This window comes from Providencia sp. PROV156 (assembly GCF_028480905.1).
GTDB lineage: Bacteria > Pseudomonadota > Gammaproteobacteria > Enterobacterales > Enterobacteriaceae > Providencia > Providencia hangzhouensis.
Genome location: NZ_JAMPPE010000017.1, coordinates 57,672 through 115,342, shown reverse-complemented (window position 1 = coordinate 115,342; position 57,671 = coordinate 57,672). Strand labels below are relative to the sequence as shown.

Below are 57,671 nucleotides of genomic sequence, written 5' to 3'. Positions count from 1 at the left end.
CTAAAGTATTAACACTAAAAGAACTCGCACCTAAAGGATTTTATCATACGGACTATTATCTCAATTTTTATCGTAAAACAGGGTGGTGCGATGAGGCAGGGTTGCTGTTAGATATTTCAACTAATAGGCAGTTAGGTATTTTTTTTGGTAATGAAGATAGGCCTTTTTTCTCGGAAAAATATACGCAAGCGCCACTTAAAGATGCCTTCGATATCATTCGTAGCATGGTCAAACTTCATAAAGATGTTTCTCCTTCTTCGGTGTCGAATCACTACCAAAATACAGACATGCAAACACGATTTGGGTTAACACCGAGAGAGTGTGAAGTTGTCGAATTAATCTTAGCGGGCAAAGGTTCACCACAAATTGCACAGGCACTTTTCATTAGTTTAGGGACAGTGAAAAATCACCGTAAGAATATCTATCAAAAATTAAGTATTAATTCACAGGTTGAATTATTTAACTTATTAATGAATAGGTTAAGCTAAGTATAATGTGTTTTTATATTTATTTTAACCTAATGATTTAAAAGTGTTTTATGGCTGTTATCTTTTTTATTGCTGCGTTATTTTTTTGTTTTTGTCTAGATGATCTTAATAAACTAAAATTCAATTAATAATCATCATTATTAATATGGTAATGGTTATATAACTAATTGTTTATAATCTTATATTTTTTGATTTTATAAATTTTATTATTATTTAAATATTCTACTTGCATCACAATTGTTAACTTTATGTTTCGAATATCCCTAAAGGGATATGTAATTGTTAATGTAAGGTTAAGATAATCAGGTTATCGAAAGATACTAAACAGGGTATCCATAATGAATAACCAAGTAGAATCATTGACTTACTATGCTGCGACTAAGAAATATGACTTACGTTTTCCTACATTAAAGGAAGATCTTGATGTTGACGTCGTGATTATTGGTGGCGGCTTTTCTGGGATCCATACCGCACTTGAGTTGTGTGAGAAAGGGATTACCAATATCGCTATTTTGGAAGGACGGCATCTTGGCTACGGTGGCTCAGGGCGTAATGGCGGCCAAGTGATGGCGGGTATTGGTCATGACATCGATGCAATTAAAAAATATGTCGGGCCAGAGGGTTTAGAAACAATTTTTAAACTCAGTAATATGGGCGCAGGGATCATGCGTGATCGCATCGCTAAATATGATATTGATGCAGACTTTTGCCGTGGTTATGCATACTTAGGAAGCAATAAGCGCCAAGAAAAGACCTTGCGTAGTTGGCTAAAAGATTTCAAGTCTGTCGATCCTGAGGAAGAAATTGAATTTTACAGTGGCTCAGAACTAAAACAGATTATTGGTTCTGATGCTTATACCTGTGGTATCAAACACATGGGCGGTGGGCATGTACATTCATTGAACTTATTGTTAGGTGAAGCGAAAGCGGTTAGTGAAATATATGGCGCTAAAATATTTGAGAATAGCCAAGTATTAAATGTTGAGTATGGTAATACCATCAAGGTTAGAACTGCGATGGGAACGGTCAAAGCACAAAAAATGCTGTGGGCTTGTGATTCATTTTTAAATGGCCTTGAGCCGACGATCTACCCTAAGACCATTAATACTTACGCATATCAATTAATGACGGAAGAGTTGCCTGATGAATTGATCGAGCAAATTAGCCCAATCCGTGGTGCTTATAGTGATATTCGTCCAGTTATTGATTACTACCGAGTGACGAATGAAAATCGCCTCTTATTCGGCAGTTCAACGCATTTTCTTGAATACATTCCATCTGATCTTAAAGCATGGAATCGTAATTTAATGCTAAAAGTCTTTCCCTATCTCAAAGATGTCAAAATTGAATTAGCTTGGGGTGGACCAATGGCATGTAGTGCAAATTTATTTCCACAAATTGGCTCATTACCACAACATAAAAATGTGTTTTATGCGCAGGGCTATTCAGGTTTTGGTGTTACGCCTAGCCAGATTGTGTGCAAAGTCCTGGCTGAAGGGATGGTAGAAGGTTCTCATCGTTATGACTTAATGAGTTCTATCCCGCACGCCAATATTATTGGTAAAGATAGCATGCGTAATGTGATTGTTTCACTGGCAAAAATAATGCATCAAACATCCGGTTATTGGCAAGGTCGCCGTTAATTCGTTATCCGCCTAACTAGTTTATTTAAATCGATTAAAGGTAAAAAAATTATGATTAGTCCATTACTGTTAAACAAACCACTGCCAGAACTATTAAATATTGGTAGCGTGACAAATTTAGGTTCTGTGGTTGTTGAAGGCGACCCTCAAGCGAGTGTTGCGATGATCCACGGTGAACCAACGGATAATCTAACCTGTGGTATTTTTGCTTGCACTAAAGGTAAGTTCAAAATGGTGTATCCATTTGATGAAATGGCGACAGTCCACGAAGGTTCGGTGAAGTTAACGGATGTGAAAACCGGTGTGACGGTTGAATACCATAAAGGCGATACATGGTTTGCTGCTAAAGGTACCGAAGTTTTATGGGAAATTGATACACCACGCTTCGTAAAACATTACCTAGCTTGTGTAAATGCCTAATTAGTTTCTATTGAGTGGAGTGATAACAATGAGTGAGTTAACCCTATTACCAGAAGTCAGCGAGTTCTTGAAGCGTCAACACGGCCATTTTATCAACGGGTTACCGGTTTCTGGCAAGGGCGATACTTTTTTTGATGTTGTTAACCCTGCCACTGAACAGGTTATTGCTAAAGTAAAAGAAGGGACTTTAGCCGAAGTTGATGCCGCAATGGATGCGGCTCATACTGCATTTAAAGGGGTTTGGGCAAATACCACACCAATGGAAAGAGGGAATTGCTTAAACCGCCTTGCTGACCTACTTGAAAAACACCTTGAAGAATTAGCCCAGCTAGAGACGTTATGTTCAGGTAAAACCATTCAATTATCTCGTTTTCTTGAAGTGGGCTCATCTGCCCAGTTCTTGCGTTATTTTGCCGGTTGGGCGACAAAAATCAGTGGAGAGACATTGAATGTCTCATTGCCTTCTTTTGATGGTGAGAAATATTCTGCATTTACTCAGCGTGAACCCGTTGGCGTTGTCGCCGGTATCATTCCTTGGAATTTTTCGATCATGATTTCCATTTGGAAATTAGCTGCCGCTTTAACATGCGGTTGCACGATTGTGTTGAAACCAAGTGAATTTACCCCGCTAACTATGCTAAGGGTGGTGGAATTAGCAAAAGAGGCAGGGGTACCTGACGGTGTAATTAATATCGTGAATGGTGGTGGTCGTGAAGTTGGGCCTGCACTGATTCATCATCCACTTTGTTCTAAAGTGACATTTACGGGTTCAGTACCAACAGGTCTGGCGGTAGGGCGCTCAGCGATGGAAGGTAAATTAACCCGAGTCACACTTGAACTTGGTGGGAAAAACGGCGCTGCATTCTTAGCTGACCTACCGGTTGAAAAAATTGTTAATGGGATTATTGAAGCGGGATATCTAAACCAAGGGCAAATTTGTGCAGCTGCTGAGCGGTTCTATATTCCCTCTAAATTGATGGATGAAGTACTAGCAGAACTAAAAACGCGTTTGTCTGCGATGAAAGTGGGTTCTCCATTAGATGAAACAACCGAAATGGGGCCGCTGGCAAATAAAGCGCATTATGAAAAAATCTTAGGTCTGTTTGAAAAAGCTCGCCAAGATGGCAGTGAAATTATTTATGGTGGTCAGCCCATTGCAGGTGCTGGGTATTTTGTGCCTCCAACCATTATTCGTGCTAATAGCCCAAATGATGTATTGATGAAAGAGGAAACATTTGGGCCAATAGGGACTTTCTTAAGCTACGATGATGAAGAAGAACTTATTGAGATGATGAATAGCACTCCATTTGGTTTAGCTGCGAGTTTATGGACAAATGATCTCAGTAAAGCGATGCGTATGATTTCGCGCATTGAAGCGGGAACCGTATGGGTGAATATGCATACCTTCCTTGACCCAGCAGTCCCATTTGGTGGTGTTAAATCATCGGGTATTGGCCGTGAATTTGGTAGTGCCTTTATTGAGTATTACACAGAGTTAAAATCTGTCATGGTGCGTTATTAGTGTTCGATTTATATTTAATTAATCAACATTTCCCGGCCATCGTGCCGGTTTTTTTGTATTTAAATACAGGAAAAGTAAAAGCGTGAGTTATGAAGAAGGTGGATAATGATTTCTTGTCGAGAAAGCGATGAAAATAGATGCCGTAGGTGGTCGTTAAACAAATTAGAGCTTTTCTTGGCGAATGATAAACCCTGATGATACAAGCTCGGTTCGGTTTGTCACATTCGCTTTAGTGAAGATATTGCGTAAGTGAGTCTTCACTGTTGATAGTGAAACTCCCAATAATAATGCAATTCGCTTGTTACTTGCGCCTTCCCGTACTAAATGGATGATTTCTTGTTCTTTAGGAGTATAAGACACTAGCGAGTCGGGTAACACATCGAATGTCATTAGTTCAGCGACAGGCAAGATAGCATTTAATCGCATGATTTCTTGCTGGCTAAATGGGCTGTCTCGCAGCACCGAAATCCCCGCAATAATTTTATTTTTACGGCGAATAAATATTTCTGCCATGTCAGCCATGTTATTTGGCTGCATAAAATCATAGAAAAAAGCCTGATTTTGCTGGCGTATTTCAGAATCCATTCTCACTAAGCGTAAGTCATCACTGCGAAAATGGTCGGGGTGCAAAGGGTCTAATTGGTGAAAATAAGTGAGATATTCTTCGTGCATTTTTGCTGAGATCCCATGAAGAACGTAGTTATCTGGCTGGCAATGATCATTCACTAGGTAATACACCAATGCGGAAACCGGAATAATATGAGCAATGGTATTTAGGCAGCAATCAATTAATGTTTGTTGATGAGGCTCGAATAATGGTGAAGTCATCATATTCCCTTGCGTATTAATCGAATTATTATCATGCCTCTTAATGCGGTTAACATAAAATAAACATATTAATAACGTGAAGTTGATAACAGTATTTAAAACTGATGAAAACCCCATAAATATTGATTTGGTGCTTTTTGGTATCTTTAGGGAGTTGTTTATTAATATATTAATGAGTAATTTATTTGCTACATATTGATATTACTTTGATTATTTTTTTTGCCCTTCAAAATATGGGTACTTTTCGCGAGTTGTATTTTATTTCCCCTCTCTCTAGGTATCGTTCTTTAGGACGATAGCAGCTTGTTTAGGCTTATTTCTATAGTGGATATGTAGTTACTTTGTTTTTACAAAAAATTCACATTTATGGCTGAGTAGAGAGTGAGAGGGATGTAAAATGAATTTATCCTCAAAATTGTCGACACATTTAGAAAAAGGGAAAGTTGGCTTTCCGACTACATTGGCGAGTTCTGCCGGCTTGATTATGGCTAGCCCCGTTATTTTAACCGTTACGAGTGGATTCGGTATTGGTGGTGATACATTCGCCCTAGCGGTGTTATTCAGCTTCATTATGATGCAAGCTCAGCTAACCACATTTTCGGAGGCTGCGGCTATTCTACCAACTTCAGGGTCCGTATATGACTATATATCGTGTGGAATGGGGCGTTTTTGGGCGATAACTGGCGCACTTTCGGCTTATTTGATTGTGCATGTGTTTGCAGGAACTGCCGAAACGATCCTTTCAGGAATTATGGCGCTCGTTAACTTTGAGCATCTCAATACTGTCCTAGAGACCAGTAATTCATCTTGGATGGTCGGCGTGGGATTAGTTGTCACGTTTGGGATTTTAAATGCATTTGGTATTGAGGCCTTTGGTAAGGTCGAGGTTGTACTGACATTCGCCATGTGGTCTACGTTAGTGATTTTTAGTGTGAGCGGTTTGATGTTGCCGTTTCATGTCGATATGGACGGCTGGTTTGGTCAGCCACTCAATACGGATCCAACGCTCATCCTTAGTTTTGTGGGGATGGCAATGTTTATGTTTGTTGGTTGTGAACTTGTTACTCCAATGGCGCCTGAAATTAAAAATTCTGCCAAGGTGATCCCTCGCGCGATGACCACGGGTTTATTCTGCGTCGCACTCTGTATGGTGTTATTCGGTGCAGCTCTAGCGAACCAAGTGGAAAATGTGGTCGTTGACCCACAAACAGGCACACGCTTACTTGAAACACCGATGGCAATCCCTGCATTCGCCGAAATTGTCATGGGTGAGTTTGGGAAGTATTGGATAGGTGTCGCATTATTATTGGCTGGTGGAGCAACCATTAATACGTTAATGGCAGCGGTTCCTCGTATTCTTTATGGAATGGCGCTTGATGGGGCATTGCCACGTATTTTTGCTTATTTGCATCCGCGTTTCAAAACCCCGGTATTCGGTATTTTAGTCGCTGTGATGATCCCATGTTTGCACGCTTTTGCTATTCAAGGTGACCTTGACCGTATCATTCCATTGGTACTGGCGGCAGTGTGTTCTTGGGGGACGGCTTACTTGTTGGTAACGATTTCAGTGGTGTTATTGCGCATTCGTCGACCTGACTTACATCGTGCCTATCGTTCGCCTTTTTTCCCTATACCGCAAATTATTTCGAGTGTCGGAATTATTTTAGCTATTGTGTATATCACTCCTCCTGGCATGAATAAGTCGGATGTCTATATTCCCTTTGCCATTATGTTAGGTTTAACAGCAGGATATGCATTAATTTGGACTGTTTTCGTACAGAAAGTTAACCCATTTAAACCTGTAGATGTTGAATCCGTTTTATCGAATTCCTTTGCTGATGAAGAAATGGAAGGAGGCCAACTTGAGCCATTACGTAACCTCGCCTAAACCATCTTTGTGGGAAAGAATCGGTAAGCTCACTCAGCAACGTTTGCCTGCCGGATATCAAACAGGATTGACACTTAACCGTGTTGAAAAGGACATGGCGCCTTATCCATGTGAGTGGGGAGCACCCGGAGTGCTCCTTGTACAGCCTCAGCCTGAGCTAACCATTGAGGTAACTGAGCGACCAAGAAAATTGTTTCTCGCTTTTATCGTATATAGCCGCTTTGCGGTATCTGGCCAGTGTACTAATGATATCAATGCAACAATTGAAGTAAAAACCCGTGGGAGTATAAAGAAAAAACATATCCATTTTGTATCGAAACAAATGGATGGTCATAAAGTTATCGAGTGGTTGAATGAATACCCCGTTATTCGGCAAACATTAGAAGAGCTGGAATTTAATCATTGCAAGATAGAGTTTAGCAGTGGCCGTTGGCGTTGTGAAATAGAGCCTTATACGGCATCAGAAATGGTGAGCCGCATCCCAGCGACTCGTCGTTATTTGAGATTAATACAAAAACAACGTTATTATTTATTGAGTGCGCTGCAGTTAATTAACCAACTGATGGAAAAACGTGCTGTGAGCCATTGAGTTTAAAAGAGTTTTTTGATAGTAATAATTATTATCAATTGACTTGCTGGAATTTGATGTGAAATCTTTGCCTCTTTTAGGTTGTATGTTGTTGTCATCTGCTGCAATGGCAACGCATTCTGACTGCATACGTTTATCTGAGCTTTCCTTTGCTGAAGGGGTGCATGATAGCGACGAAGGTCATAGTTGCTTATCTTTTGAAGTATCACAGCAAGATTTTATAAAACAACGTGGTGAAGGTCTTTCCAAGGTCCTGTTATTGGATTCCAATAAGCAGCCAGTGCGTGCATTGCAAGAGTATGGTTCAGTACAAGAGCCCCATAGCGCAGATTATGTAGTATCAGAAAATGGGGTTTATTATCTAGCGTTGAATGGTGAGCCGGGTAAACCTTGGCAATTAAAGTTTGACATCAGCCAGTATCAGCCTTTAGCCATTAAAAAAGATAATGAACCTATTAGCCCGATGCTACAAAGTTTGCTTGATGAACATTATCAAAATGGTGATACAAGCGCATTTTGGCAAGCTGTCGCCGCGCAAGGAACCCCCCTGGTTGAGGCGTTTTCAAATCGACAAAAACGCGTGACATTTCTTTGGCGTGGCGCGAAAGCAAATGCCTATATTCTAGGGGCGCCGTCAGGTAATCACGAAAGAATGGCCCACTTGGCGGGAACGGATATTTGGTATCGTTCTTTTATCATTCCTAATGATACGTTATTACAATATAAAATTGCACCGGATATACCTTCTGTGCCTGAGGGCGGCTTTGCTCAACGTAAAGCGATTTTAGTCACAGCGCAGTCTGATCCTTATAATTCTCATGTTATTCCTTCGCAACGCGTAGATAAATATAACCGTTTTTCGTTGTTATCATTGGTACCGAACATACGCCAATGTCACTTCCCTGATGTAGAAAACAGGCAGATTAAAGGCCGTTTAGAGACATTTACGTTGACGAGCCAGGTATTAAAAAACGAAAGAAAAATAACGGTTTATCAGCCTAATATACCAATGGAAGCTCCGGCGCTATTGGTGTTATTAGATGGACAAATTTACCTGAAAGACTATCAGATGGAGAAATTTTTTGATAAGTGGATAAATCAGGGGAATTTTCCTGCTATGAATATTGTATTTGTGGATAGCATCAATTCAGCGCGTCGTGGTGATGAGCTTCCTCCTAATGATGCCTTTCCTAAGTTGCTGGCGGATGAACTTATGCCCCAACTCGCGGAAATGGGAATTCAAGCACCTGCAAGCCATACGATTATTGCGGGTTCCAGTTATGGAGGGCTTGGGGCGACATGGAATGCGTTACAGCATCCTGAAATTTTCGGTAATGTCATTAGCATGTCAGGATCTTATTGGTGGGCTCCGAAGGATAAAGACCCTGAATGGTTGATTCGTGAAATCGAAATGATGCCAACACAACCGATCCGTTTTTTCCTTGAGGCTGGCCTTTTTGAACAACGTGGTAGTTGGGGGGGAATTATTCAAAACCACTACCGGTTATTCGATGTTCTAAAACATAAAGGTTATCAAGTTGATGCCATTGAACTCCCTAGCGGGCACGACTATGTTTCTTGGTGTGAAACGCTTTATGAGGGAACAAACCAACTTGCGTCACAATGGTAAATAGCCCTAACGCTCATTCACAAAAAGCAGCTTACATTTAGCTGCTTTTTTACATTTATGACTAACGTCTTCATTTCGCCATAAAAGCGTCATTCAACTGTCATCTAGCTCCTTTAGCATGCCTTTCATTATTTGAAATATACATCTTCTCTTTTCATTATTGATTGGCAAGGAAACAGTTATGACTGGTAATTTTATGAAATCCCTTTTAGCTGTCACGGTAAGTACTTTAATTTTAGGGAGTACAGTCCCTGCCTACGCGGCTGATAAAAATGATGCGGTGTCAGAAAACCGTGCGGCTCAAGGTGATATCACCAAATTTGGTGGTGCGCGTCGTTTAGCGACAGAGCAAACTGATATCATGAAAGCCGCACTTCACAATGGCCAAGCCAAAAATGTGATTTTATTTATTGGTGATGGTATGGGTGACTCTGAGATTACTGTTGCTCGTAACTATGCAGAAGGCGCTTCAGGGTTCTTTAAAGGTATTGATGCCCTGCCAATCACTGGCCAATATACCCATTATGCGTTAGATAAAAAAACACAAAAACCCGACTATGTAACTGACTCTGCGGCGTCTGCCACTGCGTGGTCTTCCGGTGTGAAAACCTACAATGGTGCATTAGGGATTGATGTATTTGGTAATGATCATGAAACATTAATTGAGATAGCTAAACGTAATGGTAAAGCGACGGGTAACGTCACAACTTCCGAGATTCAAGATGCAACGCCTGCCGCGCAATTTTCGCATGTGAGTGCGCGTAAATGTTATGGCCCTGAGGAAACAACAGAAAAATGTGCGGCTAACGCGCTAGAAAATGGCGGTCGTGGTTCAATTTCAGAACAACTGTTGGTAACTCGTCCTGATGTCACGCTTGGTGGTGGCGCTAAGAGCTTCAAACAAGAAGCAAAGGCGGGTGACTACAAAGGCAAAACTCTGGAACAACAGGCTATTGAGCGTGGGTACAATATTGTGCGTGATGCTAAAACATTAGATAGCATCAAAGTCGCAAATCAAGATAAACCCGTTCTGGGCTTATTCCATGATGGTAACATGACCGTTGCATGGGAAGGCCCGAAAGCGGTTCACTACGGTAATATCAACAATGCGCCATTGGAATGTAAACCGAATGCGAAGTTAGACCCTAATGCACCAACATTGGCTCAAATGACGAAAAAAGCGATTGAGCTGTTAGAAGTCAACCCAAATGGTTTCTTCTTGCAGGTTGAAAGTGCCTCTATCGATAAGCAAGACCATAAAGCAAACCCATGTGGCCAAATTGGTGAAACTGTTGCTCTCGACCAAGCTGTACAAGTCGGCTTAGATTTCGCTAAAAAACATGGTGATACATTAGTTATCGTGACTGCTGACCATTCACATTCAAGCCAAATTATTCCAGAAGGAACAAAATCAACGGGCTTAACGCAAGCGTTGATTACTAAAGACGGCTCTGTGATGGTGGTAAATTACGGTAACTCTGAAGAAGATGATTCTCAAGAGCACACCGGTGCTCAGTTACGTGTGGCGGCTTATGGCCCACATGCGGCAAATGTAATGGGTCTAACTGACCAAACTGATTTGTTCTTTACCATGCGCGATGCAATGGGATTGAAGCAATAAACCAACCCTGTAGTGAAAATTCTCCGCAATAGGATGTTGCGGGGGATTTTTTTATTTTCTAGTATATTTTCTCCTTATTTTTCAACCGTTCCTCAATAAACTTACTAAATATTTGCACTTCTTTTTTTATCCGTTATCTTGAGAAATTGAATCATCTGATAACAATAAATGTGCTTCTTCATAGGCACAAATAATGAGAATGGCATAATGAGAGAAGTTCGCGAACTACAACGAGATGAAATCCCATCTGTTTGGTCTATCGACCGCACTGAATTAATTGAAAACCTTTATCTGTATCAAAATGGCGAATTGGTGCTATCTAAACAACGGTTTGATATGAAAGGTTGGCCAGAAGGCGAAACTGAAGCCTATACCCCTCATTTGTTGGAAAGTTATGACCAAGGGGCGATATTTCTTGGGGTTTTTGAGAAGGGCAAGCTAATTGCTGCCGCAAGTTTAGATAATGTGTGGCGCGGTGAGCAAAAAAATTTACTGCAATTATCTTTCCTGCATGTGAGCCACTCGTACCGTGGCCAAGGTTTAGCAGGGATGTTATTCCAACAATGCGCTGAAATGGCGATACAAAAAGGGGCAAAGGGCTTATATATTTCTGCAACGCCTTCAGAAAATACAGTGCATTTTTATCAACACCTAGGCTGCACCTTAATTGCACAACCTGATCCTGAATTATTTGCATTAGAGCCCGAAGATATTCATTTTATTTATCTATTTTCGTAAGTTTTTATTTTGTAAAATAAGTGTTAATTTATAGGGAGTGGAATAAAAAAAGCATTGAAATTTACTAAAAACTAGATATTATTGATAATCATTATCATTTAAGAGTGTTGAGGTCACTATGCCAACTAGCATATCAAAAACCACAGGTTTAAAGCGTATAGGCGCTGGCCTTTGGGGAGTCTTTGCTGTGATATTGTTGAGCATTGCTTATGTACTCAATAATATGGGCTTAGATAATCTAAAAATCATTATGATTATCATGATGGTAGCAACTGCAGGGATGTTATTTAATCGCGGTTCTCGTCGTTTATTGATTATCCCAGCTGTGATTTCACTTGCATGTTTTATGATGGCCTTTGTACTACAAAGGTAGCTCTATAATCTAATTAATAATTAAATAGAACAGAAGAAAGTGGTATCGAAAGATATTGATAATTGAATGCTATTCAATATAACGGTTTATTCAAATGATTTACTATTGTCTTATAGTAAATAGTCAGATAAGGCAGCGTTAGCATTACAGAGAAGGTCAAAAGGGCAAGACGTTATAAAAAAATGACTGACCAGTGGTGCGAAAGGGGGGACTTGAACCCCCACGTCCGAAGGACACTAACACCTGAAGCTAGCGCGTCTACCAATTCCGCCACCCTCGCAATACTGTCACATCAATACTACATTATTGTGATTTATCCAAAGTTAGTGGTGCGAAAGGGGGGACTTGAACCCCCACGTCCATAGGACACTAACACCTGAAGCTAGCGCGTCTACCAATTCCGCCACCCTCGCAATACCTAACTAAGCTTTGATTCATCAATGCTTTTAACCAGCAATAATGTGGTGCGGATTTTAGGCTAATTTCGACGAACGTCAATAATTTTTTTATGTAGTATTTTTGATTGATGAAAAAATGGCCGGTGAGGGTTCACCCGCCATTAAGTCGTATGAAAAATTGTGCTTTAGTCTAATTCATTCGCGAATAAATTAACGCTTAACAGCTTGGTAAACTTTGAATTTTCCCGTTTTGGCAAGTACTTCATGGCTACCAAATGCTTTATCGAGTAAATCAGGGTACGGTAAGAAAGCATTCGCGACGATCCGCAAATGGCCACCTTTTTTCAGGTATTTAGGGGCTTGGTAAATCATATTTTCAACCGCACGATAACTGGTGTTTAGGCCATCATGGAATGGAGGGTTAGAAATAATCCAATCGAATTTATCGTTAATATCTGAGTAAGCATCACTTGCGATGATTTTGCCAGCCAGTTTGTTTGCCTCAAGAGTGGATGCAGCGGAATCTAGCGCAGACGCACTCACATCACTTAAGGTGAGTTTTAGCTCTGGGTTTTGCGAGCCGAGAACTGCGGCGATCACCCCATTACCACAAGCGAGATCAAGCAGATCGCCGCTCATTGGATCAGTTAGCGTTGATAACAGTAGATCACTACCGATATCAAGCTCATTATGGCTAAATACCCCTGGTAGTGCGTTAATTCTAACATTATCAATCTGATAATGACGCCACCAGCGAGCAATATCAAAGGTTGTCGGTTGTTCTAATTCACCATAGTACAAGCTACAGCGGCGTGCTGAGTCAATTTTTTGTAAGCTAGCGATCCCTTCCATAATGGATTCGGCGCTTTTAACACCACTACGGTTTTCGCCAACGATAAAAATTTGGCTACCCGCAGCGAGGTGAGTACAGAGGTCATCGAGTTGGAAACAGGCTTCTTGCTTGTTTTTTTGCCAAAAATAAATGAGAGTATCGCAAGGCTGGATAAATTCCGCGGGTGTTGTGGCAGAGAATAACGCCATATCGCCCATTAACGGTTGTAAGCGTTGCCAGTGATGATACTGGTTGGTGATGACACGAACACTAGCTGCTTCTAAGGTTGCAGCGAGCTCATCCTGAATGTCACCAGCCAAAATGACATGACGATCTGTAAAATGTTCGAGATGGCGTTGAATAACTTCGCTGGCAGGTGTCAGTAATGACATATTCTGTCAATCTCCTAAAATAATAAAAAAACCGATGACCATCTTACCAAAGATAAGAGAAATAGCATTGCTCTGTTGGCGCTATTAATCCCCTTTGATAAGATGTGGTTGTAAAATTGCGACTGGAAAATCAAATGACACGACGTGACAGGCTTTTAGAACAAATGGGGATCACTCAATGGATGGTGAGAAATCCTGCCGTGTTACGTGGTGAACGTGGTGTAAGGATCCCAGCGTCGACTAAGCTTATTATTATTACTGATGAGAACCTTGATTTAAATAGCCAATTGCTAAAAGATATTTTTCTTTCCATGAATATTGCACAGGACGATGTGGTTTGTGTCAATTCAGAGCAATTAGGTTTAATCCCAACACCAATAATAACACCATGTTGGGTATTAGGTGATGAAATCCAGCCTGAAGGTTCAAAAGTCATGTTTACTTCACCTGTTTTGTCTGAGCTAAGTACAAGCTATAGCGCTAAACGGGCACTATGGAAACAAATTTATCAATATGATGAAAATTTCAACACTAAAGCAATCTGATCTCGCAACCGCCTACTTAATTGAGAAGTTAAGCCATGATTTTCCATGGACTGAGCGAGTTTTTTATGGGAACCAAGGGGAAAAGTACCATAACATAAAAATATCCGTTAATAATCAGATTATTGGTTATGCAATAACACAGTGTGTTCTTGATGAAGCGACCTTGTTTAATATTGCCATACACCCTGATTACCAAGGGAAAGGGTATGGCCGCTTGTTGATAGAACAGCTTATCGAAGAACTTGTAAAGAAAGGCATTCTCACGTTATGGCTAGAAGTGAGGGAATCAAATGCATCTGCTTTGCATCTATACGATAAGCTAGGTTTTCACCAAGTGACGGTACGTAAAGATTACTACCCTGCTAAAAAAGGCCGAGAAGATGCTTTAGTACTTGCTTTGACTCTATTTTCTGATGAATAAATTTAAGTAACGAATAATTTATTATTAATATAATTAAAACCCCAATATGTGTCATAACATATTGGGGTTTTGTGCTTTTATGGACGACTATTTTTCAATTTCAGGAAGAATAGGTTTATTAATTAGTTGGATATTATCTTTTAACTCTTTTTTTGCTGCAGCTTGTGCGTTAACTTCTTCATTGAGGCCTTTATATGTGGAATAACACATAATTAGCATCATGATGGATAACGGTACAGCCATGGCGACCAGTGCAGACTGCAAACCAGATAATCCGCCGGTCATAATTAGTACGATCGCGATTGCTGCAATAATGACACCCCAAATGGTTTTAGTGACATGAGACGGATTTGGGTTCCCATTTTCACTGACCATTCCCAGTACAAATACCGCCGAGTTAGCTGATGTGATAAAGAAAATCAGTACCAAGGCAATAGCTAAGACACTAATAAATGTCGATGCAGGGAAATAATCTAAGAACTTAAACAGTGCAGATGTGACATCGGTTTTTACAGCATCTGCTAGTGCGGTTTGCCCTAAGTTTTGAATTAAATGGATGGCAGAACCGCCCATAACTGCAAACCATGCAAAAGCACTTAATACAGGAATAAATACTGCGCCAATCATAAATTCTTTGATTGTTCTTCCTTTTGAAATACGAGCCACAAAGCTGCCAACTAACGGTGCCCATGCTATCCACCAACCAAAGTAAAACAGTGTCCAGTTAGCAATCCAAGTACCGTCATTATAGGGTTCAGTACGAAATGACATACTGACAAAATTTTGGACGTAATCACCAATACCTTGGAATAAAACTTTTAAGATAGTTTGGGTTGGGCCAGATAGAAAGATAAATGCCATTAATCCGAGAGCAAGTATGATATTTAAGTTTGATAGGTGTTTTATTGCCCCTTGTAACCCGGAAATCGTCGAAGCAATATAAACAACAGTAATAATAGCAATCAAACCAATTTGTACATAAATACTAATGGGCAATCCCCATAAGTAATTCATACCACTGTTAACTTGTAGTGTACCAAAGCCTAATGATGTAGCGATACCAATGACGACGGATAACATCACCAATATATTGATCCATTTCCCGACAGAGCCGTAGATCCGATCCCCAATCAATGGATAGAAAACAGAGCTGAGTGAAGATGGTAGTTTTTTTCTAAATTGGAAATAGCCTAAAGCTACACCGACAAGCGCATAACAGGCCCATGCAGAAACACCCCAATGCAGATAGACATATTGCATGGCTGCTTTAGCAGACTGTTCTGTTGAACCTTGGCCAATCGGCGGGCTGATATAATAGGAAACAGGCTCTGCTACCCCCCAGAACATCAAACTTATACCAATTGAGGCACTGAATAACATCGCAATCCAAGTGACTGTACGGTATTCCGGTTTGTCATTGTCATCGCCAAGGCGTATGTGACCAAATTTGGAAAAACCAAGAAACATACAGAAGCTGAAAAAGATAAAAACGGAACCTAGAATAAACCAACCTAGATTGTTATAGATAAAACTTAAGGCGGAATTTGAAAAAGCTTCCAGCTTATCAGGAATAAATGCACCAAAACTGATTAACGCTAGGCTAAAAGCTAGCGACACGTAAAATACGGATTTTTTGTGATTCATCATACCTCTTCTCCAGTTGCTCACTTATTTTTCTTTTATGAGAGTTGGCTTGCAGGGAATACTCGTTGTGTTTTAAGGGTACTTTTTGTTAGATGCTACTTTTGGTTTACAAAGAATAGCCATGCAAAGATTGTGCAGTCAACAAGAAATTAACCAATCATTAACAGATAAGTTGTGGGTGATTGTATTAACTATTTGTTATTGTTGATTTAAATATTTTTGGTTAAAAAATTATCAATATTTCATTTGATCATTAATGCGATCTGCATTAACATTCTCAAAAAAGATGTTAACTATAAGTTTACATAAGTGAGGGCAATTATGAGCAATGCAACTAAAGTCATTTCGATTAATGATCACCTTGATATTGATAACGCATGGACAATCCCTGCGCGTTATTACACGTCTAATGATATTTTTGAGTATGAAAAAGAAAAAATATTTGCTAATTCATGGGTTTGTGTCGCTCATGTTAGTGAAGTAAAAGAAAAAAATTCCTATATCACTCGTGAGCTCATTGGCGAAAGCCTTGTGATTGTTCGTGGTCGTGATGATGTATTACGTGGTTTTTATAATGTATGTCCACACCGTGGACACCAGTTGATCAGCGGTGAAAGTGGCAAAGTCAAAAATGTGATTACTTGCCCTTACCACGCGTGGGCATTCAAGCTAGATGGCCAATTAGCACATGCGACTAATTGTGAAAATGTGAATAATTTTGAAGCCGATGCAATGTCATTAAGTAGCTTCCATGTTATTGAACATGCAGGGTTTATCTATGTAAATATGACTGTAGGTGATCCTCAGCCTATTGAAGAGCAACTTCCTGGCTTAGCCGAAAAAATGCAAGAAGCTTGTGGAGTCATTAGCGATTTAAAATTGGCAGCGCGTTTTGTTAGCCATACTCCTGCTAATTGGAAAACTATCGTTGATAACTATATTGAATGTTATCACTGCCCAACCAATCATGTGAGTTTCGCCAGTTCCGTGGATGTCAACGTATACGAACACCAATTATTGGATAATTGGACTGTTCAAATTGGCAAGGCAAAACCCTCTGAATCCTCCTATCAGTTTGATGAATCTGTTTTAGACCCACGTTTCTTTGGTTTTTGGATTTGGCCAAGTACCATGTTCAATATGCCTCCAGGCGGGGATTTCATGACGGTAATTTATGAGTTTCCAGTGAACGCAGGGGAAACCTTGCAGCACTATGATATTTATTTCCTCAATGAAGAACTGACCGAATATCAGAAAAACTTAGTGGAATGGTATCGCACCGTATTCCGCCCAGAAGATCTGCGCTTGGTAGAAAGTGTACAAAAAGGATTACGCTCACGGGGTTATCGTGGCCAAGGCCGCATTATGGCAGATAGGCAACGTAGCGGGATCAGCGAGCACGGCGTTGCCCATTTCCATAAAATCGTCGCTGGTGCACACACTGAGTAATCACGTTATTTATTATAAAAATAAAAGGAGAAGTCACAAATGCATCATTTAACTCACCCTGTATTATTTCGTCAGTCATGTTACATCAATGGGCAATGGGTTGATTCAGATAAAAAAATCCCTGTGACTAATCCTTTTGACCAATCTGTGCTGGGAACGATCCCCAGCCTGTCTGCAACACAAGTGGATGAGGCGATTGAATATGCTTATTCTGCAATGGAAGGTTGGAGTAAGCTGACTGCTAAAGCGCGTTCTATCATTCTACGCCGCTGGTTTGAGCTGATTGAAGCCCATGTTGATGATCTTGGGCGTTTAATGACGCTCGAGCAAGGTAAGCCACTGAATGAGGCAAAAGGTGAAATTCGCTATGCCGCTTCCTTTATTGAATGGTTTGCGGAAGAGGGGAAACGTGTTTATGGGGAAACCATCCCGCAAACAGTGGGAAGTAACCGCATTTCAACGATTAAACAACCGATCGGTGTGTGTAGTGCGATTACTCCGTGGAATTTCCCCGCAGCGATGATCACCCGTAAAGCAGCTCCAGCACTGGCCGCAGGTTGTAGTATCATCATTAAGCCTGCAACAGAAACGCCTTTTACGGCGCTTGCCTTAGCACAGTTAGCAGATGAAGCGGGCATTCCTGCTGGAATATTTAACGTCATTACTGGGGACTCTCGTGTTCTAGGCGAACGTCTAACTAAACATGAGCTTATCAGTAAATTTTCGTTCACCGGTTCAACGCAAGTTGGCCGAGTTCTATCTGAGCAGTGCGCATCGACGATTAAGAAAACATCACTCGAACTGGGAGGAAATGCGCCTTTTATTGTTTTTGATGATGCTGATATCGATAAAGCGGTAAAAAGTGCGGTTCAAGCCAAATTTCGCAATGGTGGGCAAACCTGTGTTTGTGTGAACCGTTTTTATATTCAAGATACGATTTTCGATGAATTTCAGACCAAGTTCGTTGTAGAAGTCGCTAAATTGCAAGTCGGTAATGGCCTTAAAGCAGGAACTGATATTGGGCCTATGATAACGACACGTGCCATTGATGGTATGAATGAGTTATTACAGGATGCACTAGCGAAAGGTGCACGCCAATTAACCTTAGGTAATGAAGTAGCGGAGTATGGCAATTTCTTTAATCCAAAAGTCCTTGTTGATGTTGATGACTCAATGAAGATTGTTCATGAGGAAATTTTTGGTCCCATTGCAACATTGATTCGTTTTAGCGATGAAAATGAAGTGATTATTCGCGCCAATAATACGATTTATGGCTTAGCGGCTTATTTCTTTTCTCGTGATGTGAGTCGTGTATATCGTGTAGCTGAAAAACTACAAAGTGGCATGGTCGGTATCAATACAGGCTTAATTTCTAATGAAGTTGCTCCCTTTGGTGGAGTGAAACAATCAGGTTTAGGAAAAGAAGGCTCTCGATATGGTATTGAGGATTATTTAAGTACTAAGTATCTGTGTTTAGATATTGAATGATGAGAGGGGCACTGTGATGAACCAACAAAAAATTGCAGTCAATGTCAGTCGAATTGAGCAAATTAGCCCAAATATCAAAATGTTCGAATTTACTGCACAAGAGGGCACGCTAATGCCTTTTAGTGCAGGCAGTCATGTCACCGTTCATATGGGCGAGCAGGCTGGTTTGCAACGTGCATATTCGTTAATCAGCGACCCGCAGCAGTGTGGCAGCTATTGTATTTCTGTCTTGCGTGATGAAAACTCGAAAGGTGGTTCTGCATTTATGCATGAGCAGCTATCGCTAGGGGATAGCTTGTATCTGTCCCCAGCACAGAATTTTTTCTCGTTAGCACCGGATAACCAATGTAAGCATATTTTGATCGCCGGTGGGATTGGGATCACGCCTTTTCTCTCTTATCTCTATGAATTAGAAGAAAATGGAATGGATTTTGAACTTCATTACTGTTTTCGTGATAGTACAACGGCGGCATTTCTTGAACATTTACAACAGCGTATTGGCTCGCGTTTATTTCTTTATGACGGTAGCCAAGGCCAGCGAATGTCTGTCGAACAGTTAGTTAAAGCACAAGGAAGTAATAGCCATCTGTATGTATGTGGCCCTCAATCATTAATTAATGAGGTGATTGAAAAGGGTCATCAGCACTTGGGTGAATCACAGGTTCATTTTGAAAATTTTGGCGAAGTTGCCAGCGAAGGGGATTCATTTGAAGTCTATTTCCAACGCTCAGGCTTTAGTTTGGAAGTCGGTAAAGATGAGTCTATTTTGCAGGTAATCGAAGCAGATAAGCGCATTAACGTGGAATGTTTATGCCGTAATGGGGTTTGTGGAACCTGCGAAACGGCAATACTTGAGGGAGAGGCTGATCATCGTGACCACTACCTCGATGATGATGAAAAAGCTGAGCAGAAAACGATGATGTTGTGCGTTTCGCGAGCTAAATCTAAACGATTAGTCCTTGATTTATAATCAAAGTTGCCCCGCTTAGGCCATAAGTGGGGCAAAATACCTGTTTTAAATATCTTTTAATTCAAACATTAAAAAAGGCTGTTTTTCATCATTAAAGTGTTGATAAGCCGTAATTTGCTTGTCTTGAAATACGATTTGACCACGCCCTGTACGAAATACTTCATCTAACCATGGCTTATGGTTGATCACTAATTGATATAATAAACGTTGTAGTTCAAGGTAATCTATTTCAGTCGATTGATTGTGTAAGTTGCTGGCTAATATTTCGCCTGCTTTATCTGTAAATACGACTAAATGATTGAAATGAGATAATAATACATCAAAATAGCATTTGATTTTACGTAGGCGTAGTTCGGTATTTTTACGTTCGGTGTTGTCTAAACTGATCCCAACCAGCTTTGTCACTTTGCCATTAGGGCCTCTGACTCCTGTTGCTCGGGATGTGATCCAACGGTAATCGCCTTCCCAGTTAATTTTAAAATCCATTTCATGGGCACCGCCTTCACGAATAATTTTGGAATAGCCATTAACCAATTTTTCTTTGGAGTCATGGCTCATTAAAGCCCAGAAATCTTCATTACTGGTGATTTTGATACCATAAACGGCTTCAACGTTGTCCGAGTAGTTCAATTCCCCAGTTAATAAGTCCCACTCCCAGGTCACGATATCTGCGGATTCTTGAAGATGGACTTCGTTGATGTTGCGCATGACGCCTGAATTGCTAACAGTGACTTGGTTATTGGTATACTCACCGTATTTCAACCATATCTTGTCGACATCCAATAACGTGGCGAGCTTTTCAAGATTATCTTCATCAATCATGCCGCCTTTCGTCCATTTGTTAACCGCCGTTCGGGAAACACCAAGGGCTTTAGCGGCTTTTAATTGACTCATTTTTTTCTGTTTTAGCAATTTCAACAAACGTTCTTTGAATGTCTCTGTTTCTGTCATCAATTCATGTTTACCTTATAACTTATGGAGTTAACTAAAAACCATGTGATAAGTGAGTAGCAAGGTATTGCTCTAGATTTTCGATAAAGACTCTAAGATTAGCACTCGTTCGGAGACTTCTCGAATATACAGCATAAACATCTGCAGTTTGATGCCATTGCGGTAACACTCGTACTAATTGGCCTGACTGTAACTCAGGCTGCACACTCCATTGGGAGCGCAATAGGATCCCTTCACCACTTAAGCACCATTGCTTGGCGACTTCACCATTATTGACGGTTAATTTGCTATTGGGAGTGACCGTCATACTTTCTTGCTGGTATTCAAGCTTCCATACCGCGGGGGCTTGGTTACGTTCTTTAATCGCAATACAAAAGTGCTTTTGTTCCAGTTCTTGTGGGTATTTTGGGTAGCCGTGTGTTGCTAAGTAGGTTGGAGAAGCGCACAGAATACGCTGGTTCCGCGCAATTCGCCTAGCAATAAATTGCTCAGCTATCGTACCGCCAATACAGATATCAACATCAATGTTTTCACTAATAATATCGACAGACTTATCGGTTAAAGTGAGGTCAATGCCTAATAAAGGATGACTCCCCCGTAATGTGAGTATAAACGGGTTAATATAAGTACTGCCAAACCCTGTGCTACAACTGATACGTAGATTGCCGCGGATCTCTTCGCGACAGGCGTTCAGTTGTTGTTGCATCTGTTCCAATTCAGCTAGCATCACTTCACTGCTACGTAAAATAATTTGCCCTTCGTGAGTCAGCTTAATTGAGCGAGCCGTTCTAAAAAATAAAGTTTGTCCTAAATTTTCTTCTAGCAACTTAATGCGTTTAGAAACATAAGCTGGGGATACCAACAGCTGTGATGCGGCTTGAGAGAAACTCATCAAACGGGCAACCGTGACAAAAACGCGGATATCCTCTAACGAAGGAAGCTTGTTCATAGTTTGTAAACCTAAGGATTACACTTCATATCTATACTTTATCACAGCAACCCCTAAACTGGAGAACAAACAGACATAATTCATTTATCAGAGGTTTTCACAATGTCACAATTTAACATAGCGGTTATTCCTGGTGATGGTATTGGTACCGAAGTGATCCCTGAAGGATTAAAAGTATTAGCAGCGGCAGCCAATAAACACAATGTAAAACTTAACTTTACCCATTTTGATTGGTCGTGTGAAACCTATCACCGTACAGGGCGTATGATGCCTGAAGATGGTTTAGAACAATTAAAGAAATTTGATGCGATTTTTCTCGGTGCGGTAGGGTTCCCTGGTGTTCCTGATCATATTTCGTTATGGGGGCTGTTATTACCTATCCGTCGTGCTTTCAACCAATATGTTAATTTGCGTCCTGTTCGTTTATTTGATGGCATTAAATGCCCATTAGCAGATAAAAAACCGGGAGATATTGATTTTTATGTCGTGCGTGAAAATGTTGAGGGGGAATACTCTGCGATTGGCGGTATTCAGTACGAAGGTACGGATGAAGAAATGGTACTGCAACAAAGCGTTTTTACCCGTAAAGGTACCGACCGTATCTTAAAATATGCTTTTGATTTGGCGCAGTCACGTGAGAAAAAACATTTAAGTTCAGCGACGAAATCCAATGGGCTATTTCATTCAATGCCTTATTGGGATAGCCGTGTAGCCGAAATGGCGAAGCAATACCCAGATATCAAAGTTGACCAATTTCATATTGATATCTTTGCTGCAAACTTAGTGAGAATGCCAGAGTTCTACGATGTGATTGTAGGGTCAAATCTATTTGGCGATATTTTGTCTGATTTAGGGCCTGCTTGTACGGGAACTATTGCGATTGCACCCTCGGCCAATATTAACCCAGAAAAACAATTCCCATCGATGTTTGAGCCTGTTCACGGGTCAGCACCTGATATCGCAGGGCAAAATATTGCCAACCCGATTGGTACGATTTGGGCAGCCGCCATGATGATGCAGCATTTGGGATGTCCTGAAATGCATGATTCGATTATGTCCGCAGTAGAAACAGCGATTAAACAGCGCCAACATTTGACTCGTGATATGGGCGGCGATGCCAGTACGCAGGCGTTAGGGGATGAAATAGCCCGTTTGGTTAGTGCTTAGTTGATGCATAAAGACGGTGTTTATTGAGTCAATTTAGTGAGCCATCGAGGGACTGTTTTGCCTGTTCCTCGATGCTTTGATTGTTAATACCCCCAAGATCTGCGAAAATATCCGCCAATTTTGATTAACAAGACGGATTTGCGACGCCAAGAGCCACATTGAGCCTCTTCGAATGCTTATACAAATCTGTATATAAACGAAAAGAACGGTTAAATGACAGATCAGAACTTTCTCCATGAAGTTAGCACACGCAGAACGTTTGCTATCATATCCCACCCCGATGCGGGTAAAACCACAATAACCGAAAAAGTGTTATTGTTTGGGCACGCTATTCAACGTGCTGGTACGGTAAAAGGCCGTGGCTCTAACCAACACGCTAAATCTGACTGGATGGAAATGGAAAAGCAGCGTGGTATTTCGATTACCACCTCTGTTATGCAGTTTCCTTATAATGATTGTCTTGTTAACTTATTGGATACCCCAGGTCACGAAGACTTCTCTGAAGATACTTATCGTACATTAACGGCAGTTGACTGCTGCTTGATGGTCATTGACTCGGGTAAAGGGGTTGAAGACCGGACACGTAAACTGATGGAAGTCACTCGTCTACGTGACACTCCAATCTTAACTTTCATGAATAAGTTGGACCGTGATATTCGTGACCCAATGGAATTAATGGATGAAGTGGAAAATGAGCTGAAAATTGCTTGTTGTCCAATCACATGGCCTATTGGTTGTGGTAAATTATTCAAGGGTGTTTATCATTTATTACGCGATGAAACAATCCTATACCAAACAGGCCAAGGACATACGATTCAAGAAGTCCGTATAATTAAAGGGCTGAATAACCCAGATCTTGATGCTGCCGTAGGTGATGAATTAGCGGCACAGTTACGTGATGAGCTGGAATTGGTTCAAGGGGCATCTCATGAATTTGACCATGACGCATTCTTGCAGGGTGAATTAACCCCTGTCTTTTTCGGAACAGCGTTAGGTAACTTTGGTGTTGACCATATGCTAGATGGCCTAGTGGAATGGGCTCCTCAGCCACAACCGCGCCAAACAGATTTACGCCAAGTTAATGCGACAGAAGAAAAGTTCACTGGTTTCGTATTTAAAATCCAAGCAAATATGGACCCGAAACACCGTGACCGTGTTGCGTTTATGCGTATAGTTTCAGGTACTTATGAAAAAGGCATGAAACTACGCCAAGTGCGCATCAAAAAAGATGTGGTCATTTCTGATGCTTTAACCTTTATGGCGGGGGATCGCTCTCAGGTCGAAAACGCCTATGCAGGGGACATCATTGGGTTACATAACCATGGTACGATTCAAATCGGTGATACCTTCACACAAGGTGAAGAGCTCAAATTTACGGGTATTCCTAACTTTGCCCCTGAATTATTCCGCCGTATTCGCTTACGTGATCCGCTAAAACAAAAACAACTGTTAAAAGGCCTCGTTCAGTTATCTGAAGAGGGCGCAGTACAGGTGTTCCGCCCGTTAACTAACAATGATTTAATTGTTGGTGCGGTAGGGGTGCTGCAGTTTGACGTGGTGGTTTCACGTTTAAAAAGCGAATATAACGTTGAAGCTATTTATGAAGCCGTTAACGTTTCTACTGCGCGTTGGGTTGAGTGTGATGATGCGAAGAAATTCGAAGAGTTTAAACGCAAAAATGAGCAAAACTTAGCCCTTGATGGTGGCGACAACTTGTCTTATATCGCACCGACTATGGTGAATTTGAACCTGACTAGTGAACGTTACCCTGACGTTAAATTCCGCAAAACACGCGAACACTAATTGTGTTTATGACCCACGACTAACATAGTTAGTGGGTCATCTTATTTCGAACTTCATTTAAAGCAACTTTCCCTGTTTTTTTATGCTTATCATCAAGAATATTCTGTCTTTATCACCTTTCTCTTTATTTTTTATGTTTTTTTACTTAGGCTATATTATTCGTTGTCCATTGCAGTGAAAGGAAGGTTTTTATGAAAAAAGCAAAACTATTGAGTTTGTTAGGAGTTATTGGGTTGAGCTGGGCGCTTGCGGCTTGTAGCTCATCATCAGATAGCGCTTTGAAAAAACAAGCCTCAGAAACCTGGGACAGTGCATCTAAGACCGTTGAAATGGCAGGTAAAGATACTGGGAATGCCATTTCGAGTGGCGCTAAAAACACCGGTGACTACATTGATGACTCCGCGATTACGGCGGATGTAAAAGGAAAATTACTGGGTACGAAAGGTATTTCGAGTAACAGCGTATCAGTAAAAACAGTCAATGGTGTTGTTTACTTATCAGGCTTTGTTAAATCAGCCGATCAAATTGATAAAATTACCCAAGTGGCATCGCAAGTTAATGGGGTAAAATCAGTACAAAATGGTTTAGTCATCGCTAACTAATCAGTAAATAAATGTCTCAATAGCTCATATTGCTGAATATTTATTGTACAATGCGGATAGAATGGGCTTTCAAAGGGAAGCTCATTCTGTTTTTGAGCTATTTAAAGTGAACTTCTGTCATTCAGAGGCATTATGGGAAAACACGTTTCAGTTACACTCGGCACGATTGAGCCGCTTGCATTCTTTGATAATATCAACTCGGGAAAAACTGCCCTGATTTGTGAAGGTGGCGGTCAACGAGGGATTTTTACTGCGGGTGTACTGGATGAGTTTCTTATTTCTGATTTCAACCCTTTTGACCTGATGATAGGCACTTCAGCTGGGGCACAAAATCTTTCTGCGTATATTTGTGGGCAAGCAGGTTATGCACGCCGTGTGATCACGCGTTATACGACTAATTCGGCATTTTTCAATCCACTGCGCTTTATCCGCGGCGGCCATCTGATTGATTTAGATTGGCTCGTCGACACCACAGCAAAAGAATTCCCATTACGTATACAAGCAGGGCTCGATTTATTAAATTCAGGCCGTGAATTCTATATGGGAGCAAGCCGCAGTGATGATTTTTCCGCTGCTTTTCTAAAGCCTGACGCAGACAACTGGCTCGATATTATTCGTGCATCCAGCGCTATTCCCGGCTTTTATCGTGAAGGTGTCGAATTTGATGGCACGCTTTACCAAGATGGTGGCATTAGTGCTGCTATCCCAGTTGAAGAGGCATACCGCCGCGGTGCAGAGACTATTGTGGTGATCCGTACCGTTCCTTCCCAAATGTATTTTACCCCTGAATGGGTGAAAAGAATGACTCGGTGGCTGGAAGGGGATAAAAATGGCCTACAACGTATGGCTGCGATGCTGAAAGTTCATCTGAAAAGCTACCGTAGAACACAAGAATTTATTGAAAACCCACCAAAAGATGTACAGGTCTTTGAGATTTATCCACCTGTTCCACTGAAAAGCAGTGCGCTGGGTAGTAAGGTATCTTCGCTTAATCAAGATTACCATACGGGGCGCCGGTGTGGTCGCTATTTTATTGCAGCGCTGGGTGATGCCTTTGACCACAACACAAATCGCTTTAGCCATACTTTGGCACAGAAAATTGAGTCTAACCCATTAGATATTCAGCTCGAGCCACAGATACCGAATGAGCTCATTCCAGAATTGGTGACAGAGCCTGCAACCTCAATGCCTCTAGCTGCAATATCCGCAAATGAAAATCGTGATGGCTAAGCTTCAATTTATTGATACTCATTGCCATTTTGATTTCCCACCTTTTAGTGATTCCTTCACTGAAAGTTTGCAGCTTGCTCAACAAAGTGGGGTGAGTAATATTATCATTCCTACAGTGAGTATGGATAATTTTGCACGAGTTTGGCAACTGGCACAGCAGTACCCGCAGTTGCATGCCGCTATGGGGTTTCATCCGTTATATTTGAGTCAGTTTCAAGAGCAACATATTGATATATTGACTGATTATCTAGCTAAAAAGAATAAAAAGTGTGTGGCGATAGGGGAGATTGGGCTTGACCTCTATATGCAAAACCCGCAATTTGAGCGCCAGCAAGTGGTGTTGTCCGCACAATTAAAGTTAGCGAAACAGTTTGATTTACCAGTTATTTTACATTCACGTAAAAGCCATGACCCATTAGCTGCGATGCTACGTCGTTTTGATGTCCCAGCTCGTGGCGTTGTGCATGGTTTTGCCGGCAGTCTATCTCAAGCCCAAGCCTTTGTTAAACTTGGCTATTATATTGGTGTTGGTGGCACAATTACTTATGACAGGGCGAATAAAACTCGCCATGTGATGTCGCAACTCCCTTTGACTTCATTATTATTCGAAACGGATGCCCCTGATATGCCAGTTTCAGGTTTTCAAGGCGAACCAAATCGTCCTGAACGTATTGAGTGGGTTTTTCGTTCATTATGTGAGCTTCGCCACGAATCCCCTGCAGAAATAGCCCAACAACTTTACAACAATAGTTTGTCGTTATTTAATCTCACCAAGTAAAATCGCATACAGAATCATAAATAATATTTATATAATTTCACTAATTGGCTATTAAAATCTATTTAGTTTTTATTGTGCTTAATTGGGACTTTAGTGCCTTTACAGATTAAACTGAATAGTTTTTGTGACTTTTGTCACATTATGTGAATTTTTGTTGTTTATTGCAGTATGTATTTGTGATGAGTATTGCGGGTTATTGGTGATGACTAGGTATAATCATCAAATTAAGAGTCAAGGTGACTTACACGTTTCCTTATATATCAACCTAAAATAAAGTGAACAGGGATCCTTCCATGCAGCTCATTATGAGTATTATCGGAATGGCGGTACTTATCGCGATAGCTATTCTATTTTCCAGCAATCGCCGAGCAATTAGACTACGCACAGTTGGCGGCGCATTTTTAATTCAATTAGCCATTGGTGCATTTGTTCTTTATGTTCCAGCGGGGCGTAGTGTGCTCCAAGGGATGTCTGACGCGGTTTCTAAAGTTATTGGATATGGTCAAGATGGGATGAGCTTCATCTTTGGCGGCCTTGTTTCCGATAAAATGTTTGAACTGTTTGGTGGCGGTGGCTTTATTTTCGCTTTCCGCGTTTTACCAATTATTGTTTTCTTCTCATCGTTAATTGCTGTCCTTTATTATTTAGGGATCATGCAGTTAGTGATTAAAGTTCTTGGTGGTGGTCTGCAAAAAATATTGGGAACCTCAAGAACAGAATCGTTATCTGCAACAGCAAATATTTTTGTTGGGCAAACGGAAGCACCATTGGTTGTTCGCCCTTATATTGCAACAATGACGACATCAGAGCTGTTTGCCATTATGTGTGGTGGTTTAGCTTCTGTAGCGGGTTCAGTTTTGGCCGGCTACGCCCAAATGGGTGTACCAATGGAATACCTGATTGCTGCCTCCTTTATGGCCGCTCCAGGTGGTTTATTATTTGCCAAACTGATGGTTCCAGAAACAGAAGATGTAAAAGATAGGGTTGATGCGACAGATTTAGTCGCTGAAGATGAACGCCCTGCCAATATCATTGATGCGGCCGCTTCTGGGGCATCATCAGGGATGCAACTGGCGCTGAACGTAGGGGCAATGTTATTGGCCTTTATCGCTTTGATTGCATTGATCAATGGCATCTTAGGTGGTATTGGTGGCTGGTTTGATTATCCACAATTATCACTGGAATTATTATTAGGTTGGTTATTCGCTCCGATTGCCTTCTTAATTGGTGTGCCGTGGAGTGAAGCGACAATTGCCGGTTCTTTTATCGGCCAAAAAGTTGTTGTGAATGAGTTTGTCGCATTCATGAACTTCGGTGAATACATGAAAGCGGATGCTGAAGTGCTGGCGGCAGGCAAACAAGTGCTTTCCGACCATACTAAAGCAATTATTTCGTTTGCATTATGTGGTTTTGCTAACCTTTCATCCGTCGCTATCTTACTCGGTGGTTTAGGCGGAATGGCGCCAAATCGCCGTGGTGATGTCGCTCGTTTAGGTATGAAAGCGGTTATGGCTGGTACCCTGTCTAACTTAATGAGTGCAACCATTGCTGGCTTTTTCTTGACGTTAGGCGCAGCAGCCGTAATTTAATTTATATTTGCTATCAGCTAATCCAATTAAACGGAAGGGGATTAATCCTTCCGTTTTCATTTTGATTCGTTATATTCTTTTATGACTTTTTATATTAATCGTAAATTTTCAACTATTCTTAACTTAGTCAATCAATGATAAAGAAAATATTGAAAAAGCCATTTGAGAGAAGAATTGGTGGCGATAGATGGTATAATTTGATCTATATCACATTTTTTATTTTAATAATGTAACATTCAGTCGATTAATGTGATTTGTAGCACATAAAATGGCATCATTCCATGGTCAAATAGGCATTAGTAAGCTGCTATGGAACTGCTAGTTCTCAGAGTCTAGGACTCTAGGGCATGATGCGGTGAGAAGGATCTCAGCTGCTCAGTTCGGAAAGAATCCGACTAGCATCTTTAAGGAACCAAGCCCGCTCGCCAACAAAGAACGTGTCGTTCTGAAGAATTAACAACGTTGGAGAGTTATATGACTGATTTAAAAGCGGCCGCACAACGCGCGCTGTCACTTATGGATTTAACCACTTTAAATGATGACGATACTGATGCGAAAGTCATCGCACTGTGTCATCAGGCGAAAAGCCCAGCAGGCAATACCGCTGCAATCTGTATTTACCCTCGTTTTATTCCCATTGCACGTAAAACATTACGTGAGCAAGGCACTCCAGATGTGCGTATTGCAACGGTTACGAATTTCCCACACGGTAACGATGATATTGATATCGCATTAGCTGAAACCAAAGCAGCAATTGCTTACGGTGCGGATGAAGTTGATGTTGTTTTCCCTTATCGTGCGCTGATTGCGGGTAATGAACAAATTGGTTTTGATTTAGTGAAAGCCTGTAAAGACGCTTGTGCGGCTGCGAATGTGTTGCTGAAAGTAATCATTGAGACAGGTGAGTTAAAAGATGCAGCACTAATCCGTAAGGCTTCTGAAATTTCAATTAAAGCGGGCGCTGATTTTATTAAAACCTCGACAGGTAAAGTACCTGTTAATGCAACATTAGAAAGCGCGGAAATCATGATGCAAGTCATCCGTGATATGGGCGTTGAAAAAACAGTCGGCTTTAAACCTGCTGGTGGTGTACGTACCGCAGAAGAAGCAGCAGAATACTTAGCGTTAGCGGGACGAATTTTAGGTGACAATTGGGCAGATAGCCGCCACTTCCGTTTTGGTGCTTCTAGCCTATTAGCAAATTTATTAAATACGCTAGGTTTTGACGTTAAAAAATCAAGCAGCAGTTATTAATTTTCGCAATATTGTTAGCCGATAAATTCGACTTTAAAGGAGAATATTGTGTTTCTGGCACAAGAAATTATCCGTAAAAAACGTGATGGTAAGCCATTAAGCGAAGAAGAAATTCGTTTCTTTATCAATGGTGTTCGCGATAACTCAGTTTCAGAAGGTCAAATTGCTGCATTGGCAATGACTATCTATTTTAATGATATGACCATGCCTGAGCGCGTTGCATTAACGTTAGCAATGCGTGATTCAGGAACCGTTCTGAACTGGAAATCACTCAACCTCAATGGCCCATTAGTTGATAAACACTCAACTGGCGGCGTGGGTGATGTGACTTCACTGATGCTTGGCCCTATGGTCGCTGCTTGTGGCGGTTATGTACCGATGATCTCAGGCCGTGGTTTAGGCCACACTGGTGGAACACTAGACAAGCTTGAAGCGATCTCTAATTTCGATATCTTCCCGGATGACGTTCGTTTCCGTGACATTATCAAAGATGTCGGGGTGGCAATTATTGGGCAAACTAATTCATTAGCACCTGCTGATAAACGTTTCTATGCGACCCGTGATATTACAGCGACAGTGGATTCAATTCCGCTAATTACCGCTTCAATCTTAGGTAAAAAATTGGCTGAAGGCCTTGATGCTCTGGTGATGGACGTTAAAGTCGGCTCAGGCGCATTTATGCCAACTTATGAGAAGTCAGAAGAGTTGGCTGAGTCAATTGTGAAGGTCGCTAATGGGGCGGGTTGTAAAACTACGGCATTATTGACTGACATGAATGAAGTGCTAGCTTCCAGCGCAGGTAACGCAGTTGAAGTTCGTGAAGCGGTTCAATTCTTAACGGGTGAATACCGTAACCCACGCCTTTATGAAGTCACTATGGCGTTATGTGTAGAAATGCTGGTATCTGGTTCATTAGCAGCAAACCGCGAAGAAGCGCGCCAAAAATTACAGGCAGTATTAGACAATGGTAAAGCGGCAGAAGTGTTTGGCCGTATGGTTGCAGCTCAAAAAGGGCCTGCTGATTTTGTTGAAAATTACAACAAATACTTGCCGACTGCGGTACTGAGCAAAGCTGTTTATGCACCAAAAGACGGCATTATCACGCAAATGGATACACGTGCGCTGGGAATGTCTGTCGTGACGTTAGGCGGTGGTCGCCGTAAAGCGACAGACCCAATTGATTATAGCGTTGGTTTGAGTGATATCGCTGCGTTAGGCGCCAAAGTGGATACCCAAACGCCACTGGCAATTATCCATGCAAACAGTGAAAAAGCGTGGGAAGAGGCGGCGAAAGAAGTGCGTGAAGCGATGGTGATTGGAGACAAATCTCCTGAAACAACACCAATGGTTTATCGCCAAATCAGCGAGTAATACAAATAGATTTTAGTGGTATATCGTTTTAAAAATACCGCAGGAGAAAAATATGAAACGCACATTTATTATGGTTTTGGATTCCTTTGGGATCGGTGCAGCACATGATGCACATAAATTTGGTGATGAAGGTTCCAATACATTGGGTCACATCGCAGATGCTTGCGCCCGTGGCGAAGCGGATATTGGTCGTAAAGGGCCTCTGCATTTACCTAATTTAACAAAATTAGGTTTAGGTAAAGCAGGAGAAGAATCAAGCGGTTCATTCCCTGCAGGTCTTGACCCTAATGCAGAAATTATTGGCGCATACGGCTATGCGAGCGAAATTTCTTCGGGTAAAGATACGCCTTCAGGCCACTGGGAAATCGCAGGTGTTCCTGTGTTATTCGATTGGGGATATTTTTCTGATGAAGAAAATAGTTTCCCTCAAGAGTTACTGGATACGTTAGTTGAGAAAGCGAATTTACCGGGTTACTTAGGTAACTGCCATTCATCCGGTACAGTTATCCTCGATCAACTGGGTGAAGAGCACATGAAAACAGGGAAACCTATTTTCTATACCTCTGCTGACTCAGTATTCCAAATTGCGTGTCACGAAGAAACTTACGGCTTAGATAAACTGTATGAGCTGTGTGAAATTGCGCGTGAAGAGTTAACCAAAGGTGGTTATAACATTGGCCGTGTTATCGCGCGTCCATTTGTTGGCGACAAAGCGGGTAACTTCACACGTACAGGTAACCGTCATGACTTAGCGGTAGAGCCACCAGCACCAACCGTATTGAAAAAATTAGTTGATGAAAAACAAGGTGAAGTTGTTTCTATCGGTAAAATTGCGGATATTTACGCTCATGTCGGTATCACCAAGAAAATTAAAGCCACTGGTATCGATGCGCTATTCGATGCAACGGTAGAAGAAATGAAACTAGCGGGTGACAACACCATCGTTTTCACTAACTTTGTGGACTTTGACTCCGCATATGGCCACCGCCGTGATGTGGCAGGTTATGCTGCGGCATTAGAATTATTTGACCGCCGTTTACCTGAACTAATGAAATTAGTTAAAGAAGACGACATCCTAATTTTAACGGCAGACCACGGTTGTGACCCAACCTGGCCAGGTACTGACCATACCCGTGAGCACATCCCAGTGTTGATTTATGGTCCAAAAGTGAAACCAGGTTCATTAGGTCACCGTGAAACTTTCGCAGATATTGGCCAGACTGTCGCGAAATACTTTGATTTGTCGCCGATGGATTACGGTAAACCAATGCTTTAACACCCATTACCCGTCATACTTTGAGCTGTAGCGGTGTTGGCTGCACAAAACCACCCTAATCACATACTTGTGTATGCTCATAGGGATGGTTTTGCTTGCCGCCTTGCTACAACTCAAATTATTTAGGGTAATGGCGGGGAATTAAAGGTAATGGGCAAAGCTTTGTCGTCATACTTTAAGTTGTAGAGTGGTGTTGGCTGCATAAAACCACCCTAATCACATACTGATGTATGCTCATAGGGATGATTTTCTTTGCCGCCTAGCTACAACTCAAATTATTTAGGGTAATAGGTAAGTATGAAAGGTAGTGAGCGAGCTATTGAAGGGTAATAAGCTAGCTGTAGTTCGTTGGCTGCGATTCAAATTGCTTAGGCCAGTAAGATACAGATTATTAATAATAAGGTGGGAAGCCACCTTATTCATTTGAAAATATTTAATAGTTTAAAGGGAAATAATCATGGCAACTCCACATATTAATGCAGAAATGGGTGATTTCGCTGATGTCGTTCTGATGCCAGGCGACCCATTACGTGCAAAATACATCGCTGAAACTTTCCTTCAGGATGTTCGTCAAGTCAATAATGTGCGTGGCATGTTAGGTTTTACAGGGACTTATAAAGGCCGTAAAATTTCTGTAATGGGCCACGGTATGGGGATCCCTTCATGCTCCATTTACGCGAAAGAACTGATCACTGATTTTGGTGTGAAAGTGATTATTCGTGTTGGTTCATGTGGCGCAGTAATGGATGACGTAAAATTACGTGATGTCGTTATCGGTATGGGTGCCTGTACTGATTCGCGCGTTAACCGTCAACGTTTCAAAGAAAATGATTTTGCAGCGATTGCGGACTATGACTTAGTTCATAATGCAGTTGAAGCAGCAAAAGCAAGAAACGTGAATGTACGTGTGGGTAACCTATTCTCAGCAGACCTATTCTACTCACCAGATCCTGATATGTTCAAAGTGATGGAAAAATACGGCATCCTGGGCGTTGAAATGGAAGCCGCGGGTATCTATGGTGTTGCCGCGGAGTTTGGCGCACGTGCGTTAACGATTTGTACCGTTTCTGACCATATCAAAACTGGCGAACAAACAACGTCAGAAGAACGTCAAACCACGTTCAATGAAATGATTGAGATTGCACTGGATTCAGTGCTGTTAGGCGACAAATAGTTCTTAGACGTTTTCATGATGCGCTAAATGCCACCTATTGTGTGGCATTTTTAATGGCTATTTTTTTATCCGACTCATCATGACGGCATCGACATATTGCCCATCACGAAATGCATAATCTCTCATGCGGCCTTCTAGTTCAAATCCAAACTTTTCATATAGTCCAACACCATTGCCATTTGCTGCAAACACTTCTAGTTCTATGCGATGGACATTCAACCAGTTATCGCAGTAATCCACCATCACTTGCATCAGTTGTGAGCCAATACCTTTGCCTTGGTGAGCTTCGCTAACGGTAATTCCGAAAGTAGCCACATGGCGACGGCGTACTTGGCTAGGTTGATGAATAACCAGTAAGCCAACAATCTCTTGGTTAAGCTCTGCGACAAATTGCGTTACCAGCGGATCATTTGCACTTAGGCGAGCTTCCCATGTGCTTTCTGCTGGGTATGGCAGCTGTAACGTATTGGCATACGCCGAATAGGCAGCGTGCATTTGGGTAACTGCCGGGATATCGTTTAATGTTGCTCTGCGGATGGTTACGTTATTCATATAGAGTCTCTTTATCGTTATTTATTATAAGAATATTAATCACATTAAAAATATACTATGTCAATGAGATATAAGCGTTATCATATAAAAAACAATGAAATAAAGTGAGTGTTTTGCAATCGCTATTTGATATAAAAAACTAATGAGATTCTATACGCTATTTTATGATTTTTTACTTCGAAATAAAATAGAAACTAGAGCGAGGTTTATATGATGGGTGTAGGTAAAAAAAAATTTGATGAACAGAAATATTCATCTTTATCATTCAATGATATGGTGATTAAAATAAAAGAAAATCCAGTTTTTTTTGAGGGGAATAGCGATGTTTTTATAAATGAAATAAAAGAAATTAAAAATAAAGGTGATTCAGGGTGGGGTGAGATAAGAGATGCTTTAAATATTGAGCTTGAAGGCGAAGCTAGAAGGAAAATTGATAAGTATCTCAATAAGGCGGGAATGAAGTATGATGGTTTTATTAAAAATAAAAGTATAAATAAAGAGGTAGTGGCTGATTTTAACGATGAAAAGTTTGCTAACCAACCTACACATGTTGAAGAGAAGGAAAGAAATGCTGATAACAATGGGTGTGATAGGTGTAGTTTAAGTGAGGGAATAAAAAAAGAAGTTAAACACACAGCAATGACAATAAAAAACAACATTAAAGATTGCGTGAGATTAAAATTAAAAAAAGAAAATAGGTGTGAGGAAGTAAATAAGGAGGTAAAGAAAATTGAATATAATAGTTTTAATGATTTAATTAAAGAACTAGAAGGAGGAAGTAATTTATCTGAAAGTGGATTAAGCTATATAAAATTTTTGACGAGCTATATTAGAACAAGAGAAATGCTTGGTGGTGAAGATAATATAAGAAAAGAAATTGATAATGTTTTTATAAAAATTTCTAGCTCTTTATGTAGTATGGAAGATAAAAAGAAAGTTCTTCTTATGTATCAAGATGCACGTTTCTTATCTATATATGATGCATGTTGTCGAACTGTAGTTTCTTTAGTTACAAATAAGCTTGGAAACTTTAATTTTTCCAGAGATACAATAGATGTTATTAAAAATAATTTGGTCAAATATTGCAGTGAGCACATTGATGTATTAAAGCATAATCAGTCTGATTATACACAAAAAATTAAAAATATAAAAAACGTCAAGGATGAGGAAAGTCGTAATGAGATGTACAATATTGAGAGTATTAGACGACTTAAGTTAATTAACACTCTTATTTCTAATGATGAATTTACAGGTGAGAAAAGTAAATATTTACCTGACTTGGTAAGTAATTCAAAAAATAATGATATAGTGAAGTTTTTTGATGAGAAAATGAATTTGAATATTGAATTGTTACAATCTGAATGTGATAATAAAATAAAAGAGGAGAAATTTAAGCGAGATGCATATATTACAAATCAAAAACAATATATGGATGGAACTATTTTAAACATAAAAGAAATTCTAACAAAAAGATCCGTTTCTTCAGAGACTATGGAATTGATTAATAAAAGTCTCGGCGATAGAATTTGTCAGGAAAATATAGATACGTTCCCATCTAAGCTTGATTTAATTTTAAATTTACTTCAACGAAAAAAAATAAACCCAAAGAAAATTTATGATGATATTAGAGAATATCTGGATTTATCACCTGACCAATTAGTCAAAAAAATTGATGACACAATGGAGCCTAGTCGCTCATTCAGAGAACGATTTTTTTTTAGATTTAAACCTATTAAAGAAAGATTGATAAATTTTATTTCTAATGCAATGCGTTTGTTTAAGTAAATATGTATTATGGTAAAAAACGATATAAAACCAACAGTCTAATGGTGATTAAATTGTTGGTTTTGCTTATATCAAGGCGTCATCATAAACACTTTTGAATTCTGCCCTAAATATTGATGTGCTAAACGGTTAATATCCTCAACTGTGAGTTGGCGAATAATATCTTGTTCTTGGTTTAAACGCTGGTATTGCCCATCATCACTGGCAATCTGCGCTAGAGCCTCAGTCCAGTAGCTCGAGCTATCAGTGACTTGTGAATTTTCAGTGAGCCAAGTATTTTTCGCTTCGGTTAATTCTTTTTCACTTATACCCGTTTGACGAATTTGCCCAATCGTTTTTTGGGCGATTTGCGTCATTTCCTGTGCACGTTCTGGCGAGGTGGTGAAATTCAAGCGCGCGAGGTAATACGGTTGCGGTTTCTTCGCGAGCATCTGTGAAAAGCCTAGCGCATAAATACCACTCGCTTTCTCACGTAGTTCACCACGTAAGCGTTGGCTCACAATGGTATCAATTAATTGAATCGCTAAGCTGTCTTGCTGGTTCCAGACAGCAGGTGACGCGAACTGAATACTCACCATGCTCTTATCGCTGCTGCTGATAGGATAAGTTTTATTAAAACTCGCCATTTTTGGCATGATCCCTTGGTCGCGAGATACCAGTTTTTGGTTACTGTGTGGCAGTGAGGCAACCCATTGCTCTAACAGAGGTTTTAGATCACGGCTATTCATTGCACCTGTAATGACCAGTGTCATATCTGCTGTTGAGGTGAGTAATTGGCGGTTAGCTTGCTGTAACTGCTGAGCCGTAAATTGCTGCCAGCTGCCCTGTGGGTTAATCACCAAAAATTCACCGTGGGTATAGCTTTCCCGATTAATATTATCAAGGAAAGTGCGTTCTACGGGAGTTTTGGATAAGTTTAAAGTAAAAGATTGTTTTTGTTGCTCTAATTTTTCACCACTAAATTGCGGAGCGGTGAGTTTTAAATTGAGTAACTGTAGCGCCGTTTCGAGGTTATCGACAGGGGCTTTTCCGCGAAAACCATGTGTGAGCAATTCGCTGTATGGGCGAACGCTAATTTGGTTTTGCTTTGCCAGCAGAGCCAGATCGCGCGCGCTGTAATTTCCATAACCGCTGCTTTCAGGAAGTTTCAACGCCCAATCCGTTAAACCTGCCGTTTGTTGCGTTTCTAATGAGCGGCCACCCGGTAATTGCAAGTTAAATTGAATATCATCTTTCAGGTTTTTGTCTGTTTTAACAATCACCTGAATGCCATTACTCAAAGTCCAATGTTCCGCTTTTTCAACGGGGAGCTTAGATTGCTCAACAATACTGCCTTTTATGGATTGGGGTAATTGCAGTTGAATGGCTTTGGAGCGCAGCGTAAATGGCCCCGGCGTGCTTTGGCGTATTTTAAGCCATTGCTGATTAAATGCCGATTTATCAATCGCAGAGGCATCAGTATCAGGTCCAATTAATGCTAAACGCGGGGAAGCAGTTTGTAGGAACTTAGCAACATGCTGTTGTAAGTCTTGCGGCTTAACGGATTTCATTAACTGGTAGCTGTTATCTAACTGTTGGCGCTTATTCCACATTGGCATGTCATATTCAAGCGCCGTCGTCAGTTGCCCTGCTAAATATTCATTACTATAACGTTGCTCTGAAGCGGCTTGCAGGCTAAATTTTTTCAGCATGGCTTGCTTTGCAGAATCAAGTTCTTCTTGGGTAACCGGCTCAGTAGCAAGGCGTTGTAACTCTGTAAATAAAATCTCAGTTGCACCTTGGTAATCATTACCTTTCGGGTGGATGATCATCAACTGTTGTAAGCGCTGGTTATCTAACATTGCCCCTTGTTCATTGATGCTAATCGACGGCAAAATGCCGTTATCCACCATAACGGAGAAACGTTGGTTTAAAATAGCTAACCAGAGGTTATCCAGTAAATCTTCCGACTGCCCTAAACGGGTATTTAGCGGTGCGCTAACATCCTTTTGTAAAGCAAATTGCACATAACGCGCCCCTTGCTCTTTATCAAACACACCTTGGACTAACATATTGGTTGTGCTAGTAAATTGCTTCCACTGAGGGTCATCTTTTGCCACTTTTTCAGGTTTAGGGAGCGCAAATAAATTATTAACCTGATTGCGTACTGATGAGCTATTGAAATCACCAATAATTAATAGTGACATTCGCTGAGGCTGATACCATGTTTGATAATAGTCTTTCGCTTGCTCAATCGGAGCATTGCGTACCACATCTAATGAGCCAATTGGGTTGCGATCGACGTAACGGCTACCGTGGTAGCGTAATTTTTCTAAGCTGTCATTGATGCGATAGCCCATCCCTTGGCGTAAGCGCCACTCTTCGACAATTACAGGGCGCTCTTTTTCAAAGGCTTCTTGGTCAAAGGTCATATTTGACGCCCAATCGGCCATCACTTGTAAGCCTGTGGCGACTTGTGCTGTCGTGGCTTCGGGGAGTGATAATTTATATAGCGTGGAATTTAAACTCGTAATGGCATTCACATGGCTACCGAGTTTAAGCCCTTGGTGTTCCAGCTGTTTGAACCCCGTGGTTCCCGGAAAATGTTTGGTGCCTTTAAACGCCATATGTTCAGTAAAGTGTGCGAGGCCAAGCTGCTGTTCATTTTCTTGTAATGAGCCGCTACTGACCAATAAACGCAGTTCAACTCCGGGTTGATTACGTTGCAGAAGGTAAACTTGTAGCCCATTGTCGAGTTGATAGTGTTGAAGGTCACCGCGCACAGGTAACAGTGAGGTTGAATTTTGGCTCACCGATGTACTGCCTGCGCAGCCACCGAGCAGAATGCTTATCAATGTGGCGAAGGTAATTTTATGAAGCATATTCAGGCGTTCCTGTATTTAAAGATTTTTCACTCGTAGGCTCCACGAGCAATATGTGTTGTTCCGCAAATTGAGCAACGAAGCTCTGATGGCTAACCAAAACAATGGCGCTGTCATGTAACTCAGCTTTCAATAGAGCGAGGAGTTCTAAGGCGCTGTTTTCATCAAGGGCGGAGGTGGTTTCATCCAATAAAAGCAGTTTGGGTCTATTGAGCAATAAACGCGCAAACATAATGCGCTGCTGTTCTCCACCAGATAAGCGGTTGTTCCAATCGGTTTCGAGTGCTAATTGATGATGCAGTTTTTCTAAACCGACTAACATCAATGCATATTGAAAATCTTGCTGACTAAATTGGGATGCCGCTTTGGGATAAGCCAATAAGCTATCAAGCCGACTAATTGGTAAATAGAGACGCTGTGGGATCCACATGACTTTTTCTGTTCGGCTGATAGTACCGTTAAAGAAAGGCCAATGCCCACTTAGCGTGCGTAATAAGGTGGATTTACCAACACCAGAACGGCCACTAATCAAGGTTAATTCGCCTTGTTTGGCGGTTATATTCACGGAATTAATTAAGCAGCGGTTGTCTGCGGTAGAAACGGATAATTTAGCCACCAGAGGTAGCGATTTTTCGTCGATAGTAACCACCGCTTTGTTATCGTTTTCCAATAAAACCACAAAGTTGTATAAACGGGAGACCGTGGCTTGCCATGCGGCGATTTCTTTATAGGCAAAAATAAACCAACCGAGTGAAGTCGCAACACTGGTAAAGGCTTGGCGCAATTGCATTAAGCCACCTAACATAATTTCACCCGCAAGGAATTTAGGCAGTGCGAGTAATACAGGTGCTAAAGCGGTAACTTGTTGGTAACCCACTGTATAAAAAGATAAATTTCTTTCACAGCGAATAAGGCGGTTCCAGTTGCTGATAATTTCACCAAAGCGACCCATCAGTTCTTTTCTATCTTGAGTTTCACCGCGTTGCCCTGCGATGGCATCACCGTGTTGGCGGCAATTAATTAGCGAGCTACGGTAATCCGCTTCGCGGCGTTGCTTATCCATATGCAAACGGCGTAGCGGAAAACCTATCCATTGGGTAAGTGCAATACCAATAAGGGTGTAAATAATACAAGCCCAGAACATATAACCAGGGATGGTCCAGTCGCTATCAGCAAAGTTAAACGACAGGCTACCGGAAAGCGTCCAAAGAATAGCGGCAAATGAAATCAGCGTTAGCATTGAGTGAAGGAATGTCACCACTAAATTTAATGTTGATTCAATTAGTAAACGAATATCTTCAGCGATACGTTGGTCTGGGTTATCCGGTTCTTGTGATGTCAGCCTTAACAGGTAATGTTTACTGTTGGGGGATAACCAACGGCTAAGTACTTGCTCAGTCATGCCTTTGCGCCAGCGGATAATCAGCATTTGTTTTAGGTAATTACCCATCACAACGACAAAAATCAGCCCACTAACTAAGATCACAAAGTACTGCAACAGTCCATATAGGGCTTGGCCGTCGAGTTTTTGTAGGGCGTTATAAAAGTCGCCGTTCCACATGTTCATTTTGACGTTGAACCACACAGATGACAGTGTGAGCCCCAGTGAGGCAAACAGCAGTATCCAGCACAAAAGGGCAGCACGCTGCCCCCAAAAAGGTTTTACTAAATAGAAAAATTGTTTCAGTGTCTTCATGACGTTTTGTTCATTTGTTGTTTTAATTGTTTAACGAGTTTTATTGCTCACATTGCTGGGAATTACAGGTCGTAATTGACTTGTAACCAGAACTGACGGCCCGGATCGTAAGATTTCAATACGCGATCTTCAAATACGAAGCGGTCAGCAATATTTTTATTATTCAAGATATTATTCACTTCAACCGAGAAACCAAATCCATGAGCGAATTCAGGCTTCCAACCTAAGCGGGTATCCCACGTATATTTGCTGGCGAAGTTTTGTTTGGTGTACTTACGTAATTGACCAACTTCAGGGTCGCTATAGTAAGAGTTGTCATAACGGACGGCTTGACTACGTGCACCCCACCATTGCAATCGGTTATATAAAGTGAGGTCATATTCGTCCCAGACACTGGTCAGCTCAAAATTGAATTTTATTGGTGAGTTAAAACTGGTTGAAGGCAGTTTTGACGCATCGATGACCTTACCGTCATACCAGACTTTGTTAAGATTCACTTTATTGGCAGGATCGTAAGCGCTGTAGCCTGAGTCTTTTGGCGTATTACTTTCACTTTGTTGCCAAGTGAATGAGGCATTCATGACATGAGAAGCTTCTGCCCATTCCCACGGTTGACTATTTTTCACCGATAATGTAACGGTATCGTGGGAGCTGCGCCCACCGTTATCAAAGGTGCGAATACTACGAGTACTTGGGTCACGTGGGTTATCGTACTTAGTGCGATTTCTGACTTCGTCGTAGCCTTCACGGTGCACATATTGTAAACGCCATGTGGTAGAAAGAACTTCTTGTTGTAGCGCTAAAGTCAGCTCATCGTTATAGGGGGTTTTGAGTGAATCTAACCCTTCATAGTCTTTTTGATTATCCCAATTGTTATTGTCAGGGTTAAGTGAACACGCGAAATTTTTGTCCCAGCCCATGCAATTTTGCATACCGTCATTTTGTGCACCGTATAATGCATAAGTGAGCATTGAGCGGCCATAATAACGGTTAGCTCCCGCTATCAATTGGGTTGCGCCATCACCAAAGACATCGTAGGTTCCGCTTAAACGTGGGGCGATATTGGTACGATTGACAAAATCATCGCGATCCAAACGCACTCCAGGGCGCAGACTCAATTTGCCATATTGAATACTGTCATCAAGGAAGATGGCGTAATTGGTATAATCCGCAGAGTACGAGCCTTTTTTAAACCGAGTAACATTACTTAAGTAACCATCGTATAAATCATCATCAATGATATTGCCAGTGTAGGTGTAACGGAAATAGTCTTGATCACGAATATAGGTGCCTTTGGTGTAATTTACCTCAGCTCCGAGTGTTGGTTGGTGTGTTAATCCAAGCGCATCCTCTTGGGAATTAAAACGCATCACGGTTTTTAGTCCGTGAGTTTTTTGCTTAGACTCTAAGTCGCCAAGACCTCCGCTATTGCGTTCAATCATATTCCAATTGTCGTCGAATGCCCTGATCGTTAGGGAGTATTTCTGGTCGTTATTACGGTTATCTTTTAAGTCTTGTGTATTAGCAGTGATTTCAAATTGGCCTAAATCCAACTGATGTTTAAATACAGCGGTAAAACCTAATCCATCATGGGTTGAATCATAGCCAGAATTGCTGACAGACGAAGAAAATAAGCGGCTATCGTAAGAGGCGTAATTAGCAGATAAATCTAATGAACTTTTATCGGATAAATCCAGTGAATACTTTAAAAAGTAATTATCTGAAGTACGACGCTGATTTTTTTTACCTGAATCAGAAAAAATAGGCTCGACTTGGTTATTTTCCAGCACAAAGGCTTCACCCCCCGTGACTGTCATCGGAATAGTCGAACTACGACGTGAAGCGGAGAAAACTAATCCTGAATTTTCACTCACTCCTAATTCAAACCAGCCACCAAAGTCATTTTTATCATAGCGGTTTTGGAAACGAGCAGGATTTGCCGTATCATTTTTGGTAGTATCAATCCCTTGCGATGAATCGTGGAACAAATTATTCCAACCAGAGCGGGTTAGGCGATAATAGGCATGAGCACTATTTTCCCCTTGCCAACGGCGGCTGTTCACCTCAACGGTGCCCCCTGTAAACCCACCAAATTCAACAGGAATGTTATTGTCATACACTGTCATGCTGTCGATCAGACGGCTATCGATGTAGATCCCTTGGTCGCTACTGCTCAGACGGGTCGCTGTTTCACCGAGACCACTGTCTGCGGGGTCAAAATCGTTGTTAAAGCTCACTCCATCAAGGCGATAGGCGTTTTGGTAGCTGCTTGAACCGTGGATTGAGATGCGGGAAGGCTTGATTTCCCCTTGGTTCATCGAGTTACTGTCATTGTTAGCAAATTGGACAGCAGGGTTAGTTTTCATCAAATCCGTAATATTGCCATCACCGGTATTTTTCTGGCTAATCTCTTCAGAAGTCACGTATTGTGGTGCGGACATCACATCTGTCGCGGGGTGGTTCTGAACAACGCCAGATACTTGAGTTTCCGGTAATACCAATGTGCCTTGGCTTAAATTTTGCTGACGAATAACGAAAACACCATTTTCATTGACTAACTCTAAGCCGCTACCGATAAGTATTTTTTGTAATGCGGTTTGTGCGGAGTAGTTGCCAGACAAGGCAGGTGCGCGTAAGCCATTTAACTGGCCTTTATCATAGATCAATTGGATTTGCCCTTGGCGGCTAATTTCAGCCACAGAGGTAGCAAGTGATTGTTCTGGTAATGAAAAATTCATTTCTTGCGCGAAGGCATTTTGACAAATAATGGCACTACTGGCCGCCACAGCAAGGGCGAGCGGCCTTAATCGGCTTTGAGTAAACTGAATAGACATGGTTATCCCTTATTCTTAAGCTGCACAAAAAGTGTGCGACAATAGGTCAGCAAAATGATGACTAGTTAAGAAGAGGGTGAAATGAGAATTATCCTCACCTGCAAATGAAAATATTTTTTATTTATTTTTTTTATTTTGAATAATCAATACGTTATTTTTATCTCGATAGACGACTTGTACCGGAAGTAATGAAGGAAGGGCTTGAAAAAACTGTTCTGGCTGATGGGTATTGATGCGACCTGAGATTTTACTCTTCGCTAATTGAGCGGGAGAAAGCTCGATATTTATCGATGAATAGTTTTTAAGTTCATCGAGGACTTCTGAAAGTGGTTTATCGACAAAAATTAATTCACCAAAACGCCAACGAGCCACATCTAGCGGGTTGATGTGTTGGCGAGCGATTGGGCTGTTCGGCGATTGACTGACTGCACTGTCACCAGCAAGTAGGAAAACGGGTTGTTTGCTTGCTGCATCTTCAAAACTGACAATGCCTTGGCTGACATTAACGGCAACTTGCTGAGCGACTTTGTTCACTTCAAATTCTGTTCCCACCACTTGAATACGCCGGTTATCAGCTTGAATTATAAAAGGCCGATAGGGGTTGGATTTGACTTTAAAATAAACATTTCCCTGTTCCAGATACAGGTTACGTACTGGAGTTTCATAGGCAACATGAATCCGGGTATTGCGGTTAAGAAACAGCTGGGAACCATCAGGTAAAGTAACTTCTTTAGGCGTATCCGTTGCCACTAAGGTCATATTATTGAGCAACATCGAAGGTAAGTGGCTGTATGGCAAAAACAAAATAGCCGCAATAAAAAATGCTGCTAAGGTATTGCCCAAAGGGCGCCATAAGCGAAAAAAAGGGCGTTTTTCCTTGGGAAGTATTGTGCTAGCAGGGCGCGGCATGTGATCAAAATCGCGCCATAGTCCAGCAATGGCATCATACGCTTTTGCATGTTCAGGTGATGCAGCAATCCATTGTTTGAATTGCTCTGTTTCAAGGGCGCTGATACGTTGGCTGTGCATGCGGGTAAACCACAGCGCGGCTTCTTCATCAATGCGGCTTTCATCATCTGATGTTTGCAAAGAGTCGTGTGTCATTACGAATTATTGCCCTGATTATCAAGGTGTTTTTTACAGTGAACAAGCGCCGCCGCAATATGTTTTTCCACCATACTGATTGAAATTTCCATTCGCTCAGCAATCTCGCTTTGAGATAAGCCATCAAAACGATACAGCAAAAATGCTTCTCGTCGACGGGGGGGTAACGTTTCAAGTGCTTCGCTCAGCCGTTGGATGCGTTGCTGATGTTCCAAGATTTCACTGGGGTCAGCTTGGCTCTGTTCAAAATGTGGCTCATGAGTAACATCATCAATGGATGTTTCTGATTTAGTTTGGCGCTGGTTACGTCGCCAATGGTCAATCAAAACATGATTCGCAATTTTAAACAGATAAGCGCGGCTCTCTTTTACAGGCGTTTGTTCTTTACGGTTTAGCCATAGTGTAAACACATCCTGTGATAAATCATCAGCATCGTTGCTGTTATCTAGCCGATTGCGGAAAAAGCGCACAAGTTGGCTATATGTTGACTGATACGCACCGCTAATTTTACGGGCAAGAGATTTATCAATAGTCATTTTACTGGTGTTAATGTCTTAAAAGAGCACAATTGTGCTGATTAATAATCTGCTCAGATTACTTTATTATTTAAATCAATAAGTTGTTTTAATAATTATGTTTTTACTAATAATAATGAATATCATTTTTGTTTGTATTATGCCTATAATCTGCAAAAAATAAAGTCGTGAGGCAGAATATGAGCAGTATGACGGGCCAGTTAGAGCGCCCGATTTTCCGTCCACTAGGCGGTTTGGTTTTAAGTTGTCTTTTCCATGGAACACTGGCAATCATTTTTATTGGATGGTTTACCTCTTCAATTCCTAAGACCGGGGTATTACCACCAGCAATCTCGTTGCAGCTGGGTGTTTATCAGCTTGAACAGCAGGCTGAGCCTGAAATCAATCATGCCCCTAAACAACACATGACGACGCGTGAAGAGTCATTGTCTGAAGTGGTTGAAAAGGTAGATAAATTGCCTGAAACTGCGATCGTAGATAATGGCACATTGACGAAAGTCAGTGAGAAAAAACGACCACCAAAAAAGACAATTCCACAAGAGAAAAAAGTGATCGACGAAGCACCTGTAACTACGCAGGAGTCGATGGTGACTTCCGCCCCTGCATCAGGGAGTGAATCCAGTAGCAGTGCGAATTTCTCCAGTAATGCGTCTGCGGCAGTGAGTGGGCACCAAGGTTGGCAAAGTGAGGTTCATCAGCGGATAGCTAAGACCAAACGCTATCCACGTGCAGCGTTGCGTTACCGCTCAACTGGGGTCTCTCATATAAAAGTGGTTTTGGATAGTCGGGGTGAAGTGATTGCCGCCAGCTTATTGAATTCATCCGGTACGAAAATATTGGATAAAGAAGCATTGGCGACAATTTCACGTGCTGCGCCTTTTCCTACCCCGCCAGAGACATTGCTAGTCGATGGCCGGGTCGAGTTTATTGCGCCAATCGTATTCGATACAACGTCTATTTAAATTCAACTAAATAGCCCTTTTTAGGGCTATTTATCAGGTGAATTTGGTTTGTTTTTTGGGGGCGGTCGCTTAGGGCGATAAGGACGAGGTTCTTTTTTTCGTTTTAAACGCGCTGGCTTAGCGGCTGGCGTTCCTTTGCTCTCTTGCTTGCCATCTTCATTACTGTCGTCATCTCCATTATCATCTTGATTTTCCTCTGTATTAACGACGAGCGGAGGGGCTTGCTTGTGGCCTTTCTTTTTCTTTAAACGCAGTAATGTATTTGCTAAAACGAAGCCAATACATAAGGCAAGTAGAATAAAAATTCGTAATACATTGGTGCTGTTATCCGCTTGTTGAATTTCAGCGGCAAGGAGCTCCGTATCAATGGTTAAACGCAAATAGCCTTTTGGTTCTTTTGTACCTTGGATGGGAACGACAAGCTGGTATTGAAAATTTTGTAGTGAGGAGTTGTCATCGATGGCCAGCCGTTCTTTTACCGTTGTCGGCTCACCGACTTGAGTGACCAGTGTGCCACTGGCAGTATAGATACTGGCATCTAAAATATACCTATCTTTCACCACGTTATTTAAATTGGCATTAATTCGCTCTAAATTAAAATCTTTACTGCCGGGAACAATATAATCAGATAAGCTGAAAGCAACTTGCTCAGCAAGAACATAAGTCAATTGTTTAAATTGCTCAATTCTGCCTTGGTTTTGGCTATTTCCTAAATAAGAAATACCATGCATAAGTAAAGTTACCAACGCAACGCAGATAACGATAATGACTGTTTTGTGGAGCCTAAAGGTAAGTTTCATTGCTTTATTGGTGCTCTCGACTTATTTTGAGTATAAAGATGCCGTTATACTTTAGCTAATATGGGGTTATCTTCAGTTTTAACAGTAAATACATAAGGTCACAAAGCCTTAAAATTTAGTATAGTGGCTTCGTTCGGCTGCTCGCAACTTATCATTATAAAAAAGTTACACTCTAAATAATTCGAGTTGTATGTAGGCGACAAACGAAGATAGTCCGATGAGCATACATAAGTATGTGATTCGGCTAGCTGAGCGTAGTCAACAACCAGACAACTTGAAGTATGACGAGTATATCGATTACAGGAGCTAATTTTCATGTCAACGAGCTTGACCTATTGTTATCTACCCGACGAAATCCAAAAATGGCCAGGGTTGCCATTGTCATTAAGTGGTGAAGAAGTGATGCCATTGGATTATCGTGCTGGGGACAGTGGGTGGTTATTATATGGCCGCGGCTTAGATAAAGCGCGTATCAGTAATTTCCAACAGCGATTAGGGATCGCTATCGTAATTGTCTCTTCGTGGCGTATTGATGACTACCAAGTGGTCAGAATCGCTGGGAGTATTACACCTCGAATTAAAAAACTCGCTGATGAATGTTTATTAGATGTCGTGCCATTAGGGCAAATTCCACGTTTGCGTTCACCGGGCCTATTACTGATGGATATGGACTCGACAGCGATTCAAATTGAATGTATCGATGAAATTGCTCGCTTAGCAGGGGTAGGGGAGCAGGTTGCTGAAGTGACCGAGCGAGCCATGCTAGGGGAACTCGATTTTACGGAAAGTTTACGAGCACGCGTTAGCTTACTTGAAGGTGCCGACGTCGCTATTCTTGACCAAGTGATGGAAACATTGCCTTTAATGCCGGGCTTAACGAACCTTGTGCGTAAGTTACAAGCGATGAATTGGCACATTGCGATAGCCTCCGGCGGTTTTACTTTCTTTGCGGATAATTTACGTCAACGGCTAAAATTGGTGGCTGCAGTTGCTAACCAGCTAGAAGTGAAAAACGGTAAGTTAACAGGCAAAGTCAAAGGCCCAATTGTAGATGCTAAATATAAAGCGCAAACCTTGATCAAACTGGCGGAAAAACTGGAAATTCCCATTGAGCAAACTGTTGCCATTGGTGACGGGGCAAATGACCTGAAAATGATCCGTAAAGCAGGGCTGGGTATTGCGTATCATGCGAAACCAAAGGTGTATGCAAGGGCGAAGGTTGCGATTCGTCATGCAGATCTGATGGGGGTGATGTGTGTGTTGAGTGGGGGCCTCAAACACGAAGAACGCTAAATATTCTTCATATTTCGTGCTGTGGCGGTGTTGGCTGCACTCGGCTGCTTGGGTCACATACTGGTGTATGCTCCCCAAGACATCCTCTTTTGCCGCCTTGCCACAACGTGAACTATCTAGAGTATTACGGCTAAAGTGTTATGGATAATAAGAACTAAGAACTAAGAACTAAGAACTAAGAACTAAGAACAAAATTGAATTTTAAGAGGGGTTTGCTGTGGCGAAAGGGGTTAAAAGGGCGTTTGTCTGTAATGATTGCGGGGCGGATTATCCGCGTTGGCAAGGGCAATGCAGCGCGTGTCATGCATGGAACACCATTACGGAAGTGCGTCTGGCCTCTGCAAGCTCTTCATCGCGTAATGACCGCTTAACGGGGTATGCAGGTAATGCGGCTGGGGTCAGTAAGGTTCAGAAGCTGTCTGAAATTAGCCTTGAAGAACTTCCTCGTTTTACTACAGGGTTTAAAGAGTTTGACCGCGTACTTGGCGGGGGAGTCGTACCGGGCAGTGCTATCCTAATTGGAGGTAACCCGGGAGCGGGTAAGAGTACCTTATTGCTGCAAACCATGTGTTTGTTGTCCCGTGAAATGAAAACCTTATATGTGACAGGGGAAGAGTCACTTCAACAAGTTGCGATGCGAGCGCACCGCTTAGGGCTACCGACTGACTCACTCAATATGCTGTCAGAAACCAGTATTGAGCAAATTTGTTTAACAGCGGAGCAAGAACAGCCCAAACTGATGGTGATTGACTCCATCCAAGTGATGCATATGGCAGATATTCAATCCTCTCCGGGCAGTGTGGCACAAGTCAGGGAAACCGCGGCTTACCTTACCCGTTTTGCGAAAACCCGTGGCGTTGCCATTATTATGGTTGGCCACGTCACTAAAGATGGCTCATTAGCAGGACCTAAAGTCCTCGAACACTGTATTGACTGTTCTATCATGCTAGATGGCGATGCGGATAACCGCTTTCGTACCTTACGTAGCCATAAAAACCGCTTTGGGGCAGTCAATGAGTTAGGCGTATTTGCCATGACAGAACAAGGGCTTAAAGAGGTCAGTAATCCTTCTGCAATTTTCCTAAGTCGTGGTGACGAAATTACCTCAGGTAGCTCCGTGATGGTAGTATGGGAAGGGACAAGACCGCTGCTGGTGGAGATCCAAGCGCTAGTAGACCATTCGATGATGTCTAACCCACGGCGTGTTGCGGTCGGGCTTGAACAAAACCGTTTGGCCATTTTATTGGCAGTATTACACCGTCATGGTGGCTTGCAAATGTCAGACCAAGACGTTTTTGTCAACGTCGTGGGTGGGGTAAAAGTGACTGAAACCAGTGCGGATTTAGCACTGTTACTTTCTTTGGTTTCGAGTTTTCGCGACCGCCCATTACCTAGAGATCTGGTGGTCTTTGGTGAGGTGGGGCTTGCAGGGGAAATTCGCCCAGTTCCAAGTGGTCAGGAACGTATCTCTGAAGCAGCAAAACATGGTTTTAAGCGTGCTATTGTGCCCCATGCGAATATGCCAAAGAAATCACCGCCAGATATGAAAGTGTATGGCGTGAAAAAGTTAGCGGACGCGTTAAGTATTTTGGATGAACTATAAGCTTTTAATCTAGGGTAAAAGGAAAATACATGGCTGAATTTGACTATCTTAAAAACGCAATCAAACGAGCGGGTTACACGCTCCAGCAAGTTGCGGATGCGACAGATATGACCAAAGGCTATCTCAGCCAGTTGATTAACGACAAAATTAAAAGCCCCAGCGCACAAAAAATCGCGGCATTGCATCGTTTTTTAGGCCTTGAATACCCTATTCAGCAAAAAACGATTGGCGTGGTGTTTGGCAAATTTTATCCATTACATACTGGGCATATTTATTTGATTCAGCGGGCATGTAGCCAAGTCGATGAGCTCCATGTCATTCTCTGCCATGATGAACCCCGTGATAAAGATTTGTTTGTTAACAGTTCTATGTCTCAACAACCCACAGTAAGCGACCGTTTACGGTGGTTATTACAAACTTTTAAATATCAAAAAAACATTCATATTCACTCATTTGATGAAAATGGCATAGAGCCATATCCACACGGTTGGGAAGTGTGGAGTGATGGAATGAAAGGTTTTTTAAAAAAGCATAATATTAATCCAAGTTTTATCTATTCAGGGGAAGTGAATGACGTGCCGCGGTATAAAAAATACTTAGGCATCGAAACCATTTTAATTGACCCTGAGCGCACGTTTATGAATATCAGTGGTAACCAAATTCGCCAAGCGCCATTTCGTTATTGGGAATATATTCCAACAGAAGTGAAGCCCTTCTTTGTGCGTAAAGTCGCTATTCTTGGGGGCGAGTCAAGTGGTAAATCGACGTTAGTCAATAAGTTAGCGAATATTTTCAATACATCCAGTGCATGGGAATATGGCCGTGACTATGTGTTTAGCCACTTAGGTGGTGATGAGATGGCATTGCAATATTCTGACTACGACAAAATCGCCTTGGGACACGCACAATATATTGATTTTGCAGTGAAATATGCTAATAAAGTGGCATTTATTGATACCGACTTTGTCACGACTCAAGCCTTTTGTTTGCGCTATGAAGGTAAAGAACACCCATTTGTTCAGGCATTGATAGACGAATACCGATTCGATTTAGTCATAGTTTTAGAGAATAACACTCCTTGGGTCGCTGATGGTTTAAGAAGCTTGGGGAGTGATAAAGACCGGAAAGCTTTCCAAGGCTTACTCATTGAAATGCTTAAGAAAAACAATATTGAATTTGTGCGTGTAGAATCCTCAGATTATGACACACGTTTCTTGGAGTGCGTCACCCTTGTTCAGCAGTTACTGATGTTGGATGACTTATAAATAAAGTCACCCAATAAAAAACGGCATCTAATGACGATGCCGTTTCTATGATATTGCTCTGCTAGTCAGAACGATTTCTTAAAAGATCTGAAATTAAGCTACAAATAATGATATTCAAAATAATTCGGTTTGCAGGTAGGCGGCAAATGAAACTAAGCCCTAGGAGCATACACCAGTATGTGACTAGGGTTAGTAAATGAAGCCAACACCCCTGCAACCCGAAGAATGAAGAATATTTATTTGGTCATACGCTTATACTTCATACGATGTGGCTGCAACGCTTCCGCGCCTAACGTCCGTTTTTTGTAATCTTCATATTCAGAGAAGTTACCTTCGAAGAACGTAATATTACCTTCGTCTTGGTAATCAATAATATGGGTTGCAATACGGTCAAGGAACCAACGGTCATGGGAAATAACCATGGCACAGCCTGGGAACTCTAACAGGGCATTTTCCAGCGCACGTAAAGTTTCAACGTCGAGGTCGTTGGTTGGTTCATCGAGTAACAGGACGTTACCGCCCACTTGCAGTAATTTGGCTAAGTGTAAACGGCCACGTTCACCACCAGATAACTCACCAACACGTTTACCTTGGTCAACGCCTTTAAAGTTAAAGCGACCCACATAAGCGCGACTTGGAATTTCAAAGTTACCAATACGCATGATGTCTTGGCCGTTGGAAATTTCTTCCCAGACAGTTTTGCTGTCGTCCATCGCATCTCGGAACTGGTCAACAGAGGCAATTTTCACGGTATCACCTAACGTGATTGAGCCGGAGTCCGGTTGCTCTTGGCCTGAAATCATACGGAACAGCGTTGATTTACCTGCACCGTTAGGACCGATAATCCCCACAATTGCCCCTTTCGGGATTGAGAAATTCAGGTTATCAATCAGAACGCGATCACCATAAGATTTACTTAGGTTTTCAACCTCGATAACTTTATCCCCTAAACGCGGCCCAGGTGGAATAAAGAGTTCACTGGTTTCATTACGTTTTTGATATTCAACGCTATTGAGCTCTTCAAAGCGAGCCAAACGCGCCTTACCTTTAGCCTGACGGCCTTTTGGATTTTGGCGGATCCACTCAAGCTCTTTTTCGATAGATTTACGACGAGCGGCTTCTGTAGAGGCTTCTTGCGCCAAACGTTCATCTTTTTGCTCAAGCCAAGAAGAGTAGTTACCTTCCCAAGGAATACCTTCACCACGGTCAAGTTCGAGGATCCAACCCGCGACGTTATCTAAGAAGTAACGGTCATGCGTGATAGCCACAACAGTACCTTCGTAGTCGTGTAAGAAACGCTCTAACCAGGCAACAGACTCGGCATCCAAGTGGTTGGTTGGCTCATCGAGCAGCAACATATCGGGTTTTTCGAGTAGTAAGCGGCAAATGGCGACACGACGACGTTCACCCCCAGAAAGGTTTTCAATTTTAGCATCCCAAGCTGGCAGGCGTAGTGCATCCGCCGCTCGCTCTAATTGGTTGTCTAAATTATGACCATCTTGTGCGGAGATAATGGCTTCTAACTCGCCTTGCTCTTTCGCGAGTTTATCGAAATCTGCCCCTTCTTCCGCGTAAGCTGCATAAACTTCGTCTAAGCGTGTTAATGCATTTTTCACTTCGCTAACCGCTTCTTCAACAGCTTCGCGTACGGTGTGCTCAAGGTTTAGCTTCGGTTCTTGCGGAAGATAGCCGATTTTCAGACCCGGTTGTGGACGTGCTTCACCTTCGATATCGGTATCAATACCCGCCATAATACGCAGTAACGTTGATTTACCGGCACCGTTAAGACCTAAAACACCGATCTTAGCCCCCGGAAAGAAGCTCAGAGAGATGTTTTTTAAAATATGACGTTTCGGTGGAACAATTTTTCCAACCCGATACATACTGTAGACGTATTGAGCCAATTTATTTACCTTTTGATTTGTAAAGGGAATTTTAGTTTTTTAGTCTATTTTTGCTTTAACAAGCTTAGGCTGAAAAGCATTTAATAAACAGCTATATAATTTTCTAGAACTATACCTGAACATCAGAAGATCATCCATCCCTCTCAGTGATACAAGCTTGATGACTTTCTATTATCAATTTGTGGGTGTATAGTGTATCTATACGCTATACAAGGAGTTGGCCATGATAAAAAGTTTTAAACATAAAGGAATTGAACACTTTTTTAAAATGGGCATTACGTCTGGTATTCAATCGAAGCACATAACAAAGTTACGGGTACAACTGACTGCGCTCAATGTTGCTAAAAAACCACAAGATATGTCTGCACCAAGTTGGAATCTCCATCAATTAAAACGGGGAGATTTGCAGCATCATTGGGCAATATCAGTGAATGGAAACTGGCGACTCACATTTAAATTTGAGGGTGAAGATGCCATTCTCGTTGATTATCAAGATTATCATTAAGTAAGGTGAACATAATGAGCAAAATGCATAATCCAGTACATCCGGGTATCGTTTTACGTGAATATATAGAGGGTATTTCAGTCACTGAAGCTGCAAAAGCATTGGAGGTAACACGTACAACTCTCTCGCGTATTCTCAACGGTAATAGCGGTATTTCGGCAGATATGGCGATACGATTAGAAATGGCACTCGGAACCAGTGCTGAAATGTGGGTTGAGATGCAAGCCCAGTATGAACTTTGGCAAGCTTCTTTGGAAAAACGCCCCGCCATTAAACCTTTGTTTCCGCGGAGGGAAGGTTTTAAGTCATTTATGGACTGAATGGTACGTAAAAGACTGTAAAGTCGAAAAATTCAAGAACTCTCTGCTGTTACTAAATAAAAACTTTCGGTAGCATTAACATTATTGATATATGTTTAATATACCCATAATCCTTCAAGTCGCAGCGCTTTTCGTTGAGGTATAAGTGACTACGCTCAGCTAGCCGAGTCGCATAGTTTATCTATGCTCCCTGTCTATCTTCGCTTGTCGCTTGCCTGCAACTCGAATTATTTGGGGTATATATAGGTTAAGGTCTTTCCTGTATTTTGACTTTAGTTTAGCGATGGAGCGAGTGAATATGAAAGGTTGGTTAGCGGCAGTACCTGTGACAATGTTGCTGGTTTCCAGCGCAGTATGGGCGGATTCCTTACAGGCACAACGGGAGCGTTATCAGGCAATTAAGGTTGCATGGGATGCCAATAAAATGGATGAAGTCGAGCGCTTGCTGCCGACCTTGCATGATTATCCACTTTACCCTTATCTCGCTTATCGTGAGTTAACTCAAGACTTAGATATCATCTCGCCGCGCCAAGTTCAGGAGTTTATTAATACCTACCCAACCTTGCCTGTCGCTAAAAATCTCAAAACACGCTTTGTCAACGAACTAGCTCGCCGCCAAGAGTGGAAATCGTTGCTTGAATTTAGCCCTGAGGCGCCAAAACCTGCCGAAGCCCAATGTAATTTTTATTTTGCTAATTGGGCTGTGGGAAATAAACAAGTTGCTTGGCAAGGGGCAGAAAAAGCTTGGTTAAATGGCCGTTCAATGCCGAGTGCTTGTGATAAATTATTTAACGAATGGGAAAAAGCGGGTTATTTAACCCCTGAGATGACCCTTGAACGTATTAATTTAGCCATAAAAGAGGGCAATACATCGATTGCTAGTTATTTAGCAAAACGCTTACCAACCAGTTATAAAACGATTGGTGATGCGTTAGTGAAATTACAAAATGACCCAGCCTCAGTTGTGACATTCGCCAAAACGATGACGCCAACGGATTTTACTCGCCAAGCCACCATCGCGGCTTTTAGTCGTTATGCACGTCAATCCCCTGATGCGGCTCGTACGGTACTTAATAGCATAAGTTCTGCACAAAAAATGAACATGGCAGAAAAGCAGTTACTTAAAGACAGTATTGCTTGGCAATATATGGGTGATGTGACCCCTGAACAGGCCCAATGGCGTGATGAGACCATTCAAGAAAGTAATTCATCGTCATTGAAAGAGCGTCGTGTTCGTTTAGCGTTGGGAGCTGGTGATAAAACCGGTGTCGCGTCATGGTTAAAACGCTTGCCAGCGGAAGTTAAAAATAAAGAAGAGTGGCAATATTGGCAGGCTATCACGCTAATTGAAGCAGGAAAAAAAGCGGAAGGAGAGGCATTACTTCGCCAATTAACGGAAAAGCGTGGCTTCTACCCAATGGTCGCAGCACAAGTCTTAGAGATTGATTACCCTGTATATGTTAAATCGGCCGTTAAGCCAGACTCAAGCATTAATAAACTCCCAGAAGTTCAGCGGGTTAGAGAGTTAATGTATTGGGAACTAGACAACCTCGCTCGTTCTGAATGGGTGAGTTTAGTGGCATCGCTGCCAGCAAACCAGCAAGAGCAATTGGCTCGTTATGCGTTTGATAATAAATGGGCTGACCTCAGTGTTCAAGCGACTATCACAGCTAAACTTTGGGATCACCTAGAAGAACGTTTCCCATTAGCATGGGATAAAGAATTCAATTTATATACCAAGTCGAAAGATATTCAAAAAAGCTATGCAATGGCCATTGCTCGGCAAGAAAGTGCATGGAACCCACAAGCTCGCTCGCCCGTTGGTGCGACAGGTTTGATGCAGTTGATGCCAGCAACAGCAAAACATACCGCACAAAAGCAAGGTATTAATTATGTGAATACAAGCCAGCTGACTAACCCTACGACCAATATTGAACTAGGAACGGCGTATCTGGAAGATGTTTATCAGCAATTTGGTAATAACCGTATTTTAGCCAGTGCGGCTTATAATGCAGGCCCATCCCGTGTGACTCGTTGGCTAGGTAACAGCGGTGGGCGTATTGATGCAGTCGCGTTTGTTGAAAGCATCCCGTTCTCAGAAACCCGCGGTTATGTGAAAAATGTTCTATCGTATGATTTATTTTATCGACATTTTATGGGGCAGAAGAATAGTAAGGTGTTGCTTTCGAATGAATGGAATATGAAATACTAAAAATACTCTTCATATTTCGAATTGTAGGGGTGTTGGCTACGTTTGCTAACCCTAGTCACATACTTGTGTATGCTCCTAGGGCTTAGCATCACTTGCCGCCTACCTACAATCCGAACTATTTTGAGTATTCATATTTTTATATTTCGATTTATAGGGGCTTCGTATGTTAGCTTTAGTTGCATACAGGTGTATGCTCCCCGAGCTATCCTCGCTGGTCGCCTAGTCACAACTCAAACTATTTAGCGTATTAACGCAGTAACTAAATGAAATTTGGTTATTTTTTGTATTGTTGAAGCTTGAAAAGCGTTTGGTTGATGATTTCTAATAAGAGTGTGTTATTATTTGTACTAGTTAAATAGTATGGGTGGATAAACGATGACAGCAAATCAACAACATGACCCGGCGCTGACTGCCGATGAGAACGCTGACTGGCTGCGCTTTGTGAATTTATTACAATTGGCATTTGAACAAGATATTCATCTGCCAGTTCTTCAGTTATTACTCACGCCAGATGAGCGTACAGCGTTAGCGACTCGCGTTAAAATTGTGCAAGAGCTGATGCGCGGTGAAATGAGCCAAAGAGAGCTGAAAAATGAGCTAGGAGTGGGAATAGCAACTATTACTCGGGGTTCGAATAGTTTGAAATCAGCTCCTATTCCTGTGAAGGAGTGGTTAGAGCAGCAACTTCTCTAAAATACGCGTCATATTTTGCGCTGTGGCGTTGTTGGCTGCATTCGGTTACCCGAATCACATACTTGTGTATGCTCATCGGGATAACCTCACTTGCCGCCTAGCCACAACCCAAACTATTTAGCGTATTGGTATTTATTGTATTTCAATTGTAGGGGTGTTGGCTTAGTTCATTCGCCTTAGTCACATACTTGTGTATGCTGCTGCTCTCTTGCCGCTTTTTTCCCACAATCCGAGCTATTTAGAATATAAAGGATATTTATATTTTAGATAAATAGGCATAAAAAAAGTATGGTTTCCCATACTTTAGTGTGAAAAGAGTGGTGTTTAATCGCACATGCAATTTTAATTATTTTAAGTATAATTAATCTTCTACTTGGTTTAGCTCTTTATAAATTTCATGCTTAATGGGAACTAAGGCCAATATCAAGGCTTGTTGGTAAACACTAGTGCGAGTTAATACCCCATCAGTGAAAAAACCAATGGCACCACCTTGTTGTTTGATATTATCGATGCCTGTTAAAAAGGCCATTTCATCACCGAGTTCGCGGCCTTCACGAATACCCGCCAGAATTTTTTCTGGGATCATAATACTGGCAGAGCGAGATTCGCCGCGTATTTGCTTATGCTCAATCACTATCCAAGCAAATGTCATATCGTCTTCGATACCCGCTTCAATGCCAACCCAAAAATCCGCTTCGGGGCGAACTTGCCTAGAGGCCATAA

48 protein-coding genes and 2 tRNA genes (2 of these 50 cut by a window edge) are annotated in these 57,671 nt (G+C 41.6%); 34 read left to right on the top strand and 16 right to left on the bottom strand.

What is annotated here, in order from left to right; translation table 11 throughout:
• The 4 genes from PSF31_RS13805 to PSF31_RS13790 form a co-directional block, all read left to right on the top strand.
• On the top strand, nt 1–488 hold the 3' portion of the coding sequence (locus tag PSF31_RS13805; RefSeq protein ID WP_004905785.1) for a helix-turn-helix transcriptional regulator. 256 nt of this gene lie to the left of the window's left edge; 488 of the gene's 744 nt are visible here — the last part of the coding sequence; the start codon falls outside the window, past its left edge; the stop codon is at nt 486–488.
• Nucleotides 489–826: 338 nt separating this feature from the next.
• Nucleotides 827–2,131 carry an NAD(P)/FAD-dependent oxidoreductase gene (locus PSF31_RS13800; RefSeq protein WP_004905784.1) on the top strand — a complete coding sequence of 435 codons (1,305 nt, stop codon included), beginning with the start codon at nt 827–829 and terminating at the stop codon, nt 2,129–2,131.
• Between the two features lie 51 nt (nt 2,132–2,182).
• Complete coding sequence (locus PSF31_RS13795; protein WP_096865186.1) at nt 2,183–2,551, top strand: cupin domain-containing protein; 369 nt, start codon at nt 2,183–2,185, stop codon at nt 2,549–2,551.
• A gap of 28 nt (nt 2,552–2,579) precedes the next feature.
• Complete coding sequence (locus tag PSF31_RS13790) at nt 2,580–4,073, top strand: aldehyde dehydrogenase family protein (protein WP_096865185.1); 1,494 nt, start codon at nt 2,580–2,582, stop codon at nt 4,071–4,073.
• A gap of 162 nt (nt 4,074–4,235) precedes the next feature.
• On the opposite strand, the gene PSF31_RS13785 is transcribed toward PSF31_RS13790, so the two are convergent.
• Nucleotides 4,236–4,901: a helix-turn-helix transcriptional regulator gene (locus PSF31_RS13785; protein ID WP_096865184.1), complete on the bottom strand. Its 666-nt coding sequence runs from the start codon at nt 4,899–4,901 to the stop codon at nt 4,236–4,238.
• Between the two features lie 397 nt (nt 4,902–5,298).
• Between PSF31_RS13785 and PSF31_RS13780 the strand changes: the two genes are divergently transcribed.
• From PSF31_RS13780 to PSF31_RS13755, 6 genes are all read left to right on the top strand, one after another.
• A complete protein-coding gene (locus PSF31_RS13780; protein WP_094962716.1) occupies nt 5,299–6,789 on the top strand; it encodes an APC family permease in 1,491 nt (496 codons plus the stop codon).
• Nucleotides 6,764–7,378: a DUF3156 family protein gene (locus PSF31_RS13775; protein ID WP_228677488.1), complete on the top strand. Its 615-nt coding sequence runs from the start codon at nt 6,764–6,766 to the stop codon at nt 7,376–7,378. The genes PSF31_RS13780 and PSF31_RS13775 overlap by 26 nt, the downstream gene beginning before the upstream one ends.
• Before the next feature lie 58 nt (nt 7,379–7,436).
• Nucleotides 7,437–9,008, top strand: a complete 1,572-nt coding sequence (locus PSF31_RS13770) for an alpha/beta hydrolase-fold protein (protein WP_272683201.1) — start codon at nt 7,437–7,439, stop codon at nt 9,006–9,008.
• Nucleotides 9,009–9,189: 181 nt separating this feature from the next.
• On the top strand, nt 9,190–10,629 hold the full coding sequence (gene phoA, locus PSF31_RS13765; RefSeq protein WP_004905768.1) for an alkaline phosphatase: 1,440 nt from the start codon (nt 9,190–9,192) through the stop codon (nt 10,627–10,629).
• Between the two features lie 207 nt (nt 10,630–10,836).
• Complete coding sequence (locus PSF31_RS13760; RefSeq protein WP_096865183.1) at nt 10,837–11,367, top strand: GNAT family N-acetyltransferase; 531 nt, start codon at nt 10,837–10,839, stop codon at nt 11,365–11,367.
• 118 nt (nt 11,368–11,485) lie between these two features.
• A complete protein-coding gene (locus PSF31_RS13755; RefSeq protein WP_004905763.1) occupies nt 11,486–11,740 on the top strand; it encodes a DUF1435 family protein in 255 nt (84 codons plus the stop codon).
• A gap of 194 nt (nt 11,741–11,934) precedes the next feature.
• Here PSF31_RS13755 and PSF31_RS13750 read toward each other — a convergent pair.
• The 3 genes from PSF31_RS13750 to rsmC form a co-directional block, all read right to left on the bottom strand.
• Nucleotides 11,935–12,020, bottom strand: a tRNA-Leu gene (locus PSF31_RS13750).
• Nucleotides 12,021–12,067: 47 nt separating this feature from the next.
• Nucleotides 12,068–12,153, bottom strand: a tRNA-Leu gene (locus tag PSF31_RS13745).
• Nucleotides 12,154–12,348: 195 nt separating this feature from the next.
• Nucleotides 12,349–13,362, bottom strand: a complete 1,014-nt coding sequence (gene rsmC, locus PSF31_RS13740) for a 16S rRNA (guanine(1207)-N(2))-methyltransferase RsmC (protein WP_164561226.1) — start codon at nt 13,360–13,362, stop codon at nt 12,349–12,351.
• 134 nt (nt 13,363–13,496) lie between these two features.
• On the opposite strand from rsmC, the gene PSF31_RS13735 reads away from it, so the two are divergent.
• Complete coding sequence (locus tag PSF31_RS13735) at nt 13,497–13,907, top strand: DNA polymerase III subunit psi (RefSeq protein ID WP_036958569.1); 411 nt, start codon at nt 13,497–13,499, stop codon at nt 13,905–13,907.
• Nucleotides 13,876–14,328 (top strand): ribosomal protein S18-alanine N-acetyltransferase, encoded by a 453-nt coding sequence (gene rimI, locus PSF31_RS13730; RefSeq protein WP_004905758.1) that lies wholly within the window; start codon nt 13,876–13,878, stop codon nt 14,326–14,328. Before PSF31_RS13735 ends, rimI begins: the two co-directional genes overlap by 32 nt.
• Nucleotides 14,329–14,415: 87 nt before the next feature.
• On the opposite strand, the gene PSF31_RS13725 is transcribed toward rimI, so the two are convergent.
• Nucleotides 14,416–15,975 carry a BCCT family transporter gene (locus PSF31_RS13725; RefSeq protein ID WP_197739766.1) on the bottom strand — a complete coding sequence of 520 codons (1,560 nt, stop codon included), beginning with the start codon at nt 15,973–15,975 and terminating at the stop codon, nt 14,416–14,418.
• Nucleotides 15,976–16,293: 318 nt separating this feature from the next.
• Here PSF31_RS13725 and PSF31_RS13720 point away from each other — a divergent pair, with 318 nt between their 5' ends.
• From PSF31_RS13720 to PSF31_RS13710, 3 genes are read left to right on the top strand one after another with little or no spacing between them, the layout of a single operon-like run.
• Complete coding sequence (locus PSF31_RS13720) at nt 16,294–17,421, top strand: aromatic ring-hydroxylating oxygenase subunit alpha (RefSeq protein ID WP_096864557.1); 1,128 nt, start codon at nt 16,294–16,296, stop codon at nt 17,419–17,421.
• 39 nt (nt 17,422–17,460) lie between these two features.
• Complete coding sequence (locus tag PSF31_RS13715; protein ID WP_096864556.1) at nt 17,461–18,909, top strand: NAD-dependent succinate-semialdehyde dehydrogenase; 1,449 nt, start codon at nt 17,461–17,463, stop codon at nt 18,907–18,909.
• Nucleotides 18,910–18,925: 16 nt separating this feature from the next.
• Nucleotides 18,926–19,879, top strand: a complete 954-nt coding sequence (locus PSF31_RS13710; RefSeq protein ID WP_096864555.1) for a PDR/VanB family oxidoreductase — start codon at nt 18,926–18,928, stop codon at nt 19,877–19,879.
• A 45-nt stretch (nt 19,880–19,924) separates the two neighbouring features.
• On the opposite strand, the gene PSF31_RS13705 is transcribed toward PSF31_RS13710, so the two are convergent.
• Together PSF31_RS13705 and PSF31_RS13700 are read right to left on the bottom strand one after the other, a co-directional pair.
• A complete protein-coding gene (locus tag PSF31_RS13705; protein ID WP_096864554.1) occupies nt 19,925–20,830 on the bottom strand; it encodes a helix-turn-helix domain-containing protein in 906 nt (301 codons plus the stop codon).
• Between the two features lie 34 nt (nt 20,831–20,864).
• Nucleotides 20,865–21,779, bottom strand: a complete 915-nt coding sequence (locus PSF31_RS13700) for a LysR family transcriptional regulator (protein WP_004905744.1) — start codon at nt 21,777–21,779, stop codon at nt 20,865–20,867.
• A 102-nt stretch (nt 21,780–21,881) separates the two neighbouring features.
• Here PSF31_RS13700 and PSF31_RS13695 point away from each other — a divergent pair, with 102 nt between their 5' ends.
• From PSF31_RS13695 to deoD, 10 genes are all read left to right on the top strand, one after another.
• A complete protein-coding gene (locus PSF31_RS13695; protein WP_094962724.1) occupies nt 21,882–22,946 on the top strand; it encodes a tartrate dehydrogenase in 1,065 nt (354 codons plus the stop codon).
• A 213-nt stretch (nt 22,947–23,159) separates the two neighbouring features.
• Entirely contained in the window at nt 23,160–24,749 is a 1,590-nt protein-coding gene (gene prfC, locus PSF31_RS13690) for a peptide chain release factor 3 (protein ID WP_094962725.1), read from the top strand.
• Nucleotides 24,750–24,940: 191 nt separating this feature from the next.
• A complete protein-coding gene (locus tag PSF31_RS13685; protein WP_004905738.1) occupies nt 24,941–25,351 on the top strand; it encodes a BON domain-containing protein in 411 nt (136 codons plus the stop codon).
• 132 nt (nt 25,352–25,483) lie between these two features.
• The gene (locus tag PSF31_RS13680; RefSeq protein ID WP_096864553.1) at nt 25,484–26,581 is read left to right on the top strand and encodes a patatin-like phospholipase family protein; all 1,098 of its coding nucleotides are present in this window, start codon (nt 25,484–25,486) and stop codon (nt 26,579–26,581) included.
• Entirely contained in the window at nt 26,574–27,359 is a 786-nt protein-coding gene (locus tag PSF31_RS13675) for a TatD family hydrolase (RefSeq protein ID WP_232062916.1), read from the top strand. Before PSF31_RS13680 ends, PSF31_RS13675 begins: the two co-directional genes overlap by 8 nt.
• Nucleotides 27,360–27,664: 305 nt before the next feature.
• The gene (locus PSF31_RS13670) at nt 27,665–28,948 is read left to right on the top strand and encodes a NupC/NupG family nucleoside CNT transporter (RefSeq protein ID WP_172767538.1); all 1,284 of its coding nucleotides are present in this window, start codon (nt 27,665–27,667) and stop codon (nt 28,946–28,948) included.
• Nucleotides 28,949–29,422: 474 nt separating this feature from the next.
• Complete coding sequence (gene deoC, locus PSF31_RS13665) at nt 29,423–30,202, top strand: deoxyribose-phosphate aldolase (protein WP_094962728.1); 780 nt, start codon at nt 29,423–29,425, stop codon at nt 30,200–30,202.
• 48 nt (nt 30,203–30,250) lie between these two features.
• Nucleotides 30,251–31,573 carry a thymidine phosphorylase gene (deoA, locus tag PSF31_RS13660; RefSeq protein WP_096864551.1) on the top strand — a complete coding sequence of 441 codons (1,323 nt, stop codon included), beginning with the start codon at nt 30,251–30,253 and terminating at the stop codon, nt 31,571–31,573.
• Between the two features lie 52 nt (nt 31,574–31,625).
• Nucleotides 31,626–32,849, top strand: a complete 1,224-nt coding sequence (gene deoB / locus PSF31_RS13655; RefSeq protein WP_004905728.1) for a phosphopentomutase — start codon at nt 31,626–31,628, stop codon at nt 32,847–32,849.
• Nucleotides 32,850–33,306: 457 nt separating this feature from the next.
• Nucleotides 33,307–34,023 carry a purine-nucleoside phosphorylase gene (deoD, locus tag PSF31_RS13650; RefSeq protein ID WP_004914779.1) on the top strand — a complete coding sequence of 239 codons (717 nt, stop codon included), beginning with the start codon at nt 33,307–33,309 and terminating at the stop codon, nt 34,021–34,023.
• A gap of 57 nt (nt 34,024–34,080) precedes the next feature.
• On the opposite strand, the gene PSF31_RS13645 is transcribed toward deoD, so the two are convergent.
• Entirely contained in the window at nt 34,081–34,575 is a 495-nt protein-coding gene (locus PSF31_RS13645; RefSeq protein ID WP_096864550.1) for a GNAT family N-acetyltransferase, read from the bottom strand.
• Between the two features lie 210 nt (nt 34,576–34,785).
• On the opposite strand from PSF31_RS13645, the gene PSF31_RS13640 reads away from it, so the two are divergent.
• Nucleotides 34,786–36,360: a hypothetical protein gene (locus tag PSF31_RS13640; protein ID WP_272683200.1), complete on the top strand. Its 1,575-nt coding sequence runs from the start codon at nt 34,786–34,788 to the stop codon at nt 36,358–36,360.
• A gap of 71 nt (nt 36,361–36,431) precedes the next feature.
• Here the strand turns inward: PSF31_RS13640 and PSF31_RS13635 are convergent, their stop codons facing one another.
• From PSF31_RS13635 to PSF31_RS13615, 5 genes are all read right to left on the bottom strand, one after another.
• Nucleotides 36,432–39,221 (bottom strand): M16 family metallopeptidase, encoded by a 2,790-nt coding sequence (locus tag PSF31_RS13635; protein WP_096864548.1) that lies wholly within the window; start codon nt 39,219–39,221, stop codon nt 36,432–36,434.
• Nucleotides 39,211–40,917, bottom strand: a complete 1,707-nt coding sequence (locus PSF31_RS13630; RefSeq protein WP_096864547.1) for an ABC transporter ATP-binding protein/permease — start codon at nt 40,915–40,917, stop codon at nt 39,211–39,213. Before PSF31_RS13630 ends, PSF31_RS13635 begins: the two co-directional genes overlap by 11 nt.
• 62 nt (nt 40,918–40,979) lie before the next feature.
• Entirely contained in the window at nt 40,980–43,751 is a 2,772-nt protein-coding gene (locus tag PSF31_RS13625; RefSeq protein ID WP_153673311.1) for a secretin and TonB N-terminal domain-containing protein, read from the bottom strand.
• A gap of 117 nt (nt 43,752–43,868) precedes the next feature.
• The gene (locus PSF31_RS13620) at nt 43,869–44,855 is read right to left on the bottom strand and encodes a FecR family protein (protein WP_110592438.1); all 987 of its coding nucleotides are present in this window, start codon (nt 44,853–44,855) and stop codon (nt 43,869–43,871) included.
• Nucleotides 44,855–45,391, bottom strand: a complete 537-nt coding sequence (locus PSF31_RS13615) for an RNA polymerase sigma factor (protein WP_096864546.1) — start codon at nt 45,389–45,391, stop codon at nt 44,855–44,857. The genes PSF31_RS13620 and PSF31_RS13615 overlap by 1 nt, the downstream gene beginning before the upstream one ends.
• 179 nt (nt 45,392–45,570) lie before the next feature.
• Here PSF31_RS13615 and PSF31_RS13610 point away from each other — a divergent pair, with 179 nt between their 5' ends.
• A complete protein-coding gene (locus PSF31_RS13610; RefSeq protein WP_096864545.1) occupies nt 45,571–46,353 on the top strand; it encodes an energy transducer TonB in 783 nt (260 codons plus the stop codon).
• 26 nt (nt 46,354–46,379) lie between these two features.
• On the opposite strand, the gene PSF31_RS13605 is transcribed toward PSF31_RS13610, so the two are convergent.
• Nucleotides 46,380–47,153 carry an AhpA/YtjB family protein gene (locus tag PSF31_RS13605; protein WP_096864544.1) on the bottom strand — a complete coding sequence of 258 codons (774 nt, stop codon included), beginning with the start codon at nt 47,151–47,153 and terminating at the stop codon, nt 46,380–46,382.
• Nucleotides 47,154–47,468: 315 nt separating this feature from the next.
• Between PSF31_RS13605 and serB the strand changes: the two genes are divergently transcribed.
• The 3 genes from serB to nadR all read left to right on the top strand — a co-directional run bounded on the left by serB (nt 47,469) and on the right by nadR (nt 51,314).
• The gene (gene serB, locus PSF31_RS13600; RefSeq protein WP_004905708.1) at nt 47,469–48,446 is read left to right on the top strand and encodes a phosphoserine phosphatase; all 978 of its coding nucleotides are present in this window, start codon (nt 47,469–47,471) and stop codon (nt 48,444–48,446) included.
• Nucleotides 48,447–48,663: 217 nt separating this feature from the next.
• Nucleotides 48,664–50,049 carry a DNA repair protein RadA gene (radA, locus tag PSF31_RS13595; protein WP_004905704.1) on the top strand — a complete coding sequence of 462 codons (1,386 nt, stop codon included), beginning with the start codon at nt 48,664–48,666 and terminating at the stop codon, nt 50,047–50,049.
• Between the two features lie 29 nt (nt 50,050–50,078).
• Complete coding sequence (nadR, locus tag PSF31_RS13590; RefSeq protein ID WP_094962742.1) at nt 50,079–51,314, top strand: multifunctional transcriptional regulator/nicotinamide-nucleotide adenylyltransferase/ribosylnicotinamide kinase NadR; 1,236 nt, start codon at nt 50,079–50,081, stop codon at nt 51,312–51,314.
• A gap of 236 nt (nt 51,315–51,550) precedes the next feature.
• On the opposite strand, the gene ettA is transcribed toward nadR, so the two are convergent.
• Nucleotides 51,551–53,218: an energy-dependent translational throttle protein EttA gene (gene ettA, locus PSF31_RS13585; protein ID WP_004914750.1), complete on the bottom strand. Its 1,668-nt coding sequence runs from the start codon at nt 53,216–53,218 to the stop codon at nt 51,551–51,553.
• A 223-nt stretch (nt 53,219–53,441) separates the two neighbouring features.
• Here ettA and PSF31_RS13580 point away from each other — a divergent pair, with 223 nt between their 5' ends.
• The 4 genes from PSF31_RS13580 (at nt 53,442) to trpR (ending at nt 56,948) form a co-directional block, all read left to right on the top strand.
• Nucleotides 53,442–53,723, top strand: coding sequence for a type II toxin-antitoxin system RelE/ParE family toxin (locus PSF31_RS13580; RefSeq protein WP_004905698.1), 282 nt, complete (start codon nt 53,442–53,444; stop codon nt 53,721–53,723).
• Nucleotides 53,724–53,737: 14 nt separating this feature from the next.
• Entirely contained in the window at nt 53,738–54,043 is a 306-nt protein-coding gene (locus PSF31_RS13575) for a HigA family addiction module antitoxin (RefSeq protein ID WP_096864543.1), read from the top strand.
• 298 nt (nt 54,044–54,341) lie between these two features.
• Nucleotides 54,342–56,255, top strand: coding sequence for a murein transglycosylase (gene sltY, locus PSF31_RS13570; RefSeq protein WP_164561222.1), 1,914 nt, complete (start codon nt 54,342–54,344; stop codon nt 56,253–56,255).
• 375 nt (nt 56,256–56,630) lie between these two features.
• Nucleotides 56,631–56,948: a trp operon repressor gene (gene trpR, locus PSF31_RS13565; protein ID WP_094961916.1), complete on the top strand. Its 318-nt coding sequence runs from the start codon at nt 56,631–56,633 to the stop codon at nt 56,946–56,948.
• A 361-nt stretch (nt 56,949–57,309) separates the two neighbouring features.
• Here trpR and yjjX read toward each other — a convergent pair whose 3' ends face one another.
• Nucleotides 57,310–57,671 carry the 3' portion of an inosine/xanthosine triphosphatase gene (gene yjjX / locus PSF31_RS13560; protein WP_004914743.1) on the bottom strand. It continues 175 nt past the right edge of the window, so the window shows 362 of its 537 coding nt (coding positions 176–537); the start codon falls outside the window, past its right edge; it ends in the stop codon at nt 57,310–57,312.

Bases quoted from the DNA above. Each gene is read 5' to 3' on its own strand.
- PSF31_RS13800 (WP_004905784.1), top strand. From the start codon at position 827: ATGAATAACCAAGTAGAATCATTGACTTACTATGCTGCGACTAAGAAA.
- PSF31_RS13795 (WP_096865186.1), top strand. From the start codon at position 2,183: ATGATTAGTCCATTACTGTTAAACAAACCACTGCCAGAACTATTAAAT.
- PSF31_RS13790 (WP_096865185.1), top strand. From the start codon at position 2,580: ATGAGTGAGTTAACCCTATTACCAGAAGTCAGCGAGTTCTTGAAGCGT.
- PSF31_RS13785 (WP_096865184.1), bottom strand. From the start codon at position 4,901: ATGACTTCACCATTATTCGAGCCTCATCAACAAACATTAATTGATTGC.
- PSF31_RS13780 (WP_094962716.1), top strand. From the start codon at position 5,299: ATGAATTTATCCTCAAAATTGTCGACACATTTAGAAAAAGGGAAAGTT.
- phoA (WP_004905768.1), top strand. From the start codon at position 9,190: ATGACTGGTAATTTTATGAAATCCCTTTTAGCTGTCACGGTAAGTACT.
- PSF31_RS13760 (WP_096865183.1), top strand. From the start codon at position 10,837: ATGAGAGAAGTTCGCGAACTACAACGAGATGAAATCCCATCTGTTTGG.
- PSF31_RS13755 (WP_004905763.1), top strand. From the start codon at position 11,486: ATGCCAACTAGCATATCAAAAACCACAGGTTTAAAGCGTATAGGCGCT.
- rsmC (WP_164561226.1), bottom strand. From the start codon at position 13,362: ATGTCATTACTGACACCTGCCAGCGAAGTTATTCAACGCCATCTCGAA.
- PSF31_RS13735 (WP_036958569.1), top strand. From the start codon at position 13,497: ATGACACGACGTGACAGGCTTTTAGAACAAATGGGGATCACTCAATGG.
- rimI (WP_004905758.1), top strand. From the start codon at position 13,876: ATGATGAAAATTTCAACACTAAAGCAATCTGATCTCGCAACCGCCTAC.
- PSF31_RS13725 (WP_197739766.1), bottom strand. From the start codon at position 15,975: ATGATGAATCACAAAAAATCCGTATTTTACGTGTCGCTAGCTTTTAGC.
- PSF31_RS13720 (WP_096864557.1), top strand. From the start codon at position 16,294: ATGAGCAATGCAACTAAAGTCATTTCGATTAATGATCACCTTGATATT.
- PSF31_RS13715 (WP_096864556.1), top strand. From the start codon at position 17,461: ATGCATCATTTAACTCACCCTGTATTATTTCGTCAGTCATGTTACATC.
- PSF31_RS13710 (WP_096864555.1), top strand. From the start codon at position 18,926: ATGAACCAACAAAAAATTGCAGTCAATGTCAGTCGAATTGAGCAAATT.
- PSF31_RS13705 (WP_096864554.1), bottom strand. From the start codon at position 20,830: ATGACAGAAACAGAGACATTCAAAGAACGTTTGTTGAAATTGCTAAAA.
- PSF31_RS13700 (WP_004905744.1), bottom strand. From the start codon at position 21,779: ATGAACAAGCTTCCTTCGTTAGAGGATATCCGCGTTTTTGTCACGGTT.
- PSF31_RS13695 (WP_094962724.1), top strand. From the start codon at position 21,882: ATGTCACAATTTAACATAGCGGTTATTCCTGGTGATGGTATTGGTACC.
- prfC (WP_094962725.1), top strand. From the start codon at position 23,160: ATGACAGATCAGAACTTTCTCCATGAAGTTAGCACACGCAGAACGTTT.
- PSF31_RS13685 (WP_004905738.1), top strand. From the start codon at position 24,941: ATGAAAAAAGCAAAACTATTGAGTTTGTTAGGAGTTATTGGGTTGAGC.
- PSF31_RS13680 (WP_096864553.1), top strand. From the start codon at position 25,484: ATGGGAAAACACGTTTCAGTTACACTCGGCACGATTGAGCCGCTTGCA.
- PSF31_RS13675 (WP_232062916.1), top strand. From the start codon at position 26,574: ATGGCTAAGCTTCAATTTATTGATACTCATTGCCATTTTGATTTCCCA.
- PSF31_RS13670 (WP_172767538.1), top strand. From the start codon at position 27,665: ATGAGTATTATCGGAATGGCGGTACTTATCGCGATAGCTATTCTATTT.
- deoC (WP_094962728.1), top strand. From the start codon at position 29,423: ATGACTGATTTAAAAGCGGCCGCACAACGCGCGCTGTCACTTATGGAT.
- deoB (WP_004905728.1), top strand. From the start codon at position 31,626: ATGAAACGCACATTTATTATGGTTTTGGATTCCTTTGGGATCGGTGCA.
- deoD (WP_004914779.1), top strand. From the start codon at position 33,307: ATGGCAACTCCACATATTAATGCAGAAATGGGTGATTTCGCTGATGTC.
- PSF31_RS13645 (WP_096864550.1), bottom strand. From the start codon at position 34,575: ATGAATAACGTAACCATCCGCAGAGCAACATTAAACGATATCCCGGCA.
- PSF31_RS13640 (WP_272683200.1), top strand. From the start codon at position 34,786: ATGATGGGTGTAGGTAAAAAAAAATTTGATGAACAGAAATATTCATCT.
- PSF31_RS13635 (WP_096864548.1), bottom strand. From the start codon at position 39,221: ATGCTTCATAAAATTACCTTCGCCACATTGATAAGCATTCTGCTCGGT.
- PSF31_RS13630 (WP_096864547.1), bottom strand. From the start codon at position 40,917: ATGAAGACACTGAAACAATTTTTCTATTTAGTAAAACCTTTTTGGGGG.
- PSF31_RS13625 (WP_153673311.1), bottom strand. From the start codon at position 43,751: ATGTCTATTCAGTTTACTCAAAGCCGATTAAGGCCGCTCGCCCTTGCT.
- PSF31_RS13620 (WP_110592438.1), bottom strand. From the start codon at position 44,855: ATGACACACGACTCTTTGCAAACATCAGATGATGAAAGCCGCATTGAT.
- PSF31_RS13615 (WP_096864546.1), bottom strand. From the start codon at position 45,391: ATGACTATTGATAAATCTCTTGCCCGTAAAATTAGCGGTGCGTATCAG.
- PSF31_RS13610 (WP_096864545.1), top strand. From the start codon at position 45,571: ATGAGCAGTATGACGGGCCAGTTAGAGCGCCCGATTTTCCGTCCACTA.
- PSF31_RS13605 (WP_096864544.1), bottom strand. From the start codon at position 47,153: ATGAAACTTACCTTTAGGCTCCACAAAACAGTCATTATCGTTATCTGC.
- serB (WP_004905708.1), top strand. From the start codon at position 47,469: ATGTCAACGAGCTTGACCTATTGTTATCTACCCGACGAAATCCAAAAA.
- nadR (WP_094962742.1), top strand. From the start codon at position 50,079: ATGGCTGAATTTGACTATCTTAAAAACGCAATCAAACGAGCGGGTTAC.
- PSF31_RS13580 (WP_004905698.1), top strand. From the start codon at position 53,442: ATGATAAAAAGTTTTAAACATAAAGGAATTGAACACTTTTTTAAAATG.
- PSF31_RS13575 (WP_096864543.1), top strand. From the start codon at position 53,738: ATGAGCAAAATGCATAATCCAGTACATCCGGGTATCGTTTTACGTGAA.
- sltY (WP_164561222.1), top strand. From the start codon at position 54,342: ATGAAAGGTTGGTTAGCGGCAGTACCTGTGACAATGTTGCTGGTTTCC.
- trpR (WP_094961916.1), top strand. From the start codon at position 56,631: ATGACAGCAAATCAACAACATGACCCGGCGCTGACTGCCGATGAGAAC.